The sequence below is a fragment of the Vibrio sp. genome (genome assembly GCF_038138445.1).
Taxonomy (GTDB): domain Bacteria; phylum Pseudomonadota; class Gammaproteobacteria; order Enterobacterales; family Vibrionaceae; genus Vibrio.
Genome location: NZ_JAYQDQ010000009.1, coordinates 16,394 through 74,064, shown reverse-complemented (window position 1 = coordinate 74,064; position 57,671 = coordinate 16,394). Strand labels below are relative to the sequence as shown.

The window sequence follows — 57,671 nt, the reverse complement described above, 5'->3', positions numbered from 1 at the left end:
ATCTGAGCAATTAGCATTAACTGAAAAAAGCAGCACCTATACTTTAAACTTTTTCATCTCAGGCATGACCTGCGCAAGCTGCGTGGCATCGGTTGAGCGCGCCTTAATAAGTGTCGATAAGGTAGAGCGCGCGCAAGTCAATCTCGCTGAGCAAAGTGCCATTGCTTTCAGCCTCTCAAATGAAGAATCTGTCATCGCATCTGTTGTAGACATTGTGAATAAAGCCGGATATCAAGCCGAATACGTTCTCGATCCAGAAACTCAGCAGCAAGAGCAGTTAGCCAAACAAAAATCCATACAAAGCCTGCACAAAAAAAGTGCGTGGCAAGGCTTAGCTATTGGCGCTCCACTTATGCTCTGGGGAGTACTCGGCGGTAATATGATGATACGTAGCACTCAAGACCAACTGATCTGGGGCGCTATTGGACTGATATGCTTATGGCTACTAGCAACAGCTGGACGCTCCTTCTTTAGCAACGCATGGCAAGCGCTACGTAACAAACGAGCAACAATGGACACATTAGTTGCCCTTGGTACAGGTGCTGCTTGGTTATTTTCCATGCTGATCGTGAGTTTTCCTCAATGGTTTCCACAGGCCTCTCGCCATGTTTATTTTGAAGCCAGTGCAATGATAATAGGCTTGATTTCTCTCGGGCATTACATCGAAGCCAAAGCCAAGGCCAAAACCACGCTTTCTCTTCAATCCTTAATAAGCCTTCAACCAAATAATGCTACCGTCATTACTGAATCCGGCGATAAAGTCATAGCGATAAAAGAAATAACACAAGGGATGCAGCTTAGAATTAAGCCTGGTGAGAAAGTCCCAGTCGACGGAATCGTCTTATCGGGTAACTCCTACCTTAACGAGTCCATGTTAACTGGCGAGCCTATCCCTGTGTTTAAGGATCAAGGCTCTCAGGTTTCAGCCGGGACCGTAAATCAAGACGGCAGTCTGGTGATAGAAGCTACCAGCGTTGGTCGCAATACCATGTTGGCTAGGATCATTAATATGGTGCGCACAGCGCAAAGCAGTAAACCGGCAATAGCCAAGCTAGCTGATCAGATTTCATCCGTGTTTGTTCCTGTTGTTGTGGTGATTGCTCTCGTTTCTGCGCTAATTTGGCTTTTGTATGGGCCTGAGCCCAAAGCCAGTTATATGTTAATTGTCTCCACAACTGTGCTTATTATCGCTTGTCCCTGCGCGCTTGGCTTGGCAACCCCACTTTCAGTCACCGTCGGGATCGGAAAAGCTGCAGAAATGGGCATACTGATTAAAGATGCCGATGTGCTTCAGTCTGCCAGTAAAATTAATACTGTGGTGTTTGATAAAACGGGCACGCTGACACAAGGTAAACCTAAAGTTGAATCTGTGTTTGTCAAAAGTGTTGATGAAAGCCACCTACTGACTCTGGCCGCAAGTTTAGAACAACATTCCGAGCATCCTCTTGGTAAAGCCATTGTTGACCTTGCCGAGCAAAAACAACTTCACCTTGAAGAGGCGCGTCAATTTACCAATCTGCGCGGTATGGGGGTAACAGGACTAATTAAAGATCAACTAACCTATGTTGTATCCCTCAACTATGCTAAGCAGCAAGGGATCGACACCGACACTTTTAACTCAGAAATTGAGCAATGTGCCACTTATGCATGGACGCCGGTTATTGTCGTTCAAAAAAATACTGTGGTAGGAATCATTGCTATTAGTGATCCAATTAAGCCAGATGCTATACAAGCAATTAACGCCTTAAATTCAATGGGTATCAATACTGTGATGTTAACTGGGGACAATCAAGATGTGGCAAATTCGATTGCTTCCCAGCTAGGAATAAAAACGATTATCGCCCAAGTACTGCCCGATCAAAAGGCCCGGCATATTAAGCAATTACAAACACAAGGTCAGCGCGTTGCTATGATTGGTGACGGGGTGAACGATGCGCCAGCCCTTGCAACAGCCGATATTAGTATTGCGATGGGAAGCGGCAGTGATGTGGCAATTGAAAGTGCTCAAATGACTCTACTCCATTCATCTCCTGTTGGCGTAGTTAAAGCAATTGAATTATCTAAAGCTAGCATTAGAAATATGAAGCAAAACTTGTTTGGCGCCTTTATTTATAACAGTTTGGGCATCCCTATTGCAGCAGGTGCTCTCTACCCAGCTTTTGGCTTTTTACTCAGTCCTGTTGTCGCTGGCGCAGCTATGGCGCTCTCCTCTATTACTGTCGTCAGCAACGCTAATCGCCTGCGTCTGTTTAAACCTTCACACCCTATCAGAGGTCACTATGAAAAATAAGATTGTTGGACTTGCGCCGTTTTTACTTTTCTCGCACCAAGTTTTGGCTGCCGATGTTATCAATCACAAATCGCCTTATTGCGGCTGCTGCACGGCTTGGACCAAGCACATGCAAGGAGAAGGCTTCACGGTGGAAGAAAAACTGCATGATGATATGAATAACATCAAAAAAGAGCTTGGCATAACCCCACAGTTAGCATCTTGTCACACCGCCGAGATCAATGGCTATATTTTTGAAGGCCATATCCCTGCCAAAGATATCAAAGCGTTTTTAGCCAACCCACCTAAAGGTGCCAAAGGACTAGCAGTTCCCGGTATGCCAATAGGCTCTCCAGGAATGGAAAACGGCACACAAAAGCAGGCTTATACCGTGTATGCATTTAACCAAGATGGGCAAGTATTTGAATATCAAACCTACCCTAAAAGTAACAGATAGCCCTTAACTTTTATGAAATTATATTTTAAAGCACCTGAAGATTCAGGTGCGAACCTTATAAAATCAGAGCAAAAAAGATATTAGTGACAGTGTTAACAATAATTTAGATATAAAATTCAACTTTATTCAACTGTTTTTAATTTTGTTTCTCGCTTCATAACACCAGCTTGCAGTAACGTCTCTCCTTTGAAAAAAGCCGTACCAAGATGCGGCGCCTTAGCTAAGAGGCTCTTTAGTGGGTGACCGCTCACTTAGTTACCTCTTTTTCCTAAAGACAACAACTTGAGTGTATAACACATGAAAAAAGCATTACTTATTGCAGCTATTGCTGCTAGCGCTTCTATGCCTTCGCTTGCTAGCGATACCTACTTTGCTCTTGAATTAGGTGCTGGTAAATATGACTACTCTGGTGAAGGTTCTGACACTAAAGCAGCTAAAGAAACTGAAAACATGGGTGTATTTGGATTAAAGATAGGTCACTACTTAAACCAAAATGTACGCGCTTATGGCTACACTCAGCTTTCTGTGAGTGACGAATACAACCATTTGGATGTCACTACTCGTGAGGTGGGTGCTGGTGCAGATTACCTACACTATGTAAACAACAATTTTTATCTACTTGCTGGTGGTAACCTAGGATACCAAAAAACAGTAGTAGAACATGATGCCTCTGCACACTCTTTCAAATACGACAATACTGGCGTTGTTGCTGGCGCGAACTTGGGTTTAGGCTATAAGTTTACTGAAAATTTTGGTATGGAACTTGGCTACCGTCATAGCCACTACTTTAGTAATGAGCTCAAAGGTGAGTCTATTTATGACACTAAAGTTGATGCTACTAACATCGCTTACCTAAACGCTAACTTCGCGTTCTAAGACAATTTAATAAAACATAATGCCGCTTTTTGCGGCATTATTTGTTTCTACTCTACCGAATCTGGCTACATGGAACTGTCCCTTACTTTCTCTGCAAACTTGGCTAATCAAACCATTGCTAGCCTCATCTAGTTTTTGCACCAACACTCATTATTTATTATAACCATCAGCTATTTAATTAACATTTTTAGCCTATGCAAATTCTTAAGCTTGTTCTATATTTTATGCATTTGACAAATATCTAGGACATAAAAAAGGGAATAAGATGAGAAAAAAGCTCGTTATAGCAGGGGTCACTGCGATGGTTTCTATGCCTTCGTTTGCTAACACTTATTTTGCACTTGGGATTGGCGCCGGTGAGTATGATTATTCTGGCCCAAGTTCTGAGTTAGAAAGTTATAAGCAAATAAATGATATGGGCTCATTCGGGCTAAAAATAGGTAGCTATCTTAACGAAAGCCTGAGAGCATATGGCTACATCAGGCTCTCAGTAAGTGACTCATACCAAAATACTGATATTACTACTAGTGAAGCAGGGGCCGGAGCCGACTACTTACATTATGTCACTAGTCAATTTTATTTACTTGCTGGCGGTAACCTTGGCTACCAAAAAACAATCTTAGAAGATATAGACACTTCATCAAGTTTTAAAGAAGACAGCACCGGACTTTCTTCGGGTATCAATCTAGGTTTAGGGTACAACTTTACCGAGAACTTTGCTTTAGAAGCAGGTTACCGCTATAGCTATTATTTTAGTAACGATATTAAGAATTCAGACACGGGTTTAAACCTAAGTGTTGACTCAAATTACAATGCCTATCTTAACGCTAAGTTCAAGTTTTAATTATCTAGGGCGATGCTAGAAACATAGCGGCATCGCCGTAAATACATTTGCTTACCTAGAACAACACTCTTCCTAATGGCTCAATCATTCTCTACATTTAGATTAATTCATTGATCTTTCGATTAATAATCCACCCCACCCAAGGAAAATCTCATTTATGGGACAAATGCAACATTTCCTACACTTATGTTCGACAGCAAAATTAGGATACACTGACTATATAATGTTATTTCTCAATAGAGATGAATGAATCTACTCGAACAAGCCAAAAAAGAACATTGCAATATTGCCATCGCCGATATTGTCTACAATCCTCACGACAAGTCTTTACGCTCTGCGCAAGATGACATTCCGCTCGAACCCAGAAACATAGCTTTACTGGAAGTATTGCTTTCTAATGTGGATGAACCCACATCGATTGATGAATTTATCGAGCTGGTTTGGGAAAACCAATACATTTCGAAAAATGTGGTTACAAACCGAATAAGCCTATTGCGTAACCTTTTTCGCCAGCATACTGAGCAAGCCGATTCAACCAAAATCATCGTAACCTACCCCAAACGTGGTTACTATATCCCACAGAGTTTTGTCCAACTTATCGATAAAGACGAAACCAGTTTGCCTAGCCCAGTACCCGATGCAGCAGAAAATACTGGCACCAAAAACACCATTCTGCGCTACATGGGATGGAGTCTTAGTGTTGTGTTTGCCGCATTGACCATATTGCTAGCAATACATACTTGGTCCCACTTCAACCAAAGTAAACAAAATAATACCCTGCATGTTCCTCAAGTAAGGCTATTGCTTGATACTGTGGTTTGTGAAGATGAGGGGCTTGAGGGTACCGCCCTCAAAATCAAAGCGCTGATCCTCTATGCCTACAGTTCATCTCCGTATGTTCACCTGTCTAATATGAGTTCACCGAGCTTTTATTTGCACAGCTTAAGTGAGCACTGTCACTTCCCAGGCTCAGATGCTGCCTATGACTCAGATTACCGTTTACGTTTTAACTTGTGGGAAGATGAGGGCGGAAAAGTCCATTTGGAAAGTCTTTTGCATCTGACGGCTTCAGGAAGAGTCGCATGGAGAAAAATATATCCTTTTGAGCCACAACAGCTAACCGAAACCGTTAATCAATTAAATGCGGATTTGAGTGATTACTTTAAGCTGCCACAAGATATACAAAGCTTTTCTCATCATGTATCTGGTTTCATCACGCCAATCGCCAATACCAGCTTAAATAACTTGCTAAAACGTCCGCTTACGAATATGGAAGTGCTGTTTTACACCCGAGAGCTGCTTTTTACCGACCACTCACAAGCTGATTTTAAAAAATGGATCGCAAAAATTAAGGAACGCGAGCCAATTACCTCACCTGATCTGCATATGTTGCTGGCTCTTATCACCTATCGCTCAGGAGATGTTGAGCGAAGCCTTAGAATGCTTGAACGAGAATACGCCGCTGAAGTTCCCGATAATGCGCTGATTTTTCTTCTCCAAGCCAATATCAATCGAGAAAAAGGCAACAAGCAGATGTACCTTGCTTATTATTTGAAAGCTATCTCGGCATTGACCACCACTCTACCCGCAGAACACGTCTATAGCTTGTACTCTAGTAATGATAGGAAACAAGCTTGTTTAGAACTATGGCAAGAAGCTTTACACGATATAAAATATATTCAGCGTCCTAAATCCGTATTATGGCAAGGTGTTGAGACCTTTTGCCGGCCTTATCCATAGAAAAAGCCACCAAAAGGTGGCTTTCCATTAAACAGTATTTTAGAGCTAGTTAATGAGCTCAATCATCATTTGGATATGAAGCTCGTCGTCATTCAAGCATGGAATAAAATTAAACACTTCTCCTCCATGTTCAATGAAAAGCTCGCAGCATTGCTCTGAGATTTCTTCCAACGTTTCCAGGCAATCGGAGGAAAAAGCCGGAGTGATAATATCCAACTTCTTAACGCCTTTACTCGGTAGTTGCTCAAGCGTCTTGTCCGTATAAGGTTGCAACCACTCTTCACGACCAAATCGAGACTGATAAGTCATCCCAACTTGCTCTTTTGTTAAGCCCAATTCCAGTCTCAACAATTCCGTGGTTGCTTCACAATGCTGTGGATAGATATCGCCATTATCGGCATAACGCTTGGGAATGCCGTGGTAAGAGCACAACAAGTAATCGCCTTGGCCTTTTTCTTGCCAAGAGCGTCGAACACTTTCAGCCAAAGCCTTTATATAAGTGGGGTGATCATGATAATCACGTATTAGTCGATAACTGGACATAACAGGTATGGATTGAAAGGCCTTAGTTAACCCATCAGACACTGCAGCTGTCGTTGTACCTGAATACTGCGGGTAAAGAGGCAATACAATCACATCTTCAACGCCCGATGCTAGTAGCTTTTCAAGTCCAACCTTAAGGCTAGGGTTACCATAGGTCATTCCCAGCTCCACTGGCATATCAATCTGCTGTTTAAGTTTATCCGCTTGTCTTTTGGCATACACCAGCAGAGGTGAACCTTCCTCCATCCATACAGTTTGATATAACTTGGCTACTTTTGGGGAACGTATTGGCAGAATAATGCCATGTAATAGTGGGCACCACAGCCAGCGCGTCATATCTACCACACGCTTATCATGCAGAAACTGGCTTAAGAAGCGTTTTACTGCTGGTGCTGTCGGTGCATCAGGAGTTCCCAAGTTAACCAACAGCACTCCTTGTTTTTTTGTACTTTGCATAACACCTCATCGACACTATAAAACAGACCTTACGATGTAAACCTCTTTACCGATCAAAAGGTAAAGATAAAAAAAGCGACCTAATTGGTCGCTTTCACTATATCAAACTTTTTAATTGCGATGTAAATAGAATTAAGCCAATGCTTTTTCTATATCCGCACTCACTTCTTCAACGCGTTTTGTGCCATCAAATTTTAGATACTGAGTACTTCCTGCTTGAGCTTCTTTACCGTAATACTCAATAAGAGGAGCCGTTTGTTCATGGTACACACCTAAGCGTGCGCGAACCGTCTCTTCTTTATCATCATCACGTACAACAAGATCTTCACCAGTGATATCATCTTTACCTTCGACCTTAGGCGGGTTGTAGGTAACATGGTAAGTACGACCAGAGGCCAAATGAGCACGTCGACCAGCCATGCGTTCAACAATTACATCATCTGCTACATCGAACTCAATCACATAATCGACAACAACACCCATTTCTTTTAGGCCGTCAGCCTGAGGGATAGTACGTGGGAAACCATCAAGCAAAAAACCTTTCGCGCAGTCATCTTGAGCAATGCGTTCTTTAATTAGGCCAAGGATAATGTCATCAGAAACTAGCTGACCAGCATCGATAACAGCCTTGGCTTGCTTGCCAAGCTCAGTGCCAGCTTTTATCGCAGCACGTAACATATCACCAGTAGAAATCTGTGGAATACCATATTTCTCCATGATGAATTGAGCCTGTGTGCCTTTGCCTGCACCTGGAGCACCTAGAAGAATGATGCGCATGTTAAATCCTCTTAAGATTGTTGATTTATACCGAAGCTCACAATGTTAATTTCACCACTATAAGCAGTGTTATACGACGGTAAGTTTTGGTATAAGTGTTATTTAGTGATAATAAAACAGGCGTGCACATTACACGCCTGTTGACCGAGTTTCAAGATTGCATTCTATCACACAATCGATCACTACTGATCAGTCCAAAGGCTAAGATTGCCCACTTACTCACACTAACCCTAGCAACCTCTCGGTATAAGCAATAAAACTCAATCGTTAAAAAGCCCGCATATCGCAAGCTTTTCAATCAAGATTATTGGTTTGCCAGTAGCGAATTAATCGCACCAACAAACTGTGATGGATCTTCCATCGAACCACGTTCAGCTAACATAGCTTGACCAAGTAGCACTTCAACCCAGCGGCCAAATGCTTCTTCATCGGCTTCATCAGCCATACGTTTAACGAGATCGTGCTCTGGGTTAATTTCAAAAATGTATTTCACTTCAGGGGCCGCCTGTCCTGCTGCTGCAAGTAGCTTAGCCATTTGTGTACCCATTTCAAAATCATCCGTCACAACAACAGCGGGGGTTGAAGCAAGTTTGAAGGTCGTACGAACTTCTTTTACGCGATCACCTAAATACTCTTTGGTGCGATCGACTACAGATTTAAACTCTTCTTCCGTTTCTTTCTGTTTTTCTTTCTCTGCTTCGTCTTCAAACTGGCTAAGATCAAGACCTGCTTTGGTAATAGACTGGAATTGCTTACCGTCAAACTCAGTTAGGTAGTTCATTAGCCATTCATCGATACGATCAAACATCAAAATGACTTCAATCCCTTTGGCTTTGAACTGCTCTAAGTGAGGGCTGTTTTTTGCAGCTGCATAGCTGTCTGCCGTTAGGTAATAGATCTTATCTTGGTCTTCTTTCATACGCTCAACATAAGATGCCAAACCAACCGTTTGTTCTTCGGAGTCATTGTCTGTTGAAGCAAAGCGTAGTAAGGCTGCCACTTTCTCTTTGTTGGCCATGTCTTCTGCTGGGCCTTCTTTTAGAACAAGACCAAATTCTTTCCAAAATGACTGATATTTCTCTTCATCATTTTTTGCCATGCGCTCAAGCATAGTTAAAACACGCTTGGTACAGGCATTGCGCAGTGACTGAGTCACTTTGTTATCCTGAAGGATTTCGCGTGACACGTTTAGCGGCAGATCATTAGAATCTATTAAGCCACGAACAAAGCGTAGGTATGACGGCATAAATTGTTCTGCGTCATCCATAATGAAAACACGTTGAACATACAGTTTAAGACCCGATTTATGATCGCGGTTCATCATATCCCAAGGTGCTTTAGCTGGAATATAGAGTAAGCTAGTGTAGTCGTTCTTGCCTTCTACACGGTTATGGCTCCAAAGCAAAGGATCGGCGAAGTCGTGTGAAACATGCTTGTAGAATTCTTGATACTCTTCTTCTGAGATATCTGATTTGTTGCGAGTCCAAAGTGCTTGAGCCTTATTAATTTGCTCCCACTTTTTCTCACCAGTTTCTTTTCCTTCTTCATCACGCTCAGCAGTTTGAATAGACACTGGAATGCCGATGTGGTCAGAATACTTGCTGATCACCTCACGAAGGCGCCACTCATTTAAGAATTCTTTACCTTCATCACGCATGTGAAGAACAATATCAGTACCACGGGATTCCTTCGAGATGGTTTCTATTGTGTATTCACCTTCACCCGCAGAATGCCATTGAACCGCTTCATCTGAAGTAAGGCCTGCTGCTCGAGTACGAACTGTCACTGCATCCGCAACAATAAATGCGGAATAAAAGCCAACGCCAAACTGACCAATCAGTTGTGAGTCTTTAGATTGGTCTTCTGACAACTTAGAGAAAAACTCTGCTGTACCTGATTTAGCGATAGTGCCAAGATGTTCAATAACATCATCACGGCTCATGCCTATACCATTATCAGAAATAGTCAGAGTATTGGAGTTTTCATCAAAAGAAAGCTTAACGCCAAGATCTGCATCTCCTTGAAATAAACCAGAATTAGATAAGGCTTGGAAACGTAGTTTATCCGAAGCATCCGAAGCATTAGAGATAAGCTCACGTAAAAATATCTCTTTATTTGAGTAAAGAGAATGAATCATCAAGTGAAGTAGTTGTTTTACTTCAGACTGAAAGCCACGAGTTTCTTTATTTTGTGTTGCCGTTTCGCTCATGTTCGCTCCATAACATCTATAATTATCAGGCCTTACATTTGTAAATAAGGCCGACGCTGACATAATCTGCAAACTAACATGAGGGTGCCAAATGTAAATTCAAGGTCAAAATTCATAAAAACATTGTTTTTTTGATTTTATTTTGTCTATCCTTACACCTCAAAAAATCAAAAACAATATTTACCGTCTCTCAAACACGTTTTTTGGCGCATCTGATGAAACCTAACTAACAATGATGGTTATACCGAATGAGTAACATAGGCACTAAGTTCAATCTTTCAAACAGATTTACTTTTGACCCCAATACAAACTCTCTGGTGGACAACTCAAACGATAACAGCGAAATTATTCGTTTGGGAAGCAATGAAAGCAGAATTTTGCTTTTACTATCAGAAAAGCCCAATGAAATCGTATCTCGTAATGAATTGCATGATTTTGTATGGAGAGAGCAAGGCTTTGAAGTTGATGATTCAAGCTTAACTCAAGCTATTTCTACACTAAGAAAACAGCTTCAAGATTCAACAAAATCTCCACAGTTTATTAAGACAGTGCCAAAGCGTGGTTATCAATTGATCTGTAGTGTTGAACGCACAACCCCTTTGATGAGTGGTGCAGATCCTCAAGAAGAGGAAACATTAGACACTACTCATCTCGATAATGAAATCACTAGTGACATAAGTGAAGATGACACGAAATATTCAACCAGTGCTCTAATAAAGCTCCAAGCAGAGCAAATATCAGCGGAATCGACAAAACCGAGATGGGGAATACGAGCCATGTTGTTACTCGCCTTACTTATCCCATTGAGTGTTATTCTATTTACTAACCCTGCCGAATCAACGTTTCGTCAAATTGCCATGTATGATGGTACGCCTGTAAAAACACCGATCAATCATCCAGATTTAACCCCTTGGTATCCGTCAATCGAACAATGCGTAAAACGATATAACCTTGCCCATAGCTCCAAAGAACCAGTCGAGGTAATTGCAACTGGGGGGCAAAATAACCAGTTAGTACTCAACTACATACACTCGGTTGCTAGCTCAGGTGAAAATGTCACTGTTCGCATATTTGCTGATCAGAAAGATCTCAACAAAGTTTGCCAATAGGAAAAATAAAATGAACCATAAAATTGCAGCCGGTTTACTTGTTTTATCAGCTTTGTTTAGTAGTTGGCTTTACTGGGGAAGTGATCTAAAAGTTGAGCAAGTACTGACATCTAAAGAATGGCAGTCAAGAATGGTCACTCTTATTACTGATAGTCTAAGGGAAGAATCTGTTGGGTCTCTACGCCGTGTGACTGTTGACTCCAATATGAAATATTTGCCAAATGGCCAATACAACCGCTTTGCTATTGTAAAGCTGTATGGTAATGATGCAAAAAATGAAAGTGTCATTAATATTTCTGAAGAAGGTGAATGGGATATCAGTGATAACTACCTTTTAGTGTCTCCCGTCAAATTTAAAGATGTCTCCTCTGCTCAAAGTAAAGATTTCACTGAAGAGCAACTTAAGCTCATTACTCAGATCTTTAAAATGGATGCTCAACAAAGCCGACGAATAGATATAGTCAATGAAAACACATTATTACTGACTAGCTTAAACCACGGTTCAACCGTACTGTTTTCTAACTAACCCATATTTTCAGTTCACTGTGAGCGAGGGATGAGTCACTATTCATCCCTCGCCATGCCATTGAGAACAATATTGTTATAGCTGACCATACCAAGGATTTGACCGTTTTCAATGACGGGAGCGCGACTGATACCAAACCGCTCAAATAGCCTAGCGCAATATTTTACCTGCATATCAGGGGCTACTGACAATGCGGGTTTAGTCATAATTTCATATATATTGACGCGATCAGGTGAGCGATTCATTGCCAATACTTTTTTGGCAATATCATTCATCAATACAAGTCCATATTCATCGTCATCATTGCGTTTGTTAACCACTAAGGCTTTAACTTGATGTTTTCTTGCCAACAGGATCCCTTCCCTCACCGTCGTTAGACCATCTATCATGACGTAGCTACCGACCATAACATCACGTACGCATATTTTCTCACCGACACTCATAATTCGTTCCCTACTACTTCCGACAATTTTGCCACCTGGTGAGCAACACCAACAGCATCTTCGACATCAATTTGCACCGCAATTCCCTGACCAGACTCTTGATCAAACTCACCCACCTCACTAATTTTTTCCAAAATATGCCTCGAAAGGTGCTCTTCAACGACAAAAAGAAGTACGTCTTTTTGCACTTCTAAAGTGAGACCAAAAAAGGTAGATTTCTTGTTTAGACCCTCCCCTCTGGCATGATTGATGACAGTCGCCCCTGTAGCTCCAGCCTCTCTCGCTGCATCAAGCACAGAATCTGTTCTGCTATCTTCGACAAAAGCGAGTATCAATTTAAAGCGCATTTTCATTGTCCTCCTGTGATGAATGTTTGCCAAGCCACTGAGTTATTTGTGCATATCCCATAACAGAGATGATGGGAAACAGGCTCGCAAATGCGATAAGTCCGAAACCATCAATCATAGGGTTACGGCCTGGTACAGTAGAAGCTAGGCCCAACCCTAAAGCAGCCACTAAAGGCACGGTTACTGTAGAAGTTGTCACTCCTCCAGAGTCATAAGCGAGCGGGACTATAAGTTTGGGTGCATAAAATGTCTGAATGACGACAATAATGTAGCCGACTATGATGTAGTAATGGATAGGGTCTCCTACCACAATTCTATAACTCCCTAATGAAATACCAAAAGCAACACCCAAGGCTACTGCGATACGGAGTCCATTGACACTGATGGCCCCCCCAGAAACCTGGTTAGCTTTTATCGCCACCGCAATTAGAGAAGGTTCCGCAATTGTAGTGCTAAAACCAATGCAAAAAGCGAACAAATACACCCAATAATAATCTTTCCAGCCGATATTGCCCTCTCCTGCAGTGCCAGCTTCTTGTAAAAATGAGGGTTTAGTCAACTGCATTGCCATTGTTTCCCCAAGAGGAAACAAGGCAAGCTCAAGGCCGATTAGAAATAGGGACAAGCCAAGAATGACATAGCCAAATCCAGCAACAACCTTGGGCCAGTTACTTACAGGACGGCGCAAAACTGCAAATTGAAAGCCAAAAATAATTGATGCTATCGGCAATACATCTGTAATTGTATTATTAAACGTCCCAATAAACTCAGACCAAGCAATCACGCGACCACCATTCCGTAGACCATAACGAACATCATGGGTAATAAAGAAGCAAAAGCAATTAAACCAAATCCGTCTAACATAGGGTTGCGCCCCTTAATTGCTGATGCCAGACCAACTCCTAATGCGGTAACAAGAGGCACTGTAATCGTAGATGTAGTAACCCCTCCTGAGTCGTATGCAACACCAATGATACTTTCGGGAGCAAACATCGTCAGAACAACAACACCTATGTATCCCCCAATGATCATGTACTGAATCGACCAACCTCGAAGAATACGCAATACGCCCAGCATAATGGCCACGCCCACCGATAGAGCAACGGTATACCTTAAGCCATTGGCATATTTATCCATTGCAGCCTCACTTTCGGCGATCATGCCCCCTTCTGCCGCAACTTGAGCGGCCTCTGCAGAGACCGCTGTTAACGCCGGCTCTGCGACTGTCGTTCCAAAGCCTAAACAAAATGCAAATAACATCAGCCAAGCGACACTCCCTTTACGCGCAAACGCTTGGGCCATGGACTCACCAATTGGAAAAAGCCCCATTTCTAAACCAAAAATAAAAAAAGTTAGCCCCATAACGACCAAGACGAGACCAAACAGTATTGACAACATATTAGGTAAAGGCTCTTGCAATACTGCAAGTTGAAAAAAAGCAATGACAGCCACTATTGGCAACAAATCTCTTAAGCTTCCCAAAAATGCTTTTAAAAGTGCTGCCACAGCCTGCATATAGACCTCATATCAGTATGTCTGCCATCCAAGTATGGCAAGGGGATTCTGATATAAGTTTGACCCAAATAGAGAGATAGACAACTAAGAAAGTAAAATATAAATTTTTGCTATCTCTCGTTCTTGTTTTGTATAAATGATGATCCTAAATGTAGCTAACTCGCTATAATTACTAGAGTTGCCGTTTTAATTCTGTCTATTAAAATAGCATGTAGGAGGATATAGGAGATCTGAATGAAAGTACTGCTAACTGGCGGCACAGGCTTTATCGGTAGAGAGTTGCTAAAACATTTCACCACCTACGAAGTTGTGCTTCTTACACGTTCTCCCAATGATGCAAAAGCAAAAGTTAGTCATGCCGATATGGGTAATATTACCTATATCTCTCAATTAGACAGTTTAAACGATCTTAACGAATTTAATGTGGTGGTAAATCTAGCTGGTGAACCTATTGCAGACAAACGCTGGAGTGAAAAACAAAAGAACACAATATGTAATAGCCGTTGGCATATCACCGAAAAAATTGTTGATCTTATTCATGCCAGTGCATCACCACCCAGTGTCTTTATTAGCGGTTCAGCAGTAGGCTATTACGGAGATCAACAAGAACACCCATTCGACGAAGGCTTACACGTTCACAATCAAAGCTTTCCTCATCTTGTATGTACCAAATGGGAAGAAATTGCTAATCGCGCTCGCTCCGAGTCTACCCGCGTATGTATTTTACGTACAGGTGTCGTTCTTGGACTAGGAGGCGGGGCATTAGGAAAAATGATGCTACCCTATAAACTTGGTTTGGGGGGACCTATTGGTAATGGCAACCAGTTTATTCCGTGGATACATCTTCTTGATATGGTCCGTGGCATTATTTATCTAATAGAAACAGAGCATGCACATGGAGAGTTTAATTTATGTGCGCCTCACCCAGTCACCAATAGGCAATTCAGCCAAACTTTGGCAAAATCGCTCAAAAGGCCACATATATTATTCACGCCTAAATGGGTACTAAGTGTCGCTATGGGCGAGAGTGCTGAACTTCTGTTCGACAGTCTAAGAGCAAAGCCTAAAAAACTCACCGAACTTGGCTTTCGTTTCAGCTATTCACGTATTGAACCTGCTATGAAAAATTTGTTACAACACCAAGACTAATCTTGTATGCTATTAGTTTAAAATTTCAACAATACAAATACTTAATGGCAAAATCTATTCTTATTACAGGCTGTTCCACAGGTATTGGATACACATGTGCTCATGCACTACACAAAGCCGGCTACCAAGTCATTGCATCATGTCGAACCCCCGATGACGTTAGACGTTTACAAAGTGAAGGGCTCACTTGCATTCAGCTAGATTTAAATAGCAGCGATAGTATTGAACACGCCGTTAAAAAAACGCTGGAAATAACTGGGGGAGCACTTGATGCACTGTTTAACAATGGAGCCTACGGACAAGCAGGTGCCTTGGAAGATCTTCCTACTCAAGCTCTAAGAGAGCAATTTGAAACCAATTTCTTCGGCTGGCACCACCTTGTAAAACAAGTACTGCCAATCATGCGTTTACAAGGCTATGGCCGCATAATTCAAAACAGCTCTGTACTTGGCTTTGCTGCTATGTCCTATCGAGGGGCTTACAATGCATCTAAGTTTGCCATAGAAGGCTGGACAGATACACTGCGCTTGGAGCTCGCTGACACTAACATTAAAGTCAGTTTAATAGAGCCAGGCCCCATCGAGACTCAATTTAGAAAAAATGCGCATAAAGCCTTGATAAAATGGGTCGATGTTAATCAAAGTGTTCATCATAAAGAATACGAAAAGCGCTTGAAAGCATTGGGAAACAGCACATCAACTAATGCATTCGTGCTATCACCAGAGTCCTGCGTAGCACCATTACTTCATGCATTAGAAGCCAAACAGCCCAAGATTCGCTATCGCATTACAACACCGACCAAAGTATTTGCAATATTAAAACGTTTACTTTCAAGTCGCACGCTAGATTGTGCTTTGAGGCGAGCGTCTTAAAGGTTGTCATCATAGCGTAATAATAAAACGATAAAGTAGCCTATGAAGTCATAGACTTCACCATTTTATAAAGCGTCACATTTGGATAATAACATGACATTAAACCAATTAAATTGGCTAAGTGTGGGTGTTACGCTAACTTTGTTTATCGTTTTATAAACACCTCCGCTTGTATTTAACAACAGCAATACCGCCAATGTAGCGGTATTGCTTTGTTAACCTATGCTGCCAAAGTAATAGCTTGATATTTACCTAATCAGCCCATATGTCTGTGATATATTAATCGTCGCAAGGAACCCGCCAATGCAGTCCCCTTTTATTGTCGAACTCAATGAGCAGAATTTTCGTCAAGTACTTGAAAGCTCAATGCAAGCACCCGTACTTATTCACTTTTGGGCATCGATGAGCCAAGAAAGTGCGCAGATAATTCCACAACTACAGGAACTAGCTCAGCAATACAATGGAGCCTTTACTTTAGCGCTTTTAAACTGCGAGCAAGAACAGATGATCGCTAGTCAGTTTGGAGTTCAAGCTCTGCCTACGATCGCATTATTTGTAAATGGTCAGCCTGTCGATGGCCTAGGTGGACCACAAGAATTACAAGCTATTCAGGCTATGTTGGCCAATCATTTACCCAGCCAAGATGAACTCAATGTAAAACAAGCATTGGAATTGATTCAAACAAATGAATACGGACAAGCGCTCACTTTACTTCAAGCTCTACCAGATGACTTAAAACAAAAAGGCGATGTAAAGTTAGCAATAGCAGAATGTCTATTAGAAACACAAAGCTTTGAGCAAGCAAAAACCTTGTTAGACAATATTCCTTTGGAATATCAAGATAACCATTATAAAGGATTGGTGGCCAAGCTTGAACTCCATGAACAATCGGCAAACAGCCCTGAAATTCAATCACTTGAACAACAGTTTCAAACTGATTCAAGCAACGCAAAACTCGCCGCTGAGCTAGCATTAAGTTACCACCAAGTTAACCGAGACCAAGAAGCGCTAGAAACTTTGTGGCAGTTTTTGAGTCATGACTTAAATGCTCTTGATGGGGATATAAAGAAACATTTTATGGATATTCTCGCCGCGCTGGGACAAACCAACCCATTGGCATCTCAATATAGACGCAAGCTATATTCACTACTTTACTAAGTGTTACATAAGAAAAAGCTGACCAAGTATCAGCTTTTTCTTTGTCAAAATGTCTTCTTTATCACTCACATTACTAATAAAAATTATTTATTCACAAGCAAAGACTACCAAAGGCAAACCCTGAAATAAGTTGATAAGTTATTCTTATTTTTAGTTTTAATATCTACAAGCTTACTTCTCAAACACTCTATGCCTCTTTAACTGCTCTATATCTTTGACCTTTAATTTTACTGCCTCAGCCTTGTCTCAATACTGACAGAGTATGAAATATGTAATTATCTTGCATTTATATCATTGTATTCAACACCGATCTAAGCAACAATCAGCATAAAGAATAAAATGGGGTTTATCTATGATTATTGATTCTCTTGTCACTATAGGGATTCTGCTCGTTGTCGTCATTGCATTCATAGTTGCTGGGGTAAAAACTGTCCCTCAAGGCAACCATTGGACTGTCGAACGATTTGGCCGCTATACACACACTCTCAAACCAGGCTTAAACATCATTATTCCATTCATCGATAGAGTCGGACAAAAAGTTAATATGATGGAGCGTGTTCTGGATATCCCTGCTCAAGAAGTCATTTCAAAAGACAACGCTAATGTAACTATCGATGCCGTTTGCTTTGTTCAAGTGGTAGATGCCGCTCAAGCAGCGTATGAAGTGAATGATCTTGAGCATGCCATTCGAAACTTGACCCTCACAAATATAAGAACCGTGCTTGGCTCAATGGAATTAGATGAGATGCTCAGCCAGCGAGATATGATCAATAGCAAATTGCTCTCGATTGTTGATGAGGCCACTAACCCTTGGGGTGTCAAAGTCACACGTATTGAAATAAAAGATGTACAGCCACCAGCCGATCTCACTGCCGCTATGAATGCACAAATGAAAGCTGAGAGAAATAAACGTGCTGAAATATTAGAAGCAGAAGGTGTGCGCCAAGCAGAAATTCTCAGAGCTGAAGGTCAAAAACAATCCGAAATACTCAAAGCCGAAGGTGACAAACAAGCTGCAATATTGCAGGCAGAAGCGCGCGAGCGTGCTGCTGAGGCAGAGGCACGCGCGACTACTATGGTATCAGATGCCATAGCGCAAGGTGATATGCAGGCAGTTAATTACTTTATTGCTCAAGGCTATACAGACGCACTGCGTAGTATTGGTCAGGCCGAAAATGGAAAAATCATTATGTTGCCGCTTGAAGCGTCAGGTCTTATGGGCTCGGTTGCGGGTATTGCAGAAATGTTCAAACAACCTGAACAAAATAAATAGAGGTCCACTTGCTCGAATTACTTGATTCTATTAATCATTGGCATTGGCTAGCGTTTGGGCTAGCTCTGCTAGCCATGGAGCTTTTTGGCACTGCAGGCTATTTTCTGTGGCTAGGGATATCCGCTTTGCTCATAGGGGTGCTGTTATCATTATTGCCAATGAGTTGGCAACTCCAATGGATAGCCTTTGCTGTATTTTCACTGGTGACGTCTTGGCTCTGGTGGCGAAAACAATTTAACCAAGATGTGTGTGATGATGAACATAGGGAATTGAATCAAAAGCAAAAACAAATGCTAGGGCAAACGGTTGTGATTGAAGAGGATATAGCTCCTGGACGACACAGGATTAAAATTGGTGACAGCACTTGGTCTGCACAAACCGACCACCCCATAGCGGCTGGAACTCTAGTCGAAGTGACCCAAGTCAATGGAATCATTTTAACCATTGAAGAGAAAAGTCTCAGTTAAACCAGAAAGAGTTATTGCCTGTCACAATAATTTCATTTTCAAAACACCAAACCATATCAGAAGAGGCATAGCAATGCCTCTTCCCAGATTTACCCTACTATAAATTGATAATTTTCTATCTAAAAACGTCATTTACCTTGATATTCATCCCTTCAGTTGCATACTTATCACTACATAACCCATGTAACACTCACTAAACGAGCTTTATTTACATGGTTATCTAAATCAGCCGTTAAGTTAAAACCTTATTCACCTGACACTCGACTATGGAGCGAGGAAAAGAATGAAAGCGAAACTGACTCTGTTACTGCCCGTTTTAACTATCATCTCATTTAATCTGCATGCCAGTGGAAATCAAGGAGGCAGAACATTAGCTGTAGAAATACAATGCGAGCTAAAGAAAGGCCAAGTTCAATCTTTACCCCCCTTATATTGCAAAATGTTCAACGGCAAACCGCTTTAAGAAGATAGAGTTGGAGGAGCTTAATTGCTCCTCAATCAATTACATAAAGTTATAAGGAATCAAAACTTGGAAACGCAAGTCTGTTTCATCGGCATCTTTCGCACCTGAATATTCATCACGCTCAAGAACTGTACCATGTAAGCGAATCGTCGCACCTTTCAGAGACCCACTCTGAAGCGAATAAGAAATCGTTGCGTTTACTGCATATTCGCTTTCATAATCCCAATCACCAGATGCCCCACTGGCAGAAGAATCAGCTCCTGTACCATAGCCAAGACCTAGATAATAACTCCAGCCATTACCTTGTTCGTATGACAAGCGGTTATACCAAGCGATCTCTCCTGCTTTGTTCCAATCGGAGAGCGCATCCCAATATTGAGACCAGGTTCCATTGGTCATTCCATAAGTATGGATAGTACGTGGCACAAAATCGGCTCGATTATCTGTGTCTGTGTAGCGCAGCTCAGACATCCAGGAAAATTGTCCAAAGGATTGCTGTAAAGAGAGTCCTGCGTGATAGCCTAGGCCATCATATTTAACATCGTCATTGACACCATAAAAATCAGCGGCAAGGATTGTGTTCTCGCTATGTTGGTACTTTAGATAGGCTTTATAGGACTCGTTATCATTTTTATCCGTGTAACTTGTTACTTGTTTCGCACTCCAGTCTACGGTATCAGCATAAATAACCCCCTTTGCCTGACCAACCCCCAACTGGAAGTATAAACTTTCAGTGAGTTGTCCGTTGAGGCCTAGTGAGTGAAGATAGCTCCAAGAGGTATCAGACCAGAGTGCCGGAGCATAATCATCATCGCTAAGTAGCCATGGTGCGGTAAATTGATCCGCACCAAAATAGCTGAGATTAAACTCACCGACTTTGCCATTTAGTTCAAAGCCTCGATAAGTACCTGGAACAAAACTCCACACGTTACCAACAGTCCCATTACCTCCAGATTGCAACATACCAAATCGAGCATTAAAATCTTCATCAGATTTAAATTTCAGTGCCGCTTTGTAGATCTTGAGTTGCTCACCTTCGCCCGCTCCCCAATCAAGGTTGGAACACGTCGATATTTCATTACAGAGGTAACCGTCATCCCCTTTCAAACTCTCATTATAAAGGTCACCGGAGTAATACCCGGCCAAATCAGCACCAAGCCATCCCTCATGATAGCCAGAAGAAAAGTCCAATATCGCATTGTAGGCTGAATAATTTAATCGGCTCCAACGATCACCATTTGAACCGCCGGGCTTATCCGATGTGCGTGTCCTCGAGCGTGTATCGACCACAAATAATGCATTGAGTGCTGAGTCTTGCATGAACTCATCAACGGCTTCAACATATTGATCACCCGCAGAACTTTCTGATGATGCTATGGCAGGACTAGCACTAACAAGAATTGCTAATGCAATGGATGATAATTTGAACAATTTGTCCATGGAAAGCTCCTAAAAGTGGATATAGCTGTTTTATGTCCTCACCTTAAGTTGGCCGCCGAAGGGAGGACTGTTTCCTTATGTTTAAAAAGCAAAAAAATAACTCACTTTTTACTTATCACTGATATATGAATTCAGTGTATCCACGATCAAGACTAACTTCGCAACGAAAAATATCAATTAGAACTTGGCCTTTAAATAGAGAAATATGACCAGCTACAAATTTTTATCTATAGAGTGACTTTATTCAAATATTTAATATAAAAATATCAGAATAAATTTTTACCCTTTAAAAACAAAATTTTAAAAATAAAACGTGATTTATTGATTGGGATTAAGATCTCATAAAAACCATAATTTTAGCGACTTTTTTAGTAATTAGATTTTGATCACTGCATTATTTTTGTCCGCACAAAAAATAAAAGCATCAATAATTTTCATCAAAAAAAAACCACCTATTATGAGATGGTTGTAAATAGAAATTGTGTCAGTTTTGAGATATATATCCCAAATAGTTAATATCTATATAGATAAAAGCTTGGGCGTACCTGTGTCATACCCGGAAAAGTCGTCAAGAAAGGCACACTAACTACATTTATCTATATTAAATCGACAAGATCTTGCTCTGTTTTTATCTCAACGCCTAATTCCTGTGCTTTCGCCAGTTTTGAGCCCGCGTTTTCTCCAGCAAAGAGAATGTCAGTTTTCTTGCTCACACTTCCCGTCACTTTAGCGCCAAGATTTTGTAAGGCTGCCTTAGCATCATTACGCGATAGCTGAGACAAGGATCCTGTTAACACAACCGTTTTGCCCATAAGAGGTTGAGGGGTATCCGGTTTGGCTTCTTCGACATCAGGCCAAGTCACGCCTTGAACGCACAGGTCATCTATCACCTGTTGATTCTTCTCTTGAGCAAAGAAAGCCATGATATGATTAGCCACAATATCACCGATGTCAGACACTTCTATCAATTGCTCATAGGTTGCCGCTTTTACTTTATCGAGAGTTTTAAAGTGCTGGGCGAGGTTTGCTGCTGTTGCTTCACCCACTTCACGGATACCAAGAGAATATAGGAAACGAGCCAGTGTGGTTGATTTCGCCTTGTTCAAAGCATCAACCACATTTTGTGCAGACTTAGGCCCCATTCTATCTAAAACAGTAATCACACCAGCAGACAATTTAAATAGATCTGCAGGCGTCTCCACCATTTCTCGATCAACAAGCTGCTCTATTACCTTTTCTCCCAATCCATCCACATCGAGCGCCTTGCGCGATACAAAGTGTTTTAGTGCTTCTTTTCTTTGTGCTTGACAGAATAAACCACCGGAACATCTTGCTACGGCTTCACCTTCAAGACGCTCAATTTGAGAATGACAAACGGGACATTGACTAGGGAAGACAATTTCTTTTGCATCCGCAGGGCGGCGATCTTGGATATAGGACACTATTTGTGGGATCACGTCACCAGCACGGCGAACAATAACGCTATCTCCAATTTTAACCTTTAGACGGGCAATTTCATCGGCATTATGCAAAGTTGCGTTACTAACGGTAACACCACCAACAAACACAGGCTCTAACTTAGCCACTGGGGTAATGGCGCCAGTTCGACCTACCTGAAATTCAACATCATTAAGAACCGTCACTTCCTCTTGGGCAGGAAATTTATAAGCAATAGCCCAGCGAGGTGCTCTGGCAACAAAACCCAGTTGCTCCTGCAAAGCAGTATCATCAACCTTGATAACAACCCCATCTATTTCATAGGCCAATTCATCTCTGCGCGTCAAAATATCCTGATAATAAGCTTTAACTTCTGAAAGAGTCGATACTTGACGGGTCTCTGGGCACATTGGTAGCCCCCAACCTTTGAGCTGCACAAAACGCTGGTAATGACTTTGTGATAATACACCACCTTCTACCACACCCACGCTGTAGGCATAAAAGCTCAAAGGGCGCGTTGCTGTTATACGAGAGTCAAGCTGACGCAAGCTTCCTGCTGCCGCATTACGTGGATTCACAAATACTTTGTCCCCTTTTTTAAGGGCGTTTTGATTAAGTTGCTCAAAGCCAAGCTTTGGCATAAACACTTCGCCTCTAACTTCAATACGTTGTGGCCAATCATCACCATTTAGCTTCAGAGGGATAGATTTAATAGTGCGAACATTTTCTGTAATGTTTTCTCCTGTCGTCCCATCTCCACGAGTCGCGGCTTGGACCAAAATACCATCTTCATACAAGAGGCTCACAGCTAAGCCATCTAATTTAGGTTCACAGCAGAAGTGCGCCAGTTGCGCTACGGAGAGGCGGTCTAACATACGTTTATAAAAAGCATCAAGCTCGCCATCGTCAAATGCATTATCGAGAGACAACATCGCTATCTCATGTTTTACCGATTGAAATCCATCAAGTGGCTGCCCTCCAACCCTCTGGCTAGGGGAATCTAGACTGACAAGATGTGGATGCTTAGCCTCAAGCTCTAACAATTCGCGCATTAGGCGATCATATTCTGAATCTGGAATTTCGGGGCTGTCTTCAACGTAGTACTTCACACCATGGTAATGTATGGTTTCACGCAATTGATTGAGCTTTTCTTGAGTATCTAGAGGCATAATTCACTCTGTTTTAAAAATTGATAGCTAGGCCATTCATGCCCGACGGATTAAAAATAGACTTGGTTTAGGGTGTATAAGGTCACATTGTTTGGAAATATAACCATAACACGAAAAAGAAAGGCTCCGACATTCGGAGCCTTTAACGAAATATTCTATTCTTTAGGCACTTTGTAAAGTTTTAAATTCCTGAATCTGAGCTCGATACGCATCCAAGCGATTCGGTGTCATTAAATTACGACCATCATCGAGTACATTCGCTCCAAGATCATCGGCAATTTGTTGAGCGGTTTTGAGCATCAACTTAAAGTTTTGCTCTGGATCACCATAACAAGGTAGGGTCATAAAAAATGAAATCCCCTTGGTATTAAACTCAGCCGGATCTGAGTGGGCAAGCGTACCTGGTTGCATCATATTTGCAACACTAAACAACACTTTTCCTGTGCCGGAGAGATCAGAGTGGCGATGGAAAATATCCATTTCACCGTATAGCAAGCCGTTTTGCTGCATGCTATCAAACAACTTAGTCCCTATGAGCGGCTCAGCTCCAGCGCAGTGGACATTAAGCACAATAACTTCCATATCCTGCTGTGGGGCTGGCTGCTCTACTTTCGAGCTTGCCATATTCTCAGCGTCATTAATACTTGGCGAAGTCTGAGTATTGGTATGAAAAGAATCGTTTTCTTGCAGCGACGAGCCGGACATCAAAGGGTCATCGATATCAGAAACATTCACTTCAGGATTTACAGAAAAAGATTGCTCAGCTTCTGTTTCACGGTAACCGTCAATCAGTGGATCAGCGACAATACTATCTTGCACAAAATCAGGTTCTTTTCGTACCTTGCGAATAATTTCAAAATCTTCTTCCGGCGCAACCGCTTGCTCAGACTCTATGTTTGGCTCAACCGCTTTGTTTACATCTAACTTACGAAGTGGCGTGCTGCCAAACTTAGCTTTAACTTCTTTCTTGCTTGTCCATAAGCCGTGAAACAATAGCGCGGCAATCGCTATCGCTCCGACGATTATGAGTACAAATCGCAATTCCTGCATGTTCCACTCTCAAATTTAATCGATACGTTGAGTCCGTAAACAAACTTATCGAACCTTGTTAAACCTTCTCTTAATACAACTTTACCAAAACTCTCACCTGTTTTAGACCAGCTTAATGTGAGAAGTTCATACAATGTTGTGATTTTGACCACGCTTTTTTCTTTGTTAAGATAAAAAGCGTTCAATTTTACCTCATCACTCAGTTAAGGCTTATGAATTCAATCACACGACATCGTTCCGGCTTCGGTTACTTTTTTTATGGCTTAGAGCTCGCCATTACTCCGGGGATCCGCCAATTTGTCATTCTTCCCTTAATGGCAAATATTCTGCTAGTCGGGGGAGCCCTGTTCTACCTTTTCTCCCATTTAGATACTTGGATAGAACAATTGATAGGACAACTACCGAGCTTTCTTTCTTGGTTAACTTACATACTTTGGCCACTATTAGTCTTGACCATTCTCGCCACTTTTTCCTATTTTTTTAGCACATTAGCCAATTTTGTCGCTGCTCCTTTTAACGGATTATTGGCAGAAAAAGTAGAAGAACACTTAACAGGAAAGAAAGTCAACGATGACAATATGCTTGCCGTCATAAAAGATACGCCGAGAATTATGGCAAGGGAGTGGCGAAAGCTTATCTATGTGTTACCAAAAGCGATTGGTCTTTTTATCTTGCTACTCATTCCTGGGCTAGGGCAAACGGTAGGCCCCATTCTTTGGTTTGCCTTTTCAGCCTGGATGCTCGCGATTCAGTATTGCGATTACCCATTTGATAACCACAAAATCGCTTTTAACGATATGCGTAATGATTTAAAACAAAAACAAACCAAGGCATATAGCTTTGGCGGTCTAGTCTCCATCTTTACAACTATCCCAATTCTAAACCTCATTGTTATGCCTGTTGCCGTATGCGGTGCAACCGCCATTTGGGTCTCAGAATTCAAACGATAGATAGATGAAAAATCAGCTTCTAATACGCTGATAAGTAATTAAAAGGTCAACCAAAACCGGCTGTGGTAAGTAATGTGTTGACCTTTTCCGTCTCATTTAGTTCTAAAGGGCATCTATGCGATTTCAATAACATGCTCTTGCTCTCATTCTAATAACTTATAACTTTTTAATCCTTCTCTAGATTTTACCGCTGGCCTACTCTTCTACCCATGCGGGGTTTATCAAGGCCCATACCTATCGTCCAAGGTCTGCAAACTATGACAGACCATAGGCGCACAACAATCCAAGGATCAAGCTATGAGCAAAATCTACGAAGATAACTCTCTTACCATAGGGAATACACCTCTGGTCCGACTCAATAAAGTGAGTAACGGTAAGGTTCTAGCCAAAATAGAAGCTCGAAACCCTAGCTTTAGTGTTAAATGCCGTATTGGCGCCAATATGATTTGGGAAGCAGAAAAAGAAGGGAAATTAAAACCAGGTATAGAGCTTGTCGAACCGACCAGTGGTAATACGGGTATTGCACTGGCATTCGTTGCTGCTGCTCGAGGCTACAAACTAACCCTAACCATGCCTGAGTCCATGAGTCTTGAACGTCGCAAGTTGCTCAAAGCCTTAGGTGCTAACCTTGAGCTAACAGAAGCAGCTAAGGGCATGAAAGGCGCGATCGCAAAAGCAGAAGAAATTGTCGCTGCTGATCCAGAAAAATATTTGTTACTCCAGCAATTCAGTAATCCAGCTAACCCAGAAATACATGAAAAGACAACTGGACCTGAAATCTGGGACGCGACAGATGGAGAAATCGACGTCTTTGTTGCTGGCGTAGGTACAGGCGGCACAATTACAGGAACAAGCCGATATATCAAAGGTGAAAAAGGTAAGAACATTGTTTCAGTTGCTGTAGAGCCTGCTGAGTCTCCTGTCATTGCTCAGGCGCTTGCCGGTGAAGAAATTCAGCCTGCTCCGCACAAAATTCAAGGCATCGGCGCTGGATTTATCCCTGGCAACCTTGATTTAGAGCTTATTGACAGTGTAGAGCCTGTTACATCAGACGATGCGATTGATATGGCTAGACGTCTAATGGAAGAAGAAGGTATTTTGGCTGGCATTTCATCAGGTGCCGCTGTGGTTGCAGCTAATAGATTAGCAGAACTGCCTGAATTTAAGGGAAAAACCATAGTTACCGTCCTACCAAGCTCAGGTGAACGTTACTTAAGCACGGCTCTATTTGCTGGAATCTTTACGGAGAAAGAGAATCATCAATAATATGTGATGAAATCAATTTTTCTTCGAAAAAAGCCCCTTTGAGGGGCTTTTTTGTTGATCCCTGACTCACCTTTGGTAATATCGGGGCAGTTTTATTTTAAGCTTCAAAATAAAAGAGAAGCCAGAATTAGCATCGGTTATGATATTCGGCATAGATCGGAATCATATCTGAAAAATTTGCAATCAGGTCAAAGTATGACACTAAATGAATATTGTATGTTTGTCACAACGTTCATTTAAAGGTTAAGCTGGACCTGATTAAGAATCTATCAAAATATAAATCAATTTGGGGTATATAACATGTACGAGAAGCAAGTAGAAATCACTGCAGAAAACGGCCTTCACACTCGCCCGGCTGCACAATTCGTAAAAGAAGCAAAAGGCTTTGATGCGGATATTACAGTGACTTCTAACGGTAAAAGTGCAAGTGCCAAGAGCCTGTTTAAACTACAAACATTAGGTCTAGTCAAAGGAACTCAAGTAACTATCTCAGCAGAAGGCCCTCAAGCTCAAGAAGCTGTTGACCACCTAGCTGCTCTGATGGACCAACTGCACTAATCCGGTCTCGCATTTCTGAAGCCATTTTGTGAAAACGAAATGGCTTTGTTGGAAATAAACCCAAACATAAGCTAAAAATTATCGTTAGCACACCCATTTTCTCCCGTTTTTAAGTTGACCAATTTAAGGTAAGGCTATGATTTCAGGCATCCTAGCATCTCCCGGTATTGCTATTGGTAAAGCATTACTCCTCCAAGAAGATGAAATTGTCCTAAACACCAACTCTATTACTGATGCGCAAGTCGAAACTGAGGTTGCTCGTTTCTTTGAAGCTCGTGACAAGTCGACAGCTCAGCTTGAGACTATTAAGCAAAAAGCACTGGAAACATTTGGTGAAGAAAAAGAAGCGATCTTTGAAGGTCATATTATGCTTCTTGAAGATGAAGAGCTAGAAGAGGAAATCCTTACTCTCATCAAAAAAGATAAGATGCACGCTGATAACGCCATTCATACTGTTATCGAAGAACAAGCCACAGCACTTGAATCGCTCGATGATGAGTATTTAAAAGAGCGTGCAACCGATATTCGCGATATTGGCTCTCGTTTTGTAAAAAATGCACTTGGTATCAACATCGTATCATTAAGCAACATAGACCAAGAAGTTATCTTGGTTGCTTACGATCTTACCCCTTCAGAAACAGCGCAAATAAACTTAGATTACGTTCTAGGCTTCGCTTGTGATATTGGCGGACGTACTTCACACACCTCTATCATGGCACGCTCTCTTGAGTTGCCAGCAATCGTGGGTACCAATGATATCACTAAGCAAGTTCAAAACGGCGATACTCTTATCCTTGATGCGATGAATAACAAAGTCATTATCAACCCATCAGATAAAGAGCTTGAAGAAGCAAAAGCTGTAAAAGCCGCATTTATTGCTGAAAAAGAAGAGCTCGCCAAGCTTAAAGATCTGCACGCAGAGACCGTAGATGGCCATCGTGTGGAAGTTTGCGGCAACATAGGTACAGTTAAGGACTGTGACGGTGTTTTGCGCAACGGCGGAGAAGGTGTAGGCCTTTACCGTACCGAATTCTTATTTATGGATCGTGATGCACTTCCAACTGAAGAAGAGCAATATCAAGCGTACAAAGAAGTTGCTGAAGCGATGAAGGGTGAAGCGGTCATCATTCGCACTATGGACATAGGTGGTGACAAAGACCTGCCTTATATGGACCTACCGCAAGAAATGAACCCTTTCCTTGGCTGGCGTGCGGTACGTATTAGCTTGGATCGCCGTGAAATTCTACGTGACCAATTACGTGGTATTCTGCGCGCTTCTGCGCACGGTAAACTGCGTATCATGTTCCCTATGATCATCTCTGTAGAAGAAATACGTGAGCTTAAAAAAGCGATCGAAGAATACAAGGCTGAGCTGCGCACTGAAGGACATGCTTTCGACGAAAACATTGAAATAGGCGTAATGGTTGAAACACCAGCTGCAGCCGCTATTGCTCACCACTTAGCAAAAGAAGTGGCTTTCTTCTCTATCGGCACCAACGACCTAACCCAATACACATTGGCCGTTGATCGTGGTAACGAAATGATTTCTCACTTGTACAACCCATTGTCCCCTGCAGTATTAAATGTGATCAAACAGGTTATTGATGCGTCACATGCAGAAGGAAAATGGACAGGTATGTGTGGTGAACTTGCTGGTGATGAACGCGCGACTCTACTTCTTCTTGGTATGGGACTGGATGAATTTTCAATGAGTGGTATCTCTATCCCTAAAGTGAAAAAAGTAATACGTAACTCAAACTTTAGCGAAGTAAAAGAGATGGCTGAAAAAGCGCTTTCTCTACCAACTGTAGCCGAAATTGAAGCGGCTGTAGAAAAATTTATTGCAGATAAGTCGTAATAATTAACTGATACCAATACGATAGTCGACTAAAAATAGTCGTCTATCTGGCGAGATTGGTATACTATAATTCGACAGAATTGAACAAAAAACCTTAGGAGCATGACACAATGGGTCTGTTTGACAAACTTAAGAAGCTAGTATCTGACGACAGCGCTGACGCAGATGCAATTGAAATCATTGCGCCTCTATCTGGTGAAATTGTAAACATTGAAGATGTACCAGATGTTGTTTTCGCTGAAAAAATCGTCGGGGACGGTATTGCTATCAAACCTGCTGGTACACAAATGGTAGCTCCTGTTAACGGTACTATTGGTAAAATTTTCGAAACTAACCACGCTTTCTCAATTGAGTCAGACGAAGGTGTTGAGCTTTTCGTTCACTTCGGTATTGATACTGTTGAGCTAAAAGGTGAAGGATTCAAACGTATCGCTGAAGAAGGTCAAACCGTAAAAGCTGGCGACACTATCATTGAGTTTGATCTTGCTCTTCTTGAAGAAAAAGCCAAGTCAACATTGACGCCTGTTGTTATCTCGAACATGGATGAAATTAAAGAGCTGAGCAAACTGTCTGGTACAGTTTCAGTAGGTGAAACGCCTGTTCTACGCGTTACTAAATAACTGAGCTTATTAAATTATATAAACGCAGCAATTTTGCTGCGTTTTTTATATCTGACCACTTTCAATTTAGTCCTAACGCATATCGCAAAACTTGTTTTTTAATCGGCCCCGCATTATCGGCTATTTTCAATGCCGCATTTCTCGCTAGTTTTACTAACGCTAAGTCATTACTAAATGTCTTGTAGAAAATATCCATACCTGACTGCATAACTAGATTATCTGGGCGTCGTTTTCGCTCATAAAGCTTCAGAGCCTGATGTGAAAGTAAGTCCTGACCACAAGTGACCTCCAGCAAAGCTTCAACATCTTTAAAACCAATGTTCACTCCTTGTCCTGCCAAAGGGTTGATCGTATGTGCGGAATCGCCAACTAACACGCACCCGGATATTGAATAGGTCTGAGCATGGCTCCTAGTTAGCGGAAACGAACCAAATTGTAATACTTTAATATCGCCTAACTCTGCTGGGAAATAAGCTAATACCTCTTGCCGTAACTGCTCATTGGTCATGGAGCACAACTGCTTAATACGCTTGGGGGAGTCATACCATACTAAAGAGCCTTGGTTGCCGCATAAAGGCAAGAAAGAGCGAGGACCGGACGGAGTAAACTGCTGCCAAGTAATATCTTGTTGAGGCTTTTGGGTTTCAACATTGATAAGCATACAGTGCTGACGGTAATCCCATGCGGTAACGCCAATGCTAGCTAACGAACGTACACGTGAATTTGCCCCATCAGCACCAACCACTAGATCAACGTTTAAGGTTGCTCCAGATTCTAAAGTGAGGGTACTAGGCTGATTAAAATCGATCTCAGCTAACTTATCAGGGCAATGAAGTGTGATATTAGGGTAACGCGAAAATTGCTCCCACAGTGCAAGTTGAATAATTCGATTTTCAACAATATAACCAAGCTGGTCCATTCCGAGTAAGTCAGAATAGAATCGAGTTCGGCACTGCGGGTTTTCCCAAGTTTCTAAGCGGCGATAAGGGCAGATTCGTTTGTCTGAAATGCCTTGCCATGCTCCAAGTTTATCGAGAATAGATACCGAGTGCTGAGAGATAGCCGAAACCCTGATATCCATTGGCTGCTCTGATGAAAAGGGTTTAGGAGCATTCCCTTCGATCACCACAACACTTCTACCTTGCTTGGCAAAGCCAATAGCGACAGCTGCACCAACCATTCCACCACCAACAACGGCAACATCAAACTTGGTCATAATTTACACTTTTATTGTTAGAGTCTCTCATTGTACTTTTTTCATCATCAAAATGTAACCGAAAACCTTAGCCCTGATAGGGTCAAACTCCTTGTAAAACATAGCCATTAAACGATTTTAGTCATGCCTCTAGTCAGTAGGTTTCTAAACCAGTACAATACGCGGCTTAATGCCATAGCATAGGCTAAAATATAGCCAACAAAATACAATGGCAACACTGTTCTACACTGGGCGATTTGCTCCCTTAATTTAAACTAACGATCGAGCGAACAACATGAGTAAAAAACTGCTAATTAAAACCTGGGGCTGCCAGATGAATGAATATGATTCATCAAAAATGGCCGATCTACTGAATGCAACGAACGGTTATGAGCTGACAGAAGAACCAGAAGAAGCAGATGTATTACTCCTCAATACCTGCTCTATCCGTGAAAAAGCGCAAGAGAAAGTCTTCCACCAATTAGGTCGCTGGAAAACTCTCAAGGATAAAAAGCAAGGTGTTGTGATTGGGGTTGGTGGATGCGTCGCCACTCAAGAAGGTGACCATATTCGTGAGCGAGCTCCCTTTGTTGATGTTATCTTCGGTCCCCAAACCTTGCATCGACTGCCTGAAATGATCAAACAGTCTCAAAATGATGATACTCCAGTTATGGATATCTCATTCCCAGAAATTGAAAAGTTTGATCGCCTGCCAGAGCCTCGTGCTGAAGGTGCAACCGCATTTGTTTCCATTATGGAAGGGTGCTCTAAATACTGTACATACTGTGTTGTTCCTTACACTCGGGGAGAGGAAGTCAGCCGTCCACTTGATGATGTACTGTTTGAAATTGCACAACTAGCCGACCAAGGCGTAAGAGAAGTCAACCTACTGGGTCAAAATGTGAACGCCTACCGTGGTTTAACGCACGAAGGAGATGTATGTTCTTTCGCAGAACTCCTCCGCCTTGTAGCATCGATCGATGGTATTGACCGAATTCGATTCACGACAAGCCATCCTCTTGAATTTACAGACGATATTATCGCTGTTTACGAAGACACACCTGAATTGGTTAGTTTCTTACACCTTCCGGTACAAAGTGGTAGTGATCGCATCTTGACCATGATGAAGCGCCCACACACAGGCATTGAATACAAGTCTATTATACGTAAGTTGCGCAAAGCACGGCCTGATATTCAAATAAGTTCTGACTTCATCGTTGGTTTCCCTGGCGAGTCAGATATGGATCACCAAGCAACAATGAAACTAATCAAAGACGTTGACTTTGACATGAGTTTTAGCTTCATTTTCTCCCCTCGCCCCGGAACGCCTGCAGCTGATTATCCATGTGATCTATCAGAACAAACGAAAAAAGATCGTCTATACGAACTGCAGCAAACGATCAATGCCCAAGCAATGCGTTATTCTCGCTTAATGCTTGGTACAGAGCAGCGAGTACTCGTTGAAGGGCCTTCTAAAAAGAACCTCATGGAACTTCGTGCACGCACAGAGAACAATCGTGTGGTAAATTTTGAAGGGAATGCTGAGCTTATCGGTCAGTTTGTTGACGTCAAGATCACTGATGTATTTGCTAATTCACTGCGTGGCGAAATTGTCCGTACAGAGAAAGACATGGACCTTAGAACCGTGATTTCTCCCACTCAAATGATGGCGAAAACAAAGCGCGAAGATGAGCTCGGAGTAGTAACCTTTACTCCTTAAGCTTGAAAATACTCATCTAAGTGACCATCTTAGATAGAGGAATGTAAAGCCATTAGAGTCCGGTCCAAATCGGACTCTAAGAATGGCAAACAATGAGAGGCAACTTTGAGCAATAAAATTGTAACTCTAGAAATCAATCTGGAACCTTCTGATAACCGCCGTCTTGCTAGCCTTTGCGGCCCCTTCGATGACAATATCAAACACTTAGAGCGCCGTTTAGGTATAGAAATCAGCTACCGAGGCAACTTTTTTACCATAGTGGGTAAACCCCATACTTCAGCAGCAGCTCTGCACATCATAAAAACGCTCTACGTTGGCACAGCGCCTGTAAAAGGTAATATCCCGGATATAGAGCCAGAACAAATCCACCTCGCCATCAAAGAAACGGGAGTTCTTGAGCAAAATACCCAGTCTGAAATCGACCATGGCAAGGAAGTCTTTATTAAGACCAAAAAAGGTGTCATAAAGCCACGTACACCTAATCAAGCTCAGTACCTCGTCAATATGGTTACTCATGACATTTCCTTTGGTATTGGGCCCGCAGGGACCGGGAAAACTTACCTAGCGGTTGCAGCTGCAGTAGATGCTTTAGAGCGCCAAGAAATTAGACGTATTTTGCTAACCCGTCCAGCGGTCGAAGCGGGAGAGAAACTTGGCTTTTTGCCCGGGGACTTAAGTCAAAAAGTGGACCCGTACCTTCGCCCTCTCTATGACGCTCTATTTGAGATGCTTGGTTTTGAGAAGGTTGAAAAGCTCATCGAGCGTAACGTGATTGAAGTAGCGCCTCTAGCTTATATGCGAGGCCGTACACTTAATGATGCCTTCATCATTCTTGATGAAAGCCAAAATACCACAGTGGAACAGATGAAGATGTTCCTCACCCGTATCGGCTTTAACTCGCGAGCTGTCATCACAGGTGATGTAACACAAATCGACCTGCCACGCGGAGCAAAATCTGGGCTACGTCATGCCATTGAGGTCCTCAATGAGGTCGACGAAATTAGCTTTAACTTCTTTCAGTCGGACGACGTTGTTCGTCACCCGGTCGTTGCTCGTATTGTTAACGCCTATGAGAAATGGGAAGCACAAGATCAAAAAGAGCGTAAAGAGTACGAGAAACGGCGTAGAGAAGAGCGTGAGGCTAAATTTCAGGAAGCCGGCTCACCTCAGCAACCATCATCAGAGATAAAACCCTCATGAGCATAGAACTTGATCTTCAAATCGCAGTCAAAGAAGAAACAGGTTTACCGAACTTTGAAGATATTCTTCTCTGGTTAACATCCGCTATCGATAAGTTTCAACCGCAAGCGGAGGTCACTGTGAGAATTGTGGATGAAAGTGAAAGCCATCAACTCAACCTTGAGTATCGTGGAAAAGACAAACCAACCAATGTATTGTCTTTTCCCTTCGAAGTTCCAATGGGAATAGAGATGGATCTCCTAGGCGATCTCGTCATCTGTAAACAGGTGGTAGAGCAAGAAGCCAAGGAGCAGTCCAAGCCATTAATGGCTCACTGGGCTCATATGGTTGTACATGGAAGCCTGCATCTGCTAGGTTATGATCATATCGAGGATGAAGATGCTGAAGAAATGGAATCCCTCGAGACAGAAATAATGCAATCCATGGGTTTTGATGACCCATATATTGCAGAAAAAGAGTAGCAGCGAGATAGATGTAACGAACACTCAGTTCGTTACATTCCAATATTCAGCTCTACTAATGTGTGCTATCACACATCTGATAGCGTGACTTAAATGAGAAAAAATGAACGAAGACAATTCGCCCTCTTCTCCAGAAGGTAAGAAAGAGAAATCTGAAGGTCCGAGTAGAAAGTCCTTCTTTGGACGCCTTGGCCAGCTATTTCAAGGAGATCCGAAAGACCGCCAAGAACTGGTAGAAGTCTTTCGAGACTCAGAAGAAAATGATCTGATAGACCATGACACTAGAGACATGCTCGAAGGCGTTATGGAAATTGCTGAGATGCGCGTACGCGACATCATGATCCCTCGCTCACAAATGGTAACCGTTGATCGTAGTGACGACCTTGACGCACTCGTTCACTTAATTACCGATGCTCAGCACTCCCGCTACCCTGTCATTAGTGAAGACAAAGATCATGTTGAAGGTATACTCCTAGCGAAGGACTTACTTAAGTATTTGGGCTCAGACTGCGCTCCTTTTGATATCGAACAAGTCATTCGCCCTGCAGTAGTGGTTCCAGAGAGTAAACGCGTTGATCGTCTACTGAAAGAGTTCCGAGAGGAACGATACCACATGTCAATTGTCGTAGATGAATTCGGTGGTGTTTCTGGCCTTGTAACCATTGAAGATATTCTGGAAGAAATTGTCGGCGATATTGAAGATGAATTTGACGATGAAGAAGAGTTAGATATTCGCAAGCTGAGTAAACACACCTATGCCGTCAAAGCATTGACCACTATTGAGGAGTTCAATGAGACCTTCAATACTTCGTTTAGTGATGAGGAAGTCGATACGGTTGGTGGCTTAGTGATGACAGCATTCGGTCATTTGCCATCACGTGGGGAAGTGGTCGAAATTGAGAAATACAGCTTCAAAGTAACCTCAGCAGATAACCGACGCGTGTTACAGTTGCAGGTGACCATACCCGATGAAGAACCTCTTCCTGAGCCAGCAGAAGAGTAACCCAAACTCGATTAGATAGTTATAACGATGATAAAAAGACTTTTTCATCGCCTCAAACGGCCGCTCGCGGCCGTTTTTGTTGGCGCTCTGACGACACTCGCTTTTGCTCCTTACCAACTATGGCCAATTGCGATTATCAGCCCTGTACTTTTACTGATTTTAATCCACAACCAATCCAGCCGCGCTGCACTTTGGACTGGGTATGCTTGGGGAATAGGCCAGTTTGCCACCGGAATAAGCTGGGTACATATTAGTATTGATAAGTTTGGCGGTATGCCCAAGATTGCCAGCGTTTTTCTTATGTCTTTGCTAATAGGCTATCTTGCGGTCTATTCCGGTCTCTTCGCTTGGACGTTAAACCGCTATTTCGGGCGTAATAATCGAGTTCGTTTTCTTCTCGCCGCTCCTGCTATATGGTTATGCTGTGATTGGCTAAGAGGCTGGGTTATGACTGGCTTTCCGTGGCTATGGCTAGGTTATAGCCAAATCGATAGCCCATTGGGTAACTTCGCCCCCATCGGCGGCGTAGAATTTATCACTCTATTGCTCATCGTCTCTGCTGGCTCAATAGCCTATGCAATAGTCAGTAGGAAATGGATGAACATACTCATTCCAGCCACTATATTGTTTACTGGTTACGGCCTAAATTCCGCTCACTGGGTGACCCCTAACCCAGAAAGTTCCACTAAACTGGCTCTCATCCAAGGTAATGTAGACCAAGCGAAAAAGTGGCTGCCCAAGCAGCGCTGGCCTACCATAATGAAATATACCGACCTCACTCGAGAGAATTGGGATGCGGATATCATTATATGGCCTGAAGCTGCTATCCCTGCTTTTGAGTTGGAGATACCATCCTATTTAAGTAACCTAGATTCGGCAGGAAAATTAAATGGCAGTGCTGTTGTTACTGGTGTACTCAACCAAGATGAAAATGGTAAATTCTTTAATAGTATTTTGACATTAGGTAAAACCAATTATGGTGACTATAGCCTCAATATGGACCAAAGGTATCACAAACATCATCTGTTACCATTTGGTGAATTTGTCCCCTTTGAGGACATCTTAAGACCGCTCGCTCCTCTATTTAATCTGCCAATGTCATCCTTTAGTCGTGGGGATTTTATCCAAACGAATATAGTGGCAAATGGGCGCCATATGGCACCAGCTCTTTGTTATGAAATTATATTTAACGAGCAAGTACGCAGGAACGTAACCAAAGATACAGATTTCATTTTGACACTATCTAACGATGCTTGGTTTGGTAAATCGATTGGACCACTACAGCATATGGAAATTGCTCGTATGCGTGCTCTAGAGCTAGGTAAGCCCGTGATCCGCTCAACAAATAATGGAGTAACAGCAGTGACCGACTATCGAGGGAAAGTGATTGCTCAGATCCCTCAGTTTGAAACTCATGTCCTGCGCACCGAGGTCACATCTACAGATGGTCAGACCCCTTTCCATCAGTTTGGCACATGGCCACTCTATATATGGGTCTTACTCAGTCTAGTTATAGGCTGGCGACTCAAAGACTAGGTTAAACGCAAGGGCTAAGTAGCCACTTAGCCCTTGGCAATGATAATAGAACTATGGTTTTAATGCTTGACGACTAAAGCCCTTACACCCGCATTTAATACAGGGAATAACAACCGTCGGGTGGTTATACTGAGTTTTATGACCACACTCATCGCAAACTAGCACACCTAAACCTATCACTTCTCCCACTTGGTATAAGCCTTGATGCTCCAAATCGTCGAACAACTCAACCCATTCAACTTTAGTTCTATCGGTAATGTCCAGTAACCCCTGCCATATTGAATCTGCAATCATCAAATAAAATGGCCCACTTTTTGATTCTTCAAAACTCTCTGCAAATTCCTTTAAATCCGACTTCACATACGCAGACACCAGAGCGAGTTCATCTTTAGTCAAGTCGTTAGCAGCCTCTACCAGCTTTTCTGAGGTTTCTAATACACGATTAATTTCATCTGGACTATGCTTGAGAACCTCGACCACATCCTCAAACATTTCCTCATAACCCGATTTGCTTTTAGACATAGTGGCCTCCTTCGAACAATTGAACAGAGTAAGCTATTGTTGTGCTCCTCTCCTTTAGGTATTCTATGACGATCTATTTATGTCTGTTCTAACTGAACTCACAATTTCCAAGATAACCGGATATCATCGATGCAAGAGCAATACAATCCACAAGACATTGAACAAAAAGTTCAAAAGCACTGGGATGACAACAAAACCTTTGTTGTCAGTGAAGACCCAAACAAAGAAAAATTCTACTGTCTCTCTATGTTCCCTTACCCTAGCGGTCGACTGCATATGGGCCACGTACGGAACTATACTATCGGTGATGTGGTCTCTCGCTTCCAACGCTTGCAAGGCAAAAATGTCATGCAGCCCATTGGTTGGGATGCTTTCGGTCTTCCTGCAGAAAATGCAGCGGTAAAAAATAACACTGCACCTGCACCTTGGACGTATGAAAATATCGAGTACATGAAGAACCAGCTAAAACTACTGGGCTTTGGCTATGACTGGAGTCGCGAATTCGCCACTTGCACACCTGAATACTACCGTTGGGAGCAAGAGTTTTTCACTAAACTGTATGACAAAGGCTTGGTCTATAAAAAAACATCTTCAGTAAACTGGTGTCCAAATGATCAAACCGTTCTCGCCAATGAACAAGTCGAAGATGGCTGCTGCTGGCGCTGTGATACCCCAGTAGAACAAAAAGAAATTCCTCAATGGTTTATTAAAATCACTGAATATGCACAAGAGCTTCTCGATGATCTAGACAACCTAGATGGCTGGCCTGAAATGGTCAAAACAATGCAACGCAATTGGATAGGCCGTTCTGAAGGGGTTGAGCTTAAGTTTGAAGTAGAAGGTCAAGCTGATCTCGAAGTTTACACAACTCGCCCTGATACTTTGATGGGTGTAACTTATGTGGGCATTGCCGCAGGGCACCCTCTCGCAACTATAGCCGCAGAAACTAACCCTGTACTTGCCGCTTTTATTGAAGAATGTAAAAACAATAAAGTTGCAGAAGCAGAGCTTGCGACAATGGAGAAAAAGGGAATGGCTACAGGCCTGACCGCAATTCATCCGTTAAATGGCCGAGAAGTCCCAATTTATGTCGCCAACTTTGTTCTAATGGACTACGGTACAGGCGCAGTCATGGCCGTTCCTGCACATGATCAGCGAGACTATGAGTTTGCAACAAAATATGGACTAGATATAGTGCCCGTTATCAAGCCTATTGATGGCAGTGAACTTAACATCTCTGAAGAAGCTTACACTGAAAAAGGTGTATTGTTTGATTCAGGGGAGTTTGATGGGCTTGAGTTCAAAGCGGCGTTTAATGCCATCGCTGCGAAGTTAGAACAAGAAGAGAAAGGTCATAAAACTGTCAACTTCCGTCTACGTGACTGGGGTGTCTCTCGTCAGCGTTACTGGGGAGCACCAATTCCAATGGTGACCACAGAAGATGGTGAAGTGCACCCGGTTGATGCAGAGCAATTACCTGTTATTCTGCCTGAAGATGTGGTTATGGATGGTGTCACAAGCCCGATTAAGGCAGATAAAGAATGGGCCAAGACCACGTTCAACGGCCAACCAGCGCTTAGAGAAACGGATACCTTTGATACTTTCATGGAGTCATCTTGGTACTATGCTCGTTATTGCTCGCCGCAAGCAGATGATATTCTAGACTCAGACAAAGCGAATTACTGGCTACCTGTTGACCAATATATTGGCGGCATTGAACACGCTTGTATGCACCTTTTATATTCTCGTTTCTTCCACAAACTATTACGAGACGCAGGCTACGTTAGCTCTGATGAGCCATTCAAACAGTTACTTTGTCAGGGAATGGTTCTTGCCGATGCATTCTATTTTGAAAATGACAAAGGTGGTAAAGAGTGGGTTGCACCAACCGATGTAACGGTAGAGCGCGATGGTAAAGGCCGTATCACTTCAGCGAAAGATAGCCAAGATCGTGATGTTGCTCACTCAGGCATGATAAAAATGTCTAAGTCAAAGAACAACGGCATAGACCCGCAAGAAATGGTCGATAAATATGGTGCAGACACAGTGCGCTTGTTCATGATGTTCGCATCTCCTGCAGATATGACACTGGAATGGCAAGAGTCAGGTGTAGAAGGGGCTAACCGTTTCCTAAAACGCATCTGGAAATTGGTCAATGAGCATGCGTCACAAGCACAATCACAACCGCTTGATACGCTGGCCCTATCTAACGACCAAAAAGCACTGCGCCGCGATGTGCATAAAACGATTGCTAAAGTCACGGACGATATTGCTCGCCGTCAAACCTTCAATACGGCAATTGCCGCTATCATGGAGTTGATGAATAAACTAGCAAAAGCACCTCAAGAAGCAGAGCAAGATCGCGCTATTCTTGATGAGGCTCTTAAAGCTGTTGTTGTTATGCTTTACCCTATCACTCCACACATTTCATTTGAATTGTGGGCCGCTTTAGGTGAATCAGACATTGATAATGCTGTTTGGCCAAAACACGATGATAAAGCATTAGTTGAAGACGAAAAACTTATTATCGTTCAGGTAAATGGTAAGCTACGTGCGAAACTCACAGTACCCGCAGACATCACTAAAGAAGATATTGAGAAGCTTGCTCTTGGCGATGAAAATGTTACTAAGTTCACACAAGGCAATACCATACGTAAAGTGATTTATGTTCCAGGTAAACTATTGAACATAGTAGCAAATTAACCATAAGTTTAAATTTAAGCAGAATAAGTTGTTTACTCTGCTTTATTTATCTTAATGTATTCACTGAGTAGATTAAGATAAGTATTCCACTAACTGAGAAAGTTTCATCAATGCGCCTAGTTCCAATATCTTTTACAAAAATTGTCAGCGTTATTCTTAGCGCAAGTTTATTGTCAGCCTGTGGTTTTCACCTTAGGGGAGATTATTCAATCCCAGAAGAGCTTGGGACACTCTCACTCACCAGTTACGATCAATACAGCACTTTCACGCGAATGATGAAATCACAATTACGCGTTAATGAAGTGAATATCGTTCCGCCATCAGAAAATGTACCCAACCTGCACATCATTGGCGAAGGCTTAGGAGAGAGAAACTTATCCCTTTACCAAAACACAACCGCAGCAGAAAAAGAACTCACTTTTACAGCCTCATATCGAGTCACTATCCCAGATGTAGGCGATAAAACCTTCTCTACTAGCGTTAGCCGCAGTTACTTAGAAAACCCATTAACCGCTTTGGCAAAATCGGTTGAAAGAGACATGATCGAAGATGAAATGCGTCAATTTGCCACTGGACAGATTATTCGCCAAATGGCCCGCTTACGTGCTGATATCAAAGCAGGACACATACTGACACAGGAAGAGCTTGACTCATTTGATGAACAAGTTAATGAAAACTCTACAGAGATAGAAAGCACAGAGTAATCACATTATGCGTCTTTTCGCTGAGAGGCTTACCGAACAACTGAGCAAACAACTTCACTCCGTTTATTTACTGTTTGGTAATGAGCCTCTGCTGTTACAAGAGTCACGCCAATCAATTCAGTCAGTAGCCCATAAACAGGGGTTTGAAGAACGCCACCGATTTGCTCTTGATACGAGTTTTGATTGGGAATTGCTCTATCAGTGCTGTCAAAGCATGAGTTTATTCTCGTCACGCCAGTTGATTGAACTAGAGTTACCTGAAACTGGCGTAAACACTAGCATTTCCAATGGACTATTAGATCTTATGGATATGCTACACAATGATATCGTTTTGGTCCTCATCGGTAGTAAACTGACCAAGGCACAAGAAAATGCCAAGTGGTTCAAAGCACTATCTGCTCAAGGGTGCTGGGTAAATTGCCTTTCTCCTGATATCAGCAGACTGCCGCAGTTTGTACAGGCTCGCTGCAGGCAAATGAAACTACAGCCGGATGCAGAAGCGGTTCAGCTGTTAGCTCAGTGGCATGAAGGTAATTTGTTTGCTTTAGTACAAAGCCTAGAAAAACTCGCTCTTATCTACCCCGATGGACAATTAAACTTAGTGAGACTGGAAGAGTCTCTTAGTCGAAGTAACCACTATAATGCTTTTCATTGGGCTGATGCCTTACTCATGGGCAAGGCTAAGCGTAGTCAACGTATATTGTTCCAATTACAATCAGAAGGCATTGAACCTACAATACTTTTGAGAACCATTCAAAAAGAGATGACTTTGCTGTTGACTATGCAAGGTAAAATGTCATCCCAACCTATGGGGGCAGTATTCGAATCTCATAGAATTTGGCAATCGAAACGTCCTCTATACTCTGGAGCGTTAGGTCGACTGTCAAAAAAGAGAATAATGCGATTAATGCAGTTAATTGCCAAAGCAGAAATAATCTCCAAAACTCAATATGAGACTTCCTGCTGGCCATTATTACATCAGTTAAGTGCTGAGATATGCCTACCACAGGTTGAGCTATAAAAAGCGTGATATACTTCCCCGCTTTGATTTAACAATACAACGAGGACAACACCTTGCAACTTGAAGAATTGAATGATTTTCTAGTCGATAAAGTGGACGATATGAAAGCACAACACATACAGACCTTAAATGTCAAAGGGAAGTCCACAATTACTGACTACATGATTGTTTGCACTGGAACTTCAAAGCGCCATGTTAACTCGATAGCTGAACACGTAGCCAAAGAATCAAAGAATGCTGGCCTTGAACCACTTGGCGTTAACGGTGATACCGAAGGAGAATGGGTAGTACTTGATATGGGTAGTACCATAGTCCACGTCATGCAAGAGGAAAAACGTGAGCTTTATCAACTCGAAAAGCTTTGGGGCTAAAGATGAAGCTACAACTGATTGCAGTTGGCACTAAAATGCCCAAGTGGGTTGAAGATGGCTTTCTTGAGTACAAACGTCGTTTTCCTCACGATATGCCGTTAGAGCTAGTAGAAATTCCTGCTGGAAAACGTGGAAAAAACGCTGATATTGCAAGAATTTTGCAAAAAGAAGGTGAAGCTATGCTAGCTTCAGTGCCTAAAGGTAATCGCATTATTACTCTAGATATTCCGGGTAAAAAATGGGATACACCGCAATTAGCTCAACAACTTGAGAGTTGGAAACTGGATGGCAGAGATGTATCGATTCTTATTGGCGGGCCTGAAGGGCTTGCTCCAGCTTGCAAAGCAGCAGCTGACCAAAGTTGGTCACTCTCTGCACTAACACTGCCACATCCATTAGTAAGAATAGTCATGGCAGAAAGCCTATACCGAGCTTGGAGTATTACCGCCAACCACCCATATCATCGAGAATAAGTAGCCAATGTTACGAAAGCGTACCCGGTTTAGAGACTATCAAGCAGAAGCAAAACTATTTAAAAGTCGTGCTATAACCGCTTTCATTGGAATCATAACCATGGTTGGTATCTTAGTTGCCAACCTCTACAACATTCAAATTAACCAATATCAGGATTACAAAACCCGCTCTAATGACAACCGAATCAAAATTGTTCCCATCGCACCCAATCGGGGATTAATTTATGATCGAAATGGTAAATTACTAGCAGAGAATCGCCCTGTTTTCAGCTTGGAAATTATCCCAGAAAAAATTAAAGACATGTCTGGGACAATAGAAGGATTAAGAAAATATCTCGATATTACTCCCGAACAAGTTGAAAGCTTTGAACGAGAGCGACGCCATGCGCGTCGATTTAAGTCTGTACCGATTCTGACACAATTAACCCAAGCTCAAGTTGCCAAGTTTTCTGTCAATCAGCACAAATTCCCCGGTGTCACCGTCAATGCGAACCTAAAGAGACACTACCCTTATGGTGAAGTGCTGACTCATGTCATTGGTTACGTGTCACGAATCAACGACAAAGACATGAAAAGGCTAACTCGGGAAGGTAAAGAGGGCAATTACCAAGCCACAAGAGACATAGGTAAACTCGGTATAGAGCGATACTACGAAGATTTATTACACGGAACGGCTGGGTACCAAGAAGTTGAAGTCAATAGCCGCGGCCGTATTATCCGCACACTCAAATACATTCCCCCCGCTCCAGGGAAAGATGTTGTTCTTAATTTAGATATAGATCTGCAACTATACATCCACCGATTACTCGCTGAACGTAGAGGTGGAGTTGTAGTACTTGACCCCAATGATAACGGTGTTTTAGCCATGGTCTCTAGCCCTAGCTATGACCCTAATGCCTTTGTCCATGGAATATCTACCAAGGCCTATAACGCTTTACTTAATGACAAAAACCGCCCCCTAGTTAATCGAGCGACCTTAGGCATTTACCCGCCCGCCTCTACCATCAAACCTTTTATGGCTGTGGCAGCTCTTGAAGAAGGCGTAATCACTCCTTATACCACACGTAATGATCCCGGTTATTGGAACATCCCTAATTCTAAAACTAAACCCTTCAGAGATTGGTTACGCTGGGGGCATGGGAAAGTCGATATCGTCAAATCAATCGAAGAATCTGTAGATACCTTTTTTTATCAAATCGCTTACGATATGGGAATTGACCGCATCTCAAACTGGATGATGATGTTTGGTTTTGGAGAGAAAACAGGTATAGATATCTACGAAGAGAGCAAAGCCAATATGCCAACCAAGGAGTGGAAGTTAGCACGACACCGCGTACCTTGGTATCAAGGAGACACCATACCTGTGGGTATAGGGCAAGGCTATTGGACTGCGACTCCAATGCAAATAGCCAAAGCAACCTCAGTATTGATTAATCGAGGCAAGGTCATTCCTCCTCATCTGCTAAGAGGTACTGTAGATAACGGCCAACCATTTGAAGATCAAATACTGACTGAGGTAGAAACTTACCCGCCAATTACAGGTGTTAAAAACCGTTTTTGGGATCTAGCGATTGAAGGTATGCGCCTAGTTAATCATGGTAAAAAAGGCACAGCCCGTCGAGCATTTTATAAGACACCTTATGTCAGCGGTGGAAAATCAGGGACAGCTCAAGTATTTGGCCTAGGTGAAGATGAAGAATATAATGCCGACGAAATCGCTGAACATTTACGTGACCACGCTCTGTTTACTGGTTTTGCGCCCATCAGCTCGCCAGAGTTGGTTGTTACCGTAGTATTAGAAAATGCTGGAGGAGGCTCATCACAAGGTGGCCCTCTAGTAAGAAAAGTCTTTGATAAAGTGTTAGTCAAAGAAAAAGAAGAGGCAAAATAATCATGGATTTTGATCCATCCACAGGCCAAAATCGAGCTCTATTTGAGCGCTTTCATATCGATCTCCCTCTTTTACTAGGAATTTTAGTATTAATGGGCTTTGGTCTTGTCGTCATGTACAGCGCAAGTGGTCAGAACCTTGGTATGATGGACCGACAAGCTATGCGTATGGCTCTATCATTAGGCATTATGGTTTTGCTTGCTCAAATACCGCCTCGTACCTATGAGACTCTTGCACCGCTCATGTTTACAGTCGGTGTTCTACTGCTACTTGGGGTACTGTTTTTTGGCGAAGCTTCTAAGGGTGCTCAGCGCTGGCTAAATCTTGGTTTCGTGCGATTCCAGCCCTCTGAGCTTTTAAAACTCGCCGTTCCTCTCATGGTGGCACGATTTATTGGTAAGCGATCACTCCCACCAAGCTTTCAAACCTTAGTACTGTCGCTAGTAATGGTCTGTGTGCCAACCATTCTTATTGCTAAACAACCAGATTTGGGGACTTCAATACTTATCGCGGCTTCTGGTATATTCGTTATCTTTCTAGCAGGCATCAGTTGGAAAATTATCTTCGCTGCGGTTTGTAGCCTTGGGGCCTTTTTGCCTGTCCTGTGGTTTTTTCTGATGAGGGAATATCAAAAAGTCAGGGTTCGAACGCTCTTTAATCCTGAATCGGATCCTCTTGGGGCCGGATATCACATCATTCAAAGTAAAATTGCAATAGGCTCTGGAGGGATATCAGGAAAAGGCTGGCTACAAGGTACCCAGTCTCAATTAGAGTTTCTACCAGAACGACATACTGACTTCATTTTTGCTGTTATTGCCGAAGAATGGGGATTAATCGGTATTTTGATCTTACTTAGCTTGTATTTGTTTGTTATTGGTCGAGGGCTTATTTTGGCCAGTAAAGCGCAAACAGCTTTTGGCCGAATGATGGCCGGAAGCATAGTTTTAAGTTTCTTTGTTTATGTTTTTGTTAATATAGGTATGGTTAGTGGTATCCTACCTGTAGTCGGAGTGCCATTACCTCTGATTAGTTACGGTGGTACATCCATGGTTACCCTGATGGCAGGCTTTGGCATATTAATGTCGATACACACTCATAGGAAAGCATTCTCTAAGGCAACATAAATGAATTTTCAAAATTTCCTGACCGGTATACTTTGCGCCATTACCGTTTTTTTGGCTGGTTGCTCTTCTTCTCCGTCAAAGCGTTATTCAATAGAGGATGATCTTGCGCCAAACTCACCCATTTCGGTTGACCGTATTGAAGATGCACACCCTCAATACGAACCTTATAGTGTGGGTGGGAATCGTGACTACAGCCTAAGAGGTAAACACTACTCCATTATTAAAGAGCCTCAAGGCTTTACTCAAGAAGGTATTGCTTCATGGTATGGCAAAAAGTTTCACGGTCATCTCACCTCTAATGGCGAGATCTATGATATGTACTCAATGTCAGCGGCTCATAAAACATTACCCATCCCAAGCTATGTTAAAGTCACCAATAAAGACAATGGAAAAACAGCCATAGTGAGAGTCAACGATAGAGGGCCTTTTCATCCTGGACGTGTTATCGACCTAAGCTATGCGGCTGCAACTAAGCTCGATGTGATACGCACTGGAACCGCTAATGTTAAGCTGGAAGTTATTTCAGTAGAAAAGCCCACGGCTCAACATAAGCAAAAAGCAATCCCTAAATTCGTCGTTCAAGTCGCTTCGTCACAACACGAAGATAGAGTGCGAACTTTAGCCAAAGATTTGAGTCAAAACCTTTCAGTAAAGAGTTACGTAAATTCAGACAACAATATCCATCGTGTCTTTTTAGGTCCATTTGATGACTATATGCTGACGCAAAAAGCGTTAGAGCAAGTTAAACTCATGGGCTATTCGAGTGCCTTTATAAAACCCTTGTAGTCCTCAAACCAGTGTGAGGCATGTCTTACACTGGCTTGAGAGATTGTTTCTGTTAAGATATGGACAGTTAATTAAAACCTGTAGTCAATATGAAAAAAACAACGCTAATCAAATCCGTTTTTGCTTCTTCTATTGCGCTTTCTGCAACCTTCGCATCATCTTCTTTCGCCGCACCTATCGTCGTACCTGATGCGCCTCAAATTGCTGCTAAAGGCTATGTTCTGATGGATTACCATTCAGGTAAAATACTTGCAGAACATGAGATGAATACAAAATTATCGCCCGCAAGCTTAACCAAAATGATGACGAGTTATGTCATTGGTCAAGAGTTGGAGCGAGGAAACATCTCCCCCGATGACGATGTCACCATAAGCAAAAATGCTTGGGCAAAAAACTTCCCTGACTCATCAAAAATGTTCATTGAAGTCGGCACTACAGTGAAAGTGAAAGACTTAAACCGTGGCATTATTGTTCAATCTGGTAACGATGCATGCGTGGCCATGGCTGAGCACATTGCGGGCTCAGAAGATGCCTTTGTTGATTTAATGAATGCATGGGCAGACAGCTTAGGGATGAAGGATACCCATTTCGCCAACGTACATGGACTCGATAACCCAAACCTATATTCTACGCCGTATGACATGGCACTACTAGGTCAAGCTTTGATTCGTGATGTTCCGGACGAATACCGTATTTATTCGGAGAAAAAGTACACCTATAACGGCATCACCCAATACAACCGCAACGGTTTATTGTGGGATAAAAGCATGAATGTTGATGGTATTAAAACTGGCCACACAAGCAATGCTGGATACAGTTTAGTGAGTTCAGCCACCGAAGGGCAAATGCGTTTGGTCGCTGTAGTCATGGGAACTAAAAACGCCAATGCACGTAAATCTGAAAGCAAAAAGCTGCTAAGCTACGGCTTCCGCTTCTTTGAGACGGTTGCACCGCACAAGGCAGGCGAAACCTTTGTCGAAGAAAAGATCTGGATGGGTGATAAAGACACAGTAGCGCTTGGCCTTGATCAAGACACCTATGTTACCCTTCCTCGAGGCCAAGCCAAAAACCTTCAGGCCAGCTTTGTGTTAGAAAAAGAACTTGAAGCGCCTATTAAAAAAGGCGATGTGGTTGGTAAGCTATACTATCAATTAGAAGGCGAAGATGTCGCTGAGTATCCGCTTCTGGCTCTCGAAGACGTGGAGCAAGGAAGTCTATTCAGTCGTCTTTGGGATTATATCGTCATGTTGTTCAAAAGCATGTTTTAATCTTCCCAGCTTCCATGACTTGAAAGCCGCATAAAGCGGCTTTCATTGTTATTGTGATCTGTTGAGATTTAAGTTGAATAGCAGTACTATTTCGCGCTGGCTAAATGACATCCAATACGGAGTTTCAAAATGTTGACTATCAACTCAGATGCAAAACTGAAAGATCTGCTCGAGTTTCCTTGTTCTTTTACCTACAAGGTGATGGGCTACGCTAAACCTGAGTTACCAGAAAAAGTACTTGAAGTCATACAACGACATGCTCCAGGTGACTATAGCCCGAGTGTCAAGCCAAGTGCCAAAGGGAACTATCACTCTGTTTCTATCACGATTACAGCAACATCGATTGAACAAGTGGAAACTCTCTACAAAGAACTCGGTGAGATTGATATCGTTCGTATGGTTTTGTAAATTTATTTGATTAAATCAAATAAATTTAAGAGCAGCATTGTGGCTGCTTTATTTATATATATCAGTCAGATATAAAACCTCTACTTTTCAGAGGGTTAAAAATATCTTGTTAGCATATAGTTACATGAACCGAACCAGTTTATACTCCGTAAACCTAATTAATTGACGATAGGATTGGGAATGCATAACCAGCTTGTTGTAAAACATTTGGGCCGACAGGACTATGAACCGATTTGGCGAGCCATGCATGACTTTACAGATTCTCGAACAGAGGAAACCTGTGATCAAGTCTGGCTTGTTGAACACAACCCTGTTTTTACTCAAGGTCAAGCAGGTAAAGCCGAGCACTTAATCAATACCGGTGACATTCCTGTCGTACAAAGCGACAGAGGTGGGCAAGTAACCTACCATGGCCCTGGTCAACTGGTCGCTTATTTTCTGATTAACCTTCGTCGTAAAAAACTCGGGGTACGAGATCTCGTTACTACCATTGAGACTCTCGTGATAAAAACACTAAAACATTACAATATAGAGTCGGCAGCACGACCAGATGCACCAGGTGTCTATGTTGATGGTAAAAAGATCTGCTCTTTGGGCCTTAGAATTCGCAAAGGTTGTTCATTTCACGGCTTAGCTCTCAACGTGAATATGGACTTATCACCTTTTTTGCGTATCAATCCCTGCGGCTACGCTGGTATGGAAATGGTTCAAATGAGTCAACTTGGTGGAGCAAAAGATCTTGCCCAAGTTGAGACGACATTAGTCGAAGAACTTGTCACTTTGCTTAACTATGAGCAAGTTGAATTCAGCACAGAAGCCTCTCCTACGCGTTGAGAAGCAAAGAGAAGTATAAAGCATGAGTAAACCAATCCAAATGGAAAAAGGCGTTAAGTATCGCGACGCTGATAAAATGGCACTAATTCCAGTCAAGAATATGCCTACTGAGCAAAAGGAAATTCTGCGCAAACCAGACTGGATGAAAATAAAGCTGCCTGCTGATAGTCAACGCATTCAAGAGATCAAATCAGCGATGCGGAAGAATAATCTTCATTCTGTCTGTGAAGAAGCGTCTTGCCCTAACTTAGCAGAGTGCTTTAATCATGGGACTGCTACTTTTATGATCCTTGGTGCTATTTGTACTCGTCGCTGCCCATTCTGCGATGTCGCACATGGTCGCCCTGTTGCTCCTGAAGCGGATGAGCCTCAAAAACTGGCCCAGACCATCTCAGACATGAAACTCAAATACGTAGTTATTACCTCTGTCGACCGCGATGATCTTCGTGATGGCGGTGCCAAACACTTTGCTGACTGTAATCGTGAGATCCGTGCAAAGAACCCAAATATCAAAATTGAAACCCTAGTGCCTGACTTTAGAGGTCGAATGGATGTCGCACTTGAACTGATGAAAGACAACCCTCCAGATGTCTTCAACCATAACCTAGAGACAGCTCCACGCCTGTATCGTAAAGCACGCCCAGGAGCAAACTATAAATGGTCTCTACAGCTGCTCCAGAAGTTTAAACAGCAGCACCCAGATGTTCCCACTAAATCAGGGCTGATGATGGGGCTTGGCGAAACAAAAGAAGAAATTATCGAAGTGTTGAAAGATCTTCGAGCTCACGGCGTTACTATGCTAACCCTAGGGCAGTATCTAGCACCTAGTCGCCACCACCTCCCTGTAGAGCGCTATGTACCGCCATCCGAGTTCGATGAGTTAAAAGAAATTGCACTGGAACTTGGCTTCACCCACGCAGCTTGTGGACCTTTTGTTCGCTCCTCTTATCATGCCGATTTACAGGCTCAAGGGATAGAAGTTGGCTAAAGCCACAGATTAATAAAATATTAAAAATATCAATAACAAAAGGGCTAATTGAACCAATTAGCCCTTTTTATTGTTCACTTCTTGAATGAGACAGCACTCTTCTATAGGCTTAGCTCTAATAATACTAAAGCTGTTTTTATTCCAAGGGATGATTATGAAAAGACTAGGTTTTATTGCTCTAGCGATCACTGCAGTAACGGCAGGTTGTGCATCAAATACTCAGCAAGATAACTTTCGTGAAGCTTCTTTTGAACTGTGTAATACTGAGGTTGACTTATATTCTGTAAGCGACGACGGCCGTGTACGCATTGTTTGTGCAGACGGCTCTAAGTTTGCTCTAACCAGTGAGGCCACTCTGGAAACCATGCGTGATATTAATATCGATTATTGTCATGGTGAAGGGCTAGGAAAGTTCAGTGAAAGCCGTAAGTACTACTCGTTCAAATGTAAATCAGGCACACTTCTAAGTATTTCCAAGTAAATAGTCATGTAAAAAGGGGGGATACCATGTATCCCCCCTTTTTAGTTTTCAAGTTACTTGAGCATTATGCATACACAGGTAAACGCTGACAAATTTCTAGAACTTTCGCTTTGGTCGCAGAGATAACATCCTGATTATCAATATTATCTAATACATCACACATCCAGTTAGCAAGCTCTTTGGCATCTTCATCTGTAAACCCACGACGTGTGATCGCTGGCGAGCCAACACGGATCCCCGATGTAACAAATGGGCTACGAGGATCATTAGGTACCGAGTTTTTGTTCACCGTAATATTAGCTGAACCTAAAGCGGCATCTGCTTCTTTTCCGGTAATATCTTTATCAATCAAATCAACTAAGAAGAGATGGTTTTCAGTGCCATTTGAGACAATTTTATAACCACGTTCTTGGAACTGGGCAACCATAGCTTTAGCATTTTTAACCACACGCTCTTGGTATGCTTTAAACTCAGGCTCCATCGCCTCTTTAAACGCAACAGCCTTACCTGCAATAACATGCATCAATGGGCCGCCTTGCCCACCCGGAAATACTGCCGAATTCAGCTTCTTGTACATTTCTTCGCCAGCATTGGAAAGAATTAGACCACCACGAGGTCCGGCAAGTGTTTTGTGGGTTGTCGTTGTAACCACATGTGCATGTGGAACTGGCGTTGGATAAACGCCAGCAGCGATTAGGCCTGCTACATGCGCCATATCAACAAATAAGTAGGCACCAACCTTATCAGCAATTTCACGCATACGCGCCCAATCAACAATTTGTGAGTAGGCTGAGAAACCACCAATGATCATTTTCGGTTTATGCTCTAAAGCTAGCGACTCCATTTCGTCATAATTAATTTGACCCGCTTCATCAATACCATAAGGAATGATGTTGTAATGCTTACCAGAAAAGTTAACCGGTGAACCGTGAGTCAAGTGACCGCCGTGCGCCAAGCTCATACCAAGCACAGTGTCACCTGGGTTTAACAATGCCATATAAACCGCACTGTTTGCTTGTGAACCAGAATGAGGCTGAACATTCGCATAAGCACAACCAAACAACTCACACGCACGATCAATAGCCAAAGCTTCCGCTTTATCCATATATTCGCAGCCACCATAATAGCGTTTGCCTGGGTAGCCTTCTGCATACTTGTTGGTAAGTTGAGAGCCTTGAGCTTCCATCACTCGTGGACTGGTGTAGTTCTCTGACGCTATAAGTTCAATGTGCTCTTCTTGGCGACGAGTTTCTTCTTGGATCGCTGCGAACAGTTCCGCATCATAATCTGCGATATTCATATCACGCTTTAGCATCTGTATCTCCTGACTCAGATTTAAACTGAAAAACTAAGAATGACCCTAATAATCTGCGCAACCGACTCACGCAAACGTTTGCATCACGTTAATAGCGCGCATTCTACATAATTTGATCATAGCCATAAAGAGAAAATTATACTTTTTCTTATGAAGACTTTTCATGTAACACAACATAGGGGGTCAGCTAGCATTGCCAAAAAGTTAATAAATAACAGAAGTGTCAAATTTTCTCTGTACAGCCCGTAAAACAATATCTACATAGGTTTACCTGAAATTTGCTACTCAAGCTACCGAAATAATCTCTTTTTCACTATCATGCCGCCCTTAATTACTATTTTGTTTTTATATTATGGATAAACACTCACCAAAAGAAGACTGGATCGCGATCCTCACTGGAACATTTCTTGTCGCACAGGGTATTTTTTTCCTCCAGTCAGGAGAGTTGTTGACTGGTGGTACCACGGGTTTAGCCCTTTTACTCAATCAGTTCATCCCTTTGTCTTTTGGCACGCTTTACTTTATGACTAACTGTCCTTTCTATTTACTAGCATGGCGGCGATTTGGTCCTAGGTTTGCTTTGAGTAGTATCACTTCTGGTGCCTTAGTATCGATATTGTCTGATCACTTGTATCTGGTGATAAGCCTTGAAACCATCAATGACGTATACTGCGCGGTTGCTGGAGGGCTATTAATGGGATTAGGTATGCTCATTTTATTTCGCCATCGTTCAAGCCTTGGCGGGTTCAATGTTCTGTGTTTATTTATCCAAGACAAATACGGTATTTCAGTGGGTAAGTGCCAGCTTGCTATCGATTTCTGTATTCTTATCACTTCATGCTTTTTCGTTTCACCGACAACCATAGGTTTATCCATTGTTGGAGCAGTTTTACTTAATATAGTATTGGCAATGAACCACAAGCCTACCCGCTATTCGGTTAACTATAGCTAATCAAGTCCGAGAGCCCCTTTCCCTTGATGAAAGGGGCTAAGCCAGATTTAATGAGAGCTCCGCGCTTTTACATCATGGCTGAGTTCCTTGTTTAGCTCAGCTTCAACATAACCTGGTGCTCGAGTTGATACCGAGATAAGTCGATACATAGCCGGGATCACAAACAAAGTCACCAAAGTTGCAAACCCCATCCCAAAGAAGATAACGGTTCCGACTGCAACTCGGCTTTCATAACCAGCTCCGTTAGAAAGGATAAGTGGCACTGCACCTGCTAAGGTGGTAAAGGCCGTCATCATAATAGGGCGTAAACGACGAGCAGAGGCATCAACAATCGCTTTTTCAAATGCGAACCCCCTATCACGTAATTGGTTAGCAAATTCAACAATTAAAATACCATTCTTAGTCACCATACCAATCAGCATGATCATTCCTATTTGGCTATAAATGTTGAGTCCTTGGCTCATCACAAGTAAACCCATAAAGCCACCAAACACCCCCATAGGTACAGTAAACATGACAACTAAGGGATTGATAAAACTCTCAAACTGAGCAGCTAAAACAAGATAAGCAACCAGTAAAGCCAAACCAAACACCAATAACACACTGGATTGATTTTCCTTATAGTCTTTGGACTCTCCCGCATAACTTACCGAAATATCACCTGGCAATATTTCAATCGCTTGCTGGTCCAAATAATCCAGCGCATCACCTAAGGTATAACCTTCAGACAGATTGGCGGTTATCGTAATAGATTTTTGCTTGTTGTAATGGGACAAACGAATCGATGACGCTACTTCTTCAATCTGAGTCACGGCATCTAAGGTCACTAATTCACCGGAGTTAGTTCTTAAATAGATTTGGCTAAGATCGGTGGCATTATTGAAGCTGTTTTCATCACCTCGCAAATAGACATCATATTCTTCACCTCGCTCGACAAAGGTCGTCTCACTTTTGCCTCCAAGCATGATTTCAAGTGTGTCAGAAATATCGGCAACACTAATGCCTAACTCTGCAGCGCGCTGTTTATCAACATTCACGACTAATTCTGGCGTTCTTTCCGAGTAATCAATGTCTGCGCCTTCCATCATAGGAGAAGCTTCAGCGATCTGTTCGAGCTTTTCCGCCCAAGTTTTAAGTTCTGCATAATCGGCGCCCCCTAAAACAAACTGGACTGGCTCACTTGAGCCACCACGAAAACCGGGCATAAAGGGGAAGATCCTCACATCAGCAATACCTGTAAGCGCTTTTTTTACCTCGGCCAAAGCCTGTGAGGCTGTAACATCCCGCTCGTTCCAATCATCAAGGATCATGATCACAAACCCCGTCTGATCGCCAGCATTTCCACCAAAAGCAGGTGACTGAATACTGAATGACTTAAGAAAACCCTCCCCCAACATGGGTAGCAAGCGCTCTTCGACGCGTTCCATATTTGCGGACATCCTGTTGTAACTGGTCGCATCAGCTCCTCGAACAAAAGCAAACACCACACCACGGTCTTCAGATGGCGCCAACTGTGAAGGTATCTGCTGCATCAGCCCCCAACTTCCTGCAACACAGGCAATAATGATAACCGGCGCAGCCCATGTCCATTTCAACGCTTTTGACAGGACTTTTCGATAACCCGTTTCAAGACGCGAGAAAAGACATTCAACATACAAGTTAAATCGGCTCGGTTTTACATTGGCTTTCAGCAGGTGGCTACTGAGCACTGGCGTTAGAGTTAAAGCAATCAAAGATGAGAACACGACAGCCATTGCAAGTAACACAGAGAATTCAGTAAAGAGCAAACCGACCATACCATCCATGAAGGAGATAGGCAGAAAGACCATAACCAGAACCAAGGTAGTGGCGACAACAGCAAAACCAACTTCTCGGGTGCCTTTATAAGCAGCCAGTAGTGGTTTTTCTCCTCGCTCAATATGATGAAAAATATTCTCTACCACTACAATGGCATCATCAACGACTAGGCCGATGGATAAAATCAAAGCCATCAAGGTGATGAGATTCACTGAAAAGCCAAAATAATACGCAGCAATAAAGGATGAAATGAGCGCAACCGGAACGGTAACAGCAGGAATCAAAGTCGCCCTCACCTGACCGATAAATATATACAGAACCAGAATAACTAACCCACCGGTAATAAATAAGGTGTTGTAGACTTCTGTGATAGAGCGTTCAATAAAGACCGTCGAGTCATAGTCGATGGCAAGACGCGTCCCTTTGGGTAAAAACTTCTGAACTTTCTCGACTTGTTCATGGACGCGATCTGCCACTTCAAGTGGATTAGCATCAGATTGAGGCACAATTCCCATGCTGACATTAACCACACCATCACTTTTAAACGTTGAACTCTCATTTTCTGCGCCAATAAACACATCAGCGACATCCTTGAGATAAATGGGCGTATTGTCACTGGCTCGTTTAACCACCAAATATTCGAAGTCTTCTGCTTGGCTATAACTGCGAGCCGTTCGCACAGACATAACTATTTGGTCATTTCGCACTTCTCCACCAGGACTCTCAATATTTTCATTATTGAGCGCAGTGGTAATATCCGTTGTCGTTACTCCGCGCCCCGCCATCTCGGCAGGTTTGAGCCTGACATACATCACCTTGTATAACCCGCCCGATACCTCAACCGAGCTGACACCGGATATCAAGCTAAACCTATCAAGCAATACGCGATCAACATAATCGGTCAACTGGGTACGATCCATCTCAGATGAACTTAAATTGATATATAAAGAGGACTCTCCGGAGCCATTGTTCTTAAAAACGATAGGATCATCGGCTTCATCAGGTAACGAGCGCTGTGCCCTAGAAACCGCATCGCGAACATCACTGACACCTGTCGTCAGATCATAACCAAGCTCAAAGGTAATCATAATTCTCGACATGCTATTTCGCGTAGTCGACTCAATTTGATCAATACCACTAATGCCGGATAATTGATCCTCAAGCACAGAAGTGATTTGGCTTTCAATGATGGTGGCAGATGCTCCTTCATATCGAGTACTAATTGAAACAACAGGGCTTTCAATGTCGGGCATTTCACGTACAGCGAGCTTGTTAAAAGAGACAATACCAAACACACATAAAAGCAAACTTAACACCACTGCAGCAACAGGGCGTTTAACAGCAACATCGGATAACCACATTAGAGTTCCCCTTCCTGTGTGGGTTTCTCTTTGGAAGCTACCTCTGTAAGCTCGCTAACCGTCACACCATCGCGCATATTGACAATGCCTTGAACAACGATTTTATCGTCAATCGATACTCCTTGTTCAATCACTACCTGATTACCAATTCGAGCCCCTAAAAAGACTTCTGTGCGATTAGCCTTACCCTTCCCATCAACTATGTAAACAAAACGCTTAGTGCCTGAGTATTCAAGAGACTGCACTGGGATAATTGGCGCTTTAATAGCAGGGAACGCCATAGTGGCCGTCACTAACATTCCTGGCTTAAGTTGCCCATTGGTATTGTCAAAGTGAACTCGTACCCCTAAATTGAGCGTCTCCTGATTAATTCTTGAATCAACGCCGACAACCTGGCCCTTAAACTCTTGTTTACCCCAAGCTGACGTGGTCGCTAATACACTCATACCTTTTGAAATCTGTGATAAATAGCGCTCAGGGACTTGCAGATCAAGTTGCATTACCGATAAATCATCCAGTGATACTAATTCATCTCCTGCGGTGACGAACTTTCCAACACTAAAATCAATAAAGCCTACCGTTCCAGAAAAAGGCGCTTTGATGTGTAAATCACTCAAATCAGCCTTAGCAGCATCTAAACGAGCCCTTGCAATTGTCACACTTGCTTTTTGAGCGTCTATCTCAGTTTGAGTAATCGCATTACTTTTCACCAAACGCTCAAATTCTTTAAGTTTACGTAATTCATCGTCAAGATAAGCGCTAGCTTCGGCGATACTAGCTTTGGCCTTATCATCGTCTAGTTCAATAAGCATCTGGCCTACTTCAACCTGCTGATTCGCTTTTATAGCAATTTTATTGACTCGGCCTGTCACTTCAGGTGAGATGGCAACTGATTGTTTTGCATCGATTTTCCCCACTAAGGTTAATGACTGAGATACCTCATGCGTTTGGACTTGTTCTGTAACAACAGTAATAGCCTGCGTTTGGCCATTTCGAGCAAACGCTGTTAACGCCGTGCTAGAGAGAGAGAAAGAAACGAGACTTAAAATAATTATTTTTTTCATGATTAAGTCCTAATTCAAAAAGCTGCATATAGTCTAATCGCTAAACCACAATAAAAACGTCAAGCAATGTAAAGAAAGGGAAATAAACTGTAAGTTTCGTTTTTAACTTAATCAGTCTACTTTCCTTGATATCTAGGCTAAAAAATCGACTATTTAACCAGTTTGGGCCGTTTTTTACCCTTCAGTATCGTCAAAGTATGTTCAATTCGGGTGGTTGTGGTTACTCTTAGTCATGACCAAAGCCTAGATATAAGAATAAAAAAACCACTAAAAGAATGAAATTTAAGAGAAAATAAACGCATCTTTACTAGATTAATACTCATTCCTTGCCTCTTTGTCCAAAAAGCCAGCATTCAATTCAAAATTACCAGAAAAGGCTTTACAGAGTTAACGAGTTTGCTATGATTCGGTCCTCGCTTGGTTGATGTGTTGGGAAAACATCAACTAAGGATAAAAACACCCTGGAGGGGTTCCCGAGTGGCCAAAGGGATCAGACTGTAAATCTGCTGGCACTGCCTTCGATGGTTCGAATCCGTCCCCCTCCACCATATAACGCTTGATTGCTGTGTTGGGAAAACATCAATTAAGGATAAAAATACCCTGGAGGGGTTCCCGAGTGGCCAAAGGGATCAGACTGTAAATCTGCTGGCAC

Annotated in this window: 52 protein-coding genes and 2 tRNA genes (2 of these 54 running past the window's edge); 39 read left to right on the top strand and 15 right to left on the bottom strand. The window is 42.5% G+C overall.

Features of this window, described 5'->3' with window-relative positions:
- The 5 genes from AAFM34_RS04840 to AAFM34_RS04820 all read left to right on the top strand — a co-directional run.
- Nucleotides 1-2,290: the 3' portion of a heavy metal translocating P-type ATPase gene (locus AAFM34_RS04840; protein ID WP_341660541.1), read on the top strand. The gene continues 422 nt to the left of window position 1, outside the view; only the last 2,290 of its 2,712 coding nucleotides appear in the window; the start codon falls outside the window, past its left edge; it ends in the stop codon at nt 2,288-2,290.
- Nucleotides 2,280-2,726 carry a DUF411 domain-containing protein gene (locus tag AAFM34_RS04835; protein WP_341660539.1) on the top strand — a complete coding sequence of 149 codons (447 nt, stop codon included), beginning with the start codon at nt 2,280-2,282 and terminating at the stop codon, nt 2,724-2,726. The genes AAFM34_RS04840 and AAFM34_RS04835 overlap by 11 nt, the downstream gene beginning before the upstream one ends.
- Before the next feature lie 297 nt (nt 2,727-3,023).
- Nucleotides 3,024-3,602: an outer membrane beta-barrel protein gene (locus AAFM34_RS04830; protein WP_341660536.1), complete on the top strand. Its 579-nt coding sequence runs from the start codon at nt 3,024-3,026 to the stop codon at nt 3,600-3,602.
- A 265-nt stretch (nt 3,603-3,867) separates the two neighbouring features.
- Nucleotides 3,868-4,446: an outer membrane beta-barrel protein gene (locus tag AAFM34_RS04825; RefSeq protein WP_341660534.1), complete on the top strand. Its 579-nt coding sequence runs from the start codon at nt 3,868-3,870 to the stop codon at nt 4,444-4,446.
- Nucleotides 4,447-4,692: 246 nt separating this feature from the next.
- Nucleotides 4,693-6,186: a winged helix-turn-helix domain-containing protein gene (locus AAFM34_RS04820; RefSeq protein ID WP_341660532.1), complete on the top strand. Its 1,494-nt coding sequence runs from the start codon at nt 4,693-4,695 to the stop codon at nt 6,184-6,186.
- A 45-nt stretch (nt 6,187-6,231) separates the two neighbouring features.
- Here AAFM34_RS04820 and hemH read toward each other — a convergent pair whose 3' ends face one another.
- From hemH to htpG, 3 genes are all read right to left on the bottom strand, one after another.
- Nucleotides 6,232-7,185, bottom strand: coding sequence for a ferrochelatase (gene hemH, locus AAFM34_RS04815; protein ID WP_341660530.1), 954 nt, complete (start codon nt 7,183-7,185; stop codon nt 6,232-6,234).
- Between the two features lie 132 nt (nt 7,186-7,317).
- The gene (gene adk, locus AAFM34_RS04810) at nt 7,318-7,962 is read right to left on the bottom strand and encodes an adenylate kinase (protein WP_341660528.1); all 645 of its coding nucleotides are present in this window, start codon (nt 7,960-7,962) and stop codon (nt 7,318-7,320) included.
- A 304-nt stretch (nt 7,963-8,266) separates the two neighbouring features.
- Nucleotides 8,267-10,171, bottom strand: coding sequence for a molecular chaperone HtpG (gene htpG / locus AAFM34_RS04805; protein WP_341660526.1), 1,905 nt, complete (start codon nt 10,169-10,171; stop codon nt 8,267-8,269).
- Nucleotides 10,172-10,419: 248 nt separating this feature from the next.
- Here htpG and AAFM34_RS04800 point away from each other — a divergent pair, with 248 nt between their 5' ends.
- Complete coding sequence (locus AAFM34_RS04800) at nt 10,420-11,280, top strand: transcriptional regulator (protein ID WP_341660524.1); 861 nt, start codon at nt 10,420-10,422, stop codon at nt 11,278-11,280.
- 10 nt (nt 11,281-11,290) lie between these two features.
- Entirely contained in the window at nt 11,291-11,806 is a 516-nt protein-coding gene (locus tag AAFM34_RS04795; RefSeq protein WP_341660522.1) for a regulatory protein ToxS, read from the top strand.
- A 38-nt stretch (nt 11,807-11,844) separates the two neighbouring features.
- Here the strand turns inward: AAFM34_RS04795 and AAFM34_RS04790 are convergent, their stop codons facing one another.
- The 4 genes from AAFM34_RS04790 to AAFM34_RS04775 are packed head-to-tail and all read right to left on the bottom strand — an operon-like array spanning nt 11,845 to nt 14,111.
- A complete protein-coding gene (locus tag AAFM34_RS04790) occupies nt 11,845-12,249 on the bottom strand; it encodes a CBS domain-containing protein (protein WP_341660520.1) in 405 nt (134 codons plus the stop codon).
- Nucleotides 12,246-12,596 (bottom strand): P-II family nitrogen regulator, encoded by a 351-nt coding sequence (locus AAFM34_RS04785; protein ID WP_114786579.1) that lies wholly within the window; start codon nt 12,594-12,596, stop codon nt 12,246-12,248. The genes AAFM34_RS04790 and AAFM34_RS04785 overlap by 4 nt, the downstream gene beginning before the upstream one ends.
- Nucleotides 12,586-13,380 carry a DUF1538 domain-containing protein gene (locus tag AAFM34_RS04780; protein WP_341660517.1) on the bottom strand — a complete coding sequence of 265 codons (795 nt, stop codon included), beginning with the start codon at nt 13,378-13,380 and terminating at the stop codon, nt 12,586-12,588. The genes AAFM34_RS04785 and AAFM34_RS04780 overlap by 11 nt, the downstream gene beginning before the upstream one ends.
- The gene (locus tag AAFM34_RS04775; protein WP_341660515.1) at nt 13,377-14,111 is read right to left on the bottom strand and encodes a DUF1538 domain-containing protein; all 735 of its coding nucleotides are present in this window, start codon (nt 14,109-14,111) and stop codon (nt 13,377-13,379) included. Before AAFM34_RS04775 ends, AAFM34_RS04780 begins: the two co-directional genes overlap by 4 nt.
- Nucleotides 14,112-14,345: 234 nt before the next feature.
- Here AAFM34_RS04775 and AAFM34_RS04770 point away from each other — a divergent pair, with 234 nt between their 5' ends.
- From AAFM34_RS04770 to AAFM34_RS04745, 6 genes are all read left to right on the top strand, one after another.
- Nucleotides 14,346-15,260, top strand: a complete 915-nt coding sequence (locus tag AAFM34_RS04770; protein ID WP_341660513.1) for a TIGR01777 family oxidoreductase — start codon at nt 14,346-14,348, stop codon at nt 15,258-15,260.
- 44 nt (nt 15,261-15,304) lie between these two features.
- Nucleotides 15,305-16,132 (top strand): SDR family oxidoreductase, encoded by an 828-nt coding sequence (locus AAFM34_RS04765; RefSeq protein WP_341660511.1) that lies wholly within the window; start codon nt 15,305-15,307, stop codon nt 16,130-16,132.
- A gap of 303 nt (nt 16,133-16,435) precedes the next feature.
- A complete protein-coding gene (locus AAFM34_RS04760; protein WP_341660508.1) occupies nt 16,436-17,290 on the top strand; it encodes a co-chaperone YbbN in 855 nt (284 codons plus the stop codon).
- A 352-nt stretch (nt 17,291-17,642) separates the two neighbouring features.
- A complete protein-coding gene (locus tag AAFM34_RS04755; RefSeq protein ID WP_341660506.1) occupies nt 17,643-18,563 on the top strand; it encodes an SPFH domain-containing protein in 921 nt (306 codons plus the stop codon).
- An 8-nt stretch (nt 18,564-18,571) separates the two neighbouring features.
- Nucleotides 18,572-19,030 (top strand): NfeD family protein, encoded by a 459-nt coding sequence (locus tag AAFM34_RS04750; protein WP_341660504.1) that lies wholly within the window; start codon nt 18,572-18,574, stop codon nt 19,028-19,030.
- A gap of 283 nt (nt 19,031-19,313) precedes the next feature.
- On the top strand, nt 19,314-19,493 hold the full coding sequence (locus tag AAFM34_RS04745; protein ID WP_341660502.1) for a hypothetical protein: 180 nt from the start codon (nt 19,314-19,316) through the stop codon (nt 19,491-19,493).
- 39 nt (nt 19,494-19,532) lie between these two features.
- Here AAFM34_RS04745 and AAFM34_RS04740 read toward each other — a convergent pair whose 3' ends face one another.
- The 3 genes from AAFM34_RS04740 to zipA form a co-directional block, all read right to left on the bottom strand.
- Nucleotides 19,533-20,933 (bottom strand): porin, encoded by a 1,401-nt coding sequence (locus AAFM34_RS04740; RefSeq protein WP_341660500.1) that lies wholly within the window; start codon nt 20,931-20,933, stop codon nt 19,533-19,535.
- Between the two features lie 596 nt (nt 20,934-21,529).
- On the bottom strand, nt 21,530-23,539 hold the full coding sequence (gene ligA, locus AAFM34_RS04735) for an NAD-dependent DNA ligase LigA (protein WP_341660498.1): 2,010 nt from the start codon (nt 23,537-23,539) through the stop codon (nt 21,530-21,532).
- Between the two features lie 162 nt (nt 23,540-23,701).
- A complete protein-coding gene (gene zipA / locus AAFM34_RS04730) occupies nt 23,702-24,589 on the bottom strand; it encodes a cell division protein ZipA (RefSeq protein WP_341660496.1) in 888 nt (295 codons plus the stop codon).
- Nucleotides 24,590-24,801: 212 nt separating this feature from the next.
- Here zipA and cysZ point away from each other — a divergent pair, with 212 nt between their 5' ends.
- The 5 genes from cysZ to crr all read left to right on the top strand — a co-directional run bounded on the left by cysZ (nt 24,802) and on the right by crr (nt 29,841).
- Nucleotides 24,802-25,539 carry a sulfate transporter CysZ gene (gene cysZ, locus AAFM34_RS04725; protein ID WP_341660493.1) on the top strand — a complete coding sequence of 246 codons (738 nt, stop codon included), beginning with the start codon at nt 24,802-24,804 and terminating at the stop codon, nt 25,537-25,539.
- Nucleotides 25,540-25,836: 297 nt separating this feature from the next.
- Entirely contained in the window at nt 25,837-26,805 is a 969-nt protein-coding gene (gene cysK / locus AAFM34_RS04720; protein WP_341660491.1) for a cysteine synthase A, read from the top strand.
- Between the two features lie 300 nt (nt 26,806-27,105).
- Nucleotides 27,106-27,363 (top strand): HPr family phosphocarrier protein, encoded by a 258-nt coding sequence (locus tag AAFM34_RS04715; RefSeq protein ID WP_341660489.1) that lies wholly within the window; start codon nt 27,106-27,108, stop codon nt 27,361-27,363.
- A gap of 136 nt (nt 27,364-27,499) precedes the next feature.
- Nucleotides 27,500-29,221, top strand: a complete 1,722-nt coding sequence (gene ptsI, locus AAFM34_RS04710) for a phosphoenolpyruvate-protein phosphotransferase PtsI (protein WP_341660487.1) — start codon at nt 27,500-27,502, stop codon at nt 29,219-29,221.
- Between the two features lie 110 nt (nt 29,222-29,331).
- Nucleotides 29,332-29,841, top strand: coding sequence for a PTS glucose transporter subunit IIA (gene crr / locus AAFM34_RS04705; RefSeq protein ID WP_341660485.1), 510 nt, complete (start codon nt 29,332-29,334; stop codon nt 29,839-29,841).
- A 61-nt stretch (nt 29,842-29,902) separates the two neighbouring features.
- Here the strand turns inward: crr and AAFM34_RS04700 are convergent, their stop codons facing one another.
- Nucleotides 29,903-31,057 (bottom strand): 2-octaprenyl-3-methyl-6-methoxy-1,4-benzoquinol hydroxylase, encoded by a 1,155-nt coding sequence (locus tag AAFM34_RS04700; RefSeq protein WP_341660483.1) that lies wholly within the window; start codon nt 31,055-31,057, stop codon nt 29,903-29,905.
- Between the two features lie 274 nt (nt 31,058-31,331).
- Here AAFM34_RS04700 and miaB point away from each other — a divergent pair, with 274 nt between their 5' ends.
- From miaB to lnt, 5 genes are all read left to right on the top strand, one after another.
- Nucleotides 31,332-32,756: a tRNA (N6-isopentenyl adenosine(37)-C2)-methylthiotransferase MiaB gene (gene miaB / locus AAFM34_RS04695; RefSeq protein WP_341660481.1), complete on the top strand. Its 1,425-nt coding sequence runs from the start codon at nt 31,332-31,334 to the stop codon at nt 32,754-32,756.
- A gap of 105 nt (nt 32,757-32,861) precedes the next feature.
- On the top strand, nt 32,862-33,956 hold the full coding sequence (locus AAFM34_RS04690; protein WP_341660479.1) for a PhoH family protein: 1,095 nt from the start codon (nt 32,862-32,864) through the stop codon (nt 33,954-33,956).
- On the top strand, nt 33,953-34,417 hold the full coding sequence (ybeY, locus tag AAFM34_RS04685) for an rRNA maturation RNase YbeY (protein ID WP_341660477.1): 465 nt from the start codon (nt 33,953-33,955) through the stop codon (nt 34,415-34,417). Before AAFM34_RS04690 ends, ybeY begins: the two co-directional genes overlap by 4 nt.
- Before the next feature lie 103 nt (nt 34,418-34,520).
- Nucleotides 34,521-35,420: a CNNM family magnesium/cobalt transport protein CorC gene (gene corC, locus AAFM34_RS04680; RefSeq protein ID WP_152429790.1), complete on the top strand. Its 900-nt coding sequence runs from the start codon at nt 34,521-34,523 to the stop codon at nt 35,418-35,420.
- A gap of 27 nt (nt 35,421-35,447) precedes the next feature.
- Nucleotides 35,448-36,956: an apolipoprotein N-acyltransferase gene (gene lnt, locus AAFM34_RS04675; protein ID WP_341660472.1), complete on the top strand. Its 1,509-nt coding sequence runs from the start codon at nt 35,448-35,450 to the stop codon at nt 36,954-36,956.
- Between the two features lie 51 nt (nt 36,957-37,007).
- On the opposite strand, the gene AAFM34_RS04670 is transcribed toward lnt, so the two are convergent.
- On the bottom strand, nt 37,008-37,478 hold the full coding sequence (locus AAFM34_RS04670; RefSeq protein WP_341660470.1) for a zinc ribbon-containing protein: 471 nt from the start codon (nt 37,476-37,478) through the stop codon (nt 37,008-37,010).
- A gap of 129 nt (nt 37,479-37,607) precedes the next feature.
- Between AAFM34_RS04670 and leuS the strand changes: the two genes are divergently transcribed.
- The 13 genes from leuS (at nt 37,608) to AAFM34_RS04605 (ending at nt 50,530) form a co-directional block, all read left to right on the top strand.
- A complete protein-coding gene (gene leuS, locus AAFM34_RS04665) occupies nt 37,608-40,181 on the top strand; it encodes a leucine--tRNA ligase (protein ID WP_341660468.1) in 2,574 nt (857 codons plus the stop codon).
- A gap of 110 nt (nt 40,182-40,291) precedes the next feature.
- Entirely contained in the window at nt 40,292-40,885 is a 594-nt protein-coding gene (gene lptE, locus AAFM34_RS04660) for an LPS assembly lipoprotein LptE (RefSeq protein ID WP_341660466.1), read from the top strand.
- A 7-nt stretch (nt 40,886-40,892) separates the two neighbouring features.
- Complete coding sequence (gene holA / locus AAFM34_RS04655) at nt 40,893-41,906, top strand: DNA polymerase III subunit delta (protein WP_341660464.1); 1,014 nt, start codon at nt 40,893-40,895, stop codon at nt 41,904-41,906.
- 53 nt (nt 41,907-41,959) lie between these two features.
- Nucleotides 41,960-42,277: a ribosome silencing factor gene (rsfS, locus tag AAFM34_RS04650; RefSeq protein ID WP_341660462.1), complete on the top strand. Its 318-nt coding sequence runs from the start codon at nt 41,960-41,962 to the stop codon at nt 42,275-42,277.
- 2 nt (nt 42,278-42,279) lie between these two features.
- Nucleotides 42,280-42,750 carry a 23S rRNA (pseudouridine(1915)-N(3))-methyltransferase RlmH gene (rlmH, locus tag AAFM34_RS04645; RefSeq protein WP_239173854.1) on the top strand — a complete coding sequence of 157 codons (471 nt, stop codon included), beginning with the start codon at nt 42,280-42,282 and terminating at the stop codon, nt 42,748-42,750.
- A gap of 7 nt (nt 42,751-42,757) precedes the next feature.
- Nucleotides 42,758-44,641, top strand: coding sequence for a penicillin-binding protein 2 (gene mrdA / locus AAFM34_RS04640; RefSeq protein ID WP_341660458.1), 1,884 nt, complete (start codon nt 42,758-42,760; stop codon nt 44,639-44,641).
- 2 nt (nt 44,642-44,643) lie between these two features.
- Nucleotides 44,644-45,765 (top strand): rod shape-determining protein RodA, encoded by a 1,122-nt coding sequence (gene rodA, locus AAFM34_RS04635; protein WP_341660456.1) that lies wholly within the window; start codon nt 44,644-44,646, stop codon nt 45,763-45,765.
- Nucleotides 45,766-46,551, top strand: a complete 786-nt coding sequence (locus AAFM34_RS04630) for a septal ring lytic transglycosylase RlpA family protein (protein ID WP_341660454.1) — start codon at nt 45,766-45,768, stop codon at nt 46,549-46,551.
- 89 nt (nt 46,552-46,640) lie between these two features.
- The gene (locus AAFM34_RS04625; RefSeq protein WP_341660452.1) at nt 46,641-47,819 is read left to right on the top strand and encodes a serine hydrolase; all 1,179 of its coding nucleotides are present in this window, start codon (nt 46,641-46,643) and stop codon (nt 47,817-47,819) included.
- Between the two features lie 129 nt (nt 47,820-47,948).
- Nucleotides 47,949-48,227, top strand: a complete 279-nt coding sequence (ybeD, locus tag AAFM34_RS04620) for a DUF493 family protein YbeD (protein WP_114786547.1) — start codon at nt 47,949-47,951, stop codon at nt 48,225-48,227.
- Between the two features lie 180 nt (nt 48,228-48,407).
- On the top strand, nt 48,408-49,061 hold the full coding sequence (lipB, locus tag AAFM34_RS04615; RefSeq protein WP_341660449.1) for a lipoyl(octanoyl) transferase LipB: 654 nt from the start codon (nt 48,408-48,410) through the stop codon (nt 49,059-49,061).
- 22 nt (nt 49,062-49,083) lie between these two features.
- The gene (gene lipA, locus AAFM34_RS04610) at nt 49,084-50,049 is read left to right on the top strand and encodes a lipoyl synthase (RefSeq protein WP_341660447.1); all 966 of its coding nucleotides are present in this window, start codon (nt 49,084-49,086) and stop codon (nt 50,047-50,049) included.
- 154 nt (nt 50,050-50,203) lie between these two features.
- Complete coding sequence (locus AAFM34_RS04605; protein WP_341660444.1) at nt 50,204-50,530, top strand: hypothetical protein; 327 nt, start codon at nt 50,204-50,206, stop codon at nt 50,528-50,530.
- Nucleotides 50,531-50,594: 64 nt separating this feature from the next.
- On the opposite strand, the gene glyA is transcribed toward AAFM34_RS04605, so the two are convergent.
- The gene (glyA, locus tag AAFM34_RS04600; RefSeq protein WP_341660442.1) at nt 50,595-51,845 is read right to left on the bottom strand and encodes a serine hydroxymethyltransferase; all 1,251 of its coding nucleotides are present in this window, start codon (nt 51,843-51,845) and stop codon (nt 50,595-50,597) included.
- A 352-nt stretch (nt 51,846-52,197) separates the two neighbouring features.
- Here glyA and AAFM34_RS04595 point away from each other — a divergent pair, with 352 nt between their 5' ends.
- On the top strand, nt 52,198-52,797 hold the full coding sequence (locus tag AAFM34_RS04595) for a YitT family protein (protein WP_341660440.1): 600 nt from the start codon (nt 52,198-52,200) through the stop codon (nt 52,795-52,797).
- 47 nt (nt 52,798-52,844) lie between these two features.
- Here AAFM34_RS04595 and vexH read toward each other — a convergent pair whose 3' ends face one another.
- Nucleotides 52,845-55,955, bottom strand: a complete 3,111-nt coding sequence (gene vexH / locus AAFM34_RS04590) for a vibriobactin export RND transporter permease subunit VexH (RefSeq protein ID WP_341660438.1) — start codon at nt 55,953-55,955, stop codon at nt 52,845-52,847.
- Nucleotides 55,955-57,019: an efflux RND transporter periplasmic adaptor subunit gene (locus AAFM34_RS04585; protein ID WP_341660436.1), complete on the bottom strand. Its 1,065-nt coding sequence runs from the start codon at nt 57,017-57,019 to the stop codon at nt 55,955-55,957. The genes vexH and AAFM34_RS04585 overlap by 1 nt, the downstream gene beginning before the upstream one ends.
- 463 nt (nt 57,020-57,482) lie before the next feature.
- Here AAFM34_RS04585 and AAFM34_RS04580 point away from each other — a divergent pair.
- Together AAFM34_RS04580 and AAFM34_RS04575 are read left to right on the top strand one after the other, a co-directional pair.
- Nucleotides 57,483-57,567, top strand: a tRNA-Tyr gene (locus AAFM34_RS04580).
- A gap of 54 nt (nt 57,568-57,621) precedes the next feature.
- Nucleotides 57,622-57,671 (top strand) — tRNA-Tyr (locus AAFM34_RS04575) (it continues 135 nt past the right edge of the window).

What these genes read in the sequence shown, in the direction of transcription:
- AAFM34_RS04835 (WP_341660539.1), top strand. Translation starts at nt 2,280, where the DNA reads ATGAAAAATAAGATTGTTGGACTTGCGCCGTTTTTACTTTTCTCGCAC.
- AAFM34_RS04830 (WP_341660536.1), top strand. Translation starts at nt 3,024, where the DNA reads ATGAAAAAAGCATTACTTATTGCAGCTATTGCTGCTAGCGCTTCTATG.
- AAFM34_RS04825 (WP_341660534.1), top strand. Translation starts at nt 3,868, where the DNA reads ATGAGAAAAAAGCTCGTTATAGCAGGGGTCACTGCGATGGTTTCTATG.
- AAFM34_RS04820 (WP_341660532.1), top strand. Translation starts at nt 4,693, where the DNA reads ATGAATCTACTCGAACAAGCCAAAAAAGAACATTGCAATATTGCCATC.
- hemH (WP_341660530.1), bottom strand. Translation starts at nt 7,185, where the DNA reads ATGCAAAGTACAAAAAAACAAGGAGTGCTGTTGGTTAACTTGGGAACT.
- adk (WP_341660528.1), bottom strand. Translation starts at nt 7,962, where the DNA reads ATGCGCATCATTCTTCTAGGTGCTCCAGGTGCAGGCAAAGGCACACAG.
- htpG (WP_341660526.1), bottom strand. Translation starts at nt 10,171, where the DNA reads ATGAGCGAAACGGCAACACAAAATAAAGAAACTCGTGGCTTTCAGTCT.
- AAFM34_RS04800 (WP_341660524.1), top strand. Translation starts at nt 10,420, where the DNA reads ATGAGTAACATAGGCACTAAGTTCAATCTTTCAAACAGATTTACTTTT.
- AAFM34_RS04795 (WP_341660522.1), top strand. Translation starts at nt 11,291, where the DNA reads ATGAACCATAAAATTGCAGCCGGTTTACTTGTTTTATCAGCTTTGTTT.
- AAFM34_RS04790 (WP_341660520.1), bottom strand. Translation starts at nt 12,249, where the DNA reads ATGAGTGTCGGTGAGAAAATATGCGTACGTGATGTTATGGTCGGTAGC.
- AAFM34_RS04785 (WP_114786579.1), bottom strand. Translation starts at nt 12,596, where the DNA reads ATGCGCTTTAAATTGATACTCGCTTTTGTCGAAGATAGCAGAACAGAT.
- AAFM34_RS04775 (WP_341660515.1), bottom strand. Translation starts at nt 14,111, where the DNA reads ATGCAGGCTGTGGCAGCACTTTTAAAAGCATTTTTGGGAAGCTTAAGA.
- AAFM34_RS04770 (WP_341660513.1), top strand. Translation starts at nt 14,346, where the DNA reads ATGAAAGTACTGCTAACTGGCGGCACAGGCTTTATCGGTAGAGAGTTG.
- AAFM34_RS04765 (WP_341660511.1), top strand. Translation starts at nt 15,305, where the DNA reads ATGGCAAAATCTATTCTTATTACAGGCTGTTCCACAGGTATTGGATAC.
- AAFM34_RS04760 (WP_341660508.1), top strand. Translation starts at nt 16,436, where the DNA reads ATGCAGTCCCCTTTTATTGTCGAACTCAATGAGCAGAATTTTCGTCAA.
- AAFM34_RS04755 (WP_341660506.1), top strand. Translation starts at nt 17,643, where the DNA reads ATGATTATTGATTCTCTTGTCACTATAGGGATTCTGCTCGTTGTCGTC.
- AAFM34_RS04745 (WP_341660502.1), top strand. Translation starts at nt 19,314, where the DNA reads ATGAAAGCGAAACTGACTCTGTTACTGCCCGTTTTAACTATCATCTCA.
- AAFM34_RS04740 (WP_341660500.1), bottom strand. Translation starts at nt 20,933, where the DNA reads ATGGACAAATTGTTCAAATTATCATCCATTGCATTAGCAATTCTTGTT.
- ligA (WP_341660498.1), bottom strand. Translation starts at nt 23,539, where the DNA reads ATGCCTCTAGATACTCAAGAAAAGCTCAATCAATTGCGTGAAACCATA.
- zipA (WP_341660496.1), bottom strand. Translation starts at nt 24,589, where the DNA reads ATGCAGGAATTGCGATTTGTACTCATAATCGTCGGAGCGATAGCGATT.
- cysZ (WP_341660493.1), top strand. Translation starts at nt 24,802, where the DNA reads ATGAATTCAATCACACGACATCGTTCCGGCTTCGGTTACTTTTTTTAT.
- cysK (WP_341660491.1), top strand. Translation starts at nt 25,837, where the DNA reads ATGAGCAAAATCTACGAAGATAACTCTCTTACCATAGGGAATACACCT.
- AAFM34_RS04715 (WP_341660489.1), top strand. Translation starts at nt 27,106, where the DNA reads ATGTACGAGAAGCAAGTAGAAATCACTGCAGAAAACGGCCTTCACACT.
- ptsI (WP_341660487.1), top strand. Translation starts at nt 27,500, where the DNA reads ATGATTTCAGGCATCCTAGCATCTCCCGGTATTGCTATTGGTAAAGCA.
- crr (WP_341660485.1), top strand. Translation starts at nt 29,332, where the DNA reads ATGGGTCTGTTTGACAAACTTAAGAAGCTAGTATCTGACGACAGCGCT.
- AAFM34_RS04700 (WP_341660483.1), bottom strand. Translation starts at nt 31,057, where the DNA reads ATGACCAAGTTTGATGTTGCCGTTGTTGGTGGTGGAATGGTTGGTGCA.
- miaB (WP_341660481.1), top strand. Translation starts at nt 31,332, where the DNA reads ATGAGTAAAAAACTGCTAATTAAAACCTGGGGCTGCCAGATGAATGAA.
- ybeY (WP_341660477.1), top strand. Translation starts at nt 33,953, where the DNA reads ATGAGCATAGAACTTGATCTTCAAATCGCAGTCAAAGAAGAAACAGGT.
- corC (WP_152429790.1), top strand. Translation starts at nt 34,521, where the DNA reads ATGAACGAAGACAATTCGCCCTCTTCTCCAGAAGGTAAGAAAGAGAAA.
- lnt (WP_341660472.1), top strand. Translation starts at nt 35,448, where the DNA reads ATGATAAAAAGACTTTTTCATCGCCTCAAACGGCCGCTCGCGGCCGTT.
- AAFM34_RS04670 (WP_341660470.1), bottom strand. Translation starts at nt 37,478, where the DNA reads ATGTCTAAAAGCAAATCGGGTTATGAGGAAATGTTTGAGGATGTGGTC.
- leuS (WP_341660468.1), top strand. Translation starts at nt 37,608, where the DNA reads ATGCAAGAGCAATACAATCCACAAGACATTGAACAAAAAGTTCAAAAG.
- lptE (WP_341660466.1), top strand. Translation starts at nt 40,292, where the DNA reads ATGCGCCTAGTTCCAATATCTTTTACAAAAATTGTCAGCGTTATTCTT.
- holA (WP_341660464.1), top strand. Translation starts at nt 40,893, where the DNA reads ATGCGTCTTTTCGCTGAGAGGCTTACCGAACAACTGAGCAAACAACTT.
- rlmH (WP_239173854.1), top strand. Translation starts at nt 42,280, where the DNA reads ATGAAGCTACAACTGATTGCAGTTGGCACTAAAATGCCCAAGTGGGTT.
- mrdA (WP_341660458.1), top strand. Translation starts at nt 42,758, where the DNA reads ATGTTACGAAAGCGTACCCGGTTTAGAGACTATCAAGCAGAAGCAAAA.
- rodA (WP_341660456.1), top strand. Translation starts at nt 44,644, where the DNA reads ATGGATTTTGATCCATCCACAGGCCAAAATCGAGCTCTATTTGAGCGC.
- AAFM34_RS04630 (WP_341660454.1), top strand. Translation starts at nt 45,766, where the DNA reads ATGAATTTTCAAAATTTCCTGACCGGTATACTTTGCGCCATTACCGTT.
- AAFM34_RS04625 (WP_341660452.1), top strand. Translation starts at nt 46,641, where the DNA reads ATGAAAAAAACAACGCTAATCAAATCCGTTTTTGCTTCTTCTATTGCG.
- ybeD (WP_114786547.1), top strand. Translation starts at nt 47,949, where the DNA reads ATGTTGACTATCAACTCAGATGCAAAACTGAAAGATCTGCTCGAGTTT.
- lipB (WP_341660449.1), top strand. Translation starts at nt 48,408, where the DNA reads ATGCATAACCAGCTTGTTGTAAAACATTTGGGCCGACAGGACTATGAA.
- lipA (WP_341660447.1), top strand. Translation starts at nt 49,084, where the DNA reads ATGAGTAAACCAATCCAAATGGAAAAAGGCGTTAAGTATCGCGACGCT.
- AAFM34_RS04605 (WP_341660444.1), top strand. Translation starts at nt 50,204, where the DNA reads ATGAAAAGACTAGGTTTTATTGCTCTAGCGATCACTGCAGTAACGGCA.
- glyA (WP_341660442.1), bottom strand. Translation starts at nt 51,845, where the DNA reads ATGCTAAAGCGTGATATGAATATCGCAGATTATGATGCGGAACTGTTC.
- AAFM34_RS04595 (WP_341660440.1), top strand. Translation starts at nt 52,198, where the DNA reads ATGGATAAACACTCACCAAAAGAAGACTGGATCGCGATCCTCACTGGA.
- vexH (WP_341660438.1), bottom strand. Translation starts at nt 55,955, where the DNA reads ATGTGGTTATCCGATGTTGCTGTTAAACGCCCTGTTGCTGCAGTGGTG.
- AAFM34_RS04585 (WP_341660436.1), bottom strand. Translation starts at nt 57,019, where the DNA reads ATGAAAAAAATAATTATTTTAAGTCTCGTTTCTTTCTCTCTCTCTAGC.